Here is a 57,090-nt window from a genome sequence, read left to right on the forward strand (position 1 = left end):
CAGTCCGGCCCCAACCCCGCCACCACCGGGCGCTGGTCCAGGTCGGGGTGCGCGTCGGCCCACGCACACGCCAACGCCAGCAGGTCGGCCTCGGCCTTCACGCGCACCGCGTCGACCCGGCGTACCTCCTCGAGCAGGTCTGCGGGTGTGGGGTGGGTGTCGGCGGGGTGGGTCATCGTGGTCACGATCCTACTCGAACACCTGTTCGAACACCAGTCGTTTTCCCCAGGCCACCCACCGCGGGTTCGGGGGTTCGGGGGGTTTCGTGACGGTCCCTGTGCGATCTCTTCCACCACCACACCCGAGCATGGATTCGTGGTGGTCTCGACGATCCGCTCGCTTCGCTCGCTGCTCGACCACCAGCCCGACCGCTCCCTTCGGCCCAGGGTTTCGTGACGGTCGCTGCGCGACCTCCCCCACCACCGAAACGAACCCGCAGGCCGGGCGGTGACCGCAACTCGAAGCCCACCGCTCCCTCTTGTCGCTTATCGGCGCGCCACCACCCAGGACCCGTCACGAACGCCACCGTGATGGTGGTCTCGACGATCCGCTCGCTGCTCGACCACCAGCCCGAGCGCCCCCTGATGTTTCGTGACGGTCGCTGCGCGACCTCCTCCACCACCAAACCGAACCCGCCTTCGTGGTGGTCTCGACTATCCGCTCGCTTCGCTCGCTGCTCGACCACCGGGGCCGGGCGGAGACCGCAATACAGTGCCCACCACTCCCTCTTGCTGCCTATCCGCGCGCCACCACCCACGGCCCGTCACGACCGCCACCGTCATGGTGGTCTCGACTATCCGCTCGCTTCGCTCGCTGCTCGACCACCGGGACACTCCCGCTCGCAAGCTCGCTGCGCGACCTCCTCCACCACCGAAACGAACCCGCCTGCCTTCGCGGTGGTCTCGACTATCCGCTCGCTTCGCTCGCTGCTCGACCACCGAACCGAGCGCCCCTCGCTGCTCGACCACCGAACCGAGCGCCCCTCGCTGCTCGACCACCGAACCGAGCGCCCCTCGCTGCTCGACCTCCGAACCGAGCGCCCCTCGCTGCTCGACCGCCGGGGCACTGCCCGCTCGCTGGCTCGCTGCTCGACACACGGCCAGAGCCAGCACCCAGGACCTGTCACGGGTCGAGAAGCGTCACACCCGCAAAGCAGGCGCCAGGTCACCGCGCGGCTCGACCACGATGTCGTCGAGTCCGAGCCAGTCGGCGAGCCGGCGCAGCTCGAGCGAGAGCTCGTCGGCGGTCTCGGGGGGTGCGTGCTCCTCGGCGTACGCCGCCTTCACCAGCAGCCGGCCGGTCGCGCGGTCGGCCTTGAGGTCGACGCGTCCGACGACCTGGTCGCCGAGCAGGAAGGGCAGCACGTAGTAGCCGAACACCCGCTTGGCGGCGGGGGTGTAGATCTCGATCCGGTAGTGGAAGTCGAACAACCGCTCGGCGCGCTCGCGCAGCCACACGACCGGGTCGAAGGGGCTCAGCAGCGCTCGGGCCTGCACCCGGCGCGGGCGGCGTGCGTCGGCATAGAGGTACGCCGGGCGCTTCCAACCCTCGATGCGCACCGGCTCGAGGTCACCGGCCTCGACGAGGTCGGCGACGGCGGCCGCGGTCTCGGCCATGCCCATGCGGTAGTAGTCGGCCAGGCAGCGCACGGTGGCGACGCCGTGGGACCGGGCAGCCCGGAAGACCAGCTCGCGATGGGCGTCCTCGACAGCCGGGGTCGGCGCGGCCAGGACCGCGGCAGGGAGCACTCGCTCGGGCAGGTCGTAGACGACCTCGAACTGGCTGTTGCGGCCGGCGATGGCGAGCTCGCCGACGAGGAAGAGGTAGTCGAGGACCTGGCGGGCCTCCGACCAGTTCCACCCCCAGTGCACCTTGTCGCGAGGCTTGCCGTCATCGAGCTCACGGGCGGTCGCCGCGCCCTGGTCGCGGATGAGCGCGAGCAGTTCCGGCTCGAGCTCGGGGTTGCTCTGCATGATGCCCCACTTGCCACGCTTGGACTCGTAGGACGCCATCCGGTGCCGCATCGCGGGCCACAGCTCGACGGGCATGAACGCCTGGACGTGCGCCCAGTACTCCACCATCCGGCGCTTCTCGCGGCCGCTCGCGGCGCGCTCGAGCAGGCCGGTGTCGTAGGGCCCCATCCGCGAGTAGAGCGGCATGTAGTGCGCGCGCTGGAGCACGTTGACCGAGTCGACCTGGAGCACGCCTGTGCGCTCGAGCGTGCGCTGGAAGGTGCGCAGCGTGGGCGTCTCGTGGGCGGGATCGAGGAATCCTTGAGCTGCCAGCGCGATGCGCCGGGCCTGGGCCTGCGAGAGCTCGAGCACGAGTCAGATCACACCAGACGTCGCCGACAGCCGAACTCGGGAGGGCCGCCCCGGGATCGATCAGGGCAGCTCGAAGAGCTTCTCGCGCACGGCGTACATGACCGCCTCCATGCGCGAGTGCAGCTGCAGCTTCTCCAAGATGTTGCGCACGTGGTTCTTGACGGTGTTCTCGCTGATGTAGAGCTGCTTGGAGATCTCACGGTTGTTCATGCCCTTGGCGACGAACCGCAGCACCTGCAGCTCGCGGTCGGTGAGCCGCAACCCCGGCACCTGCTCGCGCTCGGGCTTGGCCAGCTGCTTGAACTCGTCGATGAGCTTGGCCGCCATCGACGGCGAGATGAGCGACTGGCCGTCGGCCACGACGCGCACCGCCTGGGCGACCTCGTCGATGGAGGAGTCCTTGAGCAGGTATCCCGAGGCGCCGTTCTTGACCGCCTCGTAGAGGTCGGCCTCCTCGTCGCTCATCGTCAGCATCAGGATCTTCGCGGACGGCACGGCCTGCTTGATCTCGACGCAGGCCTCGATGCCCGAACGCCGCGGCATCCGCACGTCCAGGAGCACGACGTCGGGCGCGGCGGACTCGGCGAGCTCGACGCCCTCGATGCCGTCGCCGGCCTCGCCGACGACCTCGATGCCGGGCTCCGCGGCGAGCAGCATCGTGATGCCGCGCCGGAACAGCTCCTGGTCATCGACCACGAGCACGCGAATGGGCTCACGTTCGGGCGTCGCTGTGCTCGAGGCGTCCGTCACGAGCGCATCATCGCAGACACCTGACCCGATCGGGTGGTCTTTGGGTGACCCGGCCGGACTAGGTGAACCCCAGAGCCGACCTCGAGGATCAATCGTCCAGGGCGAGGGAGATGACGCCGTAGTCGTAGCCCCGGCGCCGGTAGACGACCGCCGGACGCTCGCTCTCCTTGTCCACGAACAGGTAGAAGTCGTGCCCGACGAGCTCCATCTCGTAGAGCGCCTGGTCGAGCGTCATCGGGGATGCGGCGTGCGTCTTCTCGCGCACCACCAGTGGGCCGTCGCCCGTGATCGTGATCGGGCCGACCTGGCGCTCCTCGACCCCGCCGTCCTCGGCCGTCCCGTCCTGATCCTGCAGGGCGAGCCCGAGCTCGTCGGTCTGCTCGGCCAGGGCGGCCAGCTCGGCGGCCGTCTCGGCCTTGGTGCCACGGGCGCGGTGGGTCACGCGCCGGTCGGCGGCTCGCCGCATCTGGGCGGCCATCTTGTCCACGGCCAGGTCGAGGGCGCCCATCTTGTCGTCGGCGGCGGCCTCGGCGCGGATCACCGGGCCCTTCGAGAAGGCAGTGAGCTCGACACGCACGGCGCGGTCGGCCTGGCGGGGGTTGCGCTCGTTCTCGACCTCGACCTGGACGCGGATGATGCGATGGTCGTGCTTCTCCAGGCGACTGAGCTTGTCTGTCACGTGACCGCGGAACCTGTCCGAGATCTCGCAGTGCCGTCCGGTGACCACTACATCCATCTGATCCTCCTCGAGCTTCGGTGACGTGCTCTGGGCTCTTCTGGTTCTTCAGTCGTTCAGCAAGATGAAGCCCGCCCGGCCGACCTGGTCTTCGTCCCCACAGTCGCCTGCTGAGGCGCTCGCAGCTCGCGTGCCACTACTGACCTTCTCCCGACGACCGCCGCATCTGGCGACGGGCCGGGGCAGGACTTACATCTAAGCCGCACCGTGATCCCCTGATCCCGATTGGTGCAGGGGCCAGGGTTACGTGGACCGTTTCGCCTGCGACTGGCATCGGCTTGCCGACGAGATCGCGCGGATTGCTCCGCGCTGCCCCGGTCGACGCAACCACGGACCCGGGCGGACTCCATGCATAGACGCTAGTCGGTCCACCCTGAGCACGAAAGCCGACCCCGGGGTAGCGGTGGACCCCGACGCCGCGTGGCGGCCGCGGTGGCGGCTGCGGCGACCTCCACACCGACGGCCTCCAGGGCCCGCTGGGCCTCACGCGCGGTGGCGCCGGTGGTGAGCACGTCGTCGCAGACCACGGCGTGTGCGGCGGAGCAGGCCGCCGCGAGCCGACGCAGCCGCGGCGCGCGCACGCCCATCGAGCCGTCGAGGTTGGCGAACCGGCCGTCGGCGTCCAGCCCCGACTGGTCGGCGACCGTGCCGCGTACGGCGAGCAGCGGGACGGCCGTCGCGGGGACGCCGCGCCTCCGGAGCACCCGCGCCGCGGCCCGCACGAGCACGGCTGTGGCGTCCTGACCGCGGTCCCGGATCGCCGCCGGGCGCGACGGGACCGGGACCAGGACCACTGGCCCGGCGAGGTCGGCCACCGCCGCCTGCACGCTCGCGGCCAGCAGCAGGGCCAGCGGCTCCCGCAGCGGGCGCAGACCTCGCTCCTTGTGGCCGAGGACGAGCGCCCGCGCGAGCCCGGCGTACTCGGCTGCCGCCCACGGCACCGCCAGGCCGGCGGGCACCGGGTCCGGCCAGCGCGGCGCCGGCTGCGGGTCGAGGCCGCCGCGGCAGTCACGGCACAGCACCCGCCCCGGGCGGGCACAGCCGACGCACGCAGAGCCGAGCAGCAGGTCGGCAGCGGCGTCTCTGAGCGGGAGGCGGGTCATCGCGGCTCGACGCTGCCCGGCCACCGCCCGGAGGGCAACCGCCAGCCGCTGCGCCTGTGGACGAGAACCCTGTCGAGAGTGCCGGTCAGCCCGTGTAGGTGAGCGTCGAGAGCTTGATGTCGGTCTCGCTCTCGCTGCGGTCGGTCCGGGACACATCGGTGAAGCTGCCCGGCGTGGCGGCCAGGAGGGGCGTGCCGGGCTCGGGCGAGCCGACCAGCCACCGGTAGTCGCCGGTCAGCGTCGCCGACGGGATCGTCACCACGTTCGGGGCCCCGTCGACCGAGAGGGTGCGCACCTGGACCACGTTGCCCTGCGCCGGGTAGATGACCGAGAACGTCGTCGGCGACTGCCAGACCAGGTCGAGGAAGCGCGGGGTCTCCTGCGGGATCGGCCAGGGCAGCTCCTGCGCACGGGTGGCCGAGAGCAGCGCGCCGCGCTCGTCGTAGCGGATCCGGGCCGCCATCAGCCGGTCGCCACCACCGTTCGCGCGGTCCGAGACGACCGCGACGAAGCGGGAGCCGTCACGGGAGACGAGGAAGTGAGTGACCTGCTCGCCGGTGACACCGCGCACGACCATGGTGCGCCGCCGGTCCCCCACCACCACGGTGATGCGCGCTCCCGAGGAGGTGCGGTCGACCAACCACAGCCGGTCCGCGAAGTCCCAGGCGGGCTTGAGCAGGCGGGTCGCGTCGCTGAGGACTGGACCGACCGGCGCGCCGGTCTCGTGGGTCTCGGTGACCAGCACCGACCTACGGCTGTCGTCCACGCCGGCGACCCTCGTCGAGTCGAGGCTGAGGCCGATGTCGCTCAGCCCGTACGCGCGCGTGCCGAACGGACCTTGGACCGGAGTGAGGTCGTCGAGGTCGCCACCGACGAGCAGGCCGTCGCGGAGCGCGAACACGTCCGTGGTGGCGGAGAAGGCCGCCGGGTCGTACTCCGCGCCCTCACCGAGCTGGATGTCGCGCGACAGACCGGTCAGCGCCTCTCCGTCGGCGGTCAGCCGGATGCCCCGGACGGACTCCTCCTGCCGCAGTGTCCAGGCCAGCTGGATCGAGGCCAGCTCGGCCTCCCGCGCGGTCAGCTCAGGCCCGCCGTCGAGACTGACGTCGGCGATGCCGTCCGGGTCGACGATCACGTCGGCCCCCTGATCGACGCGCAGGTAGTTGCGCGCCACCTGTCCCAGCGCGGGACCGGGTCCCGAGACGAGGCTGGTCATCAGGGCGTTGACGAACTGTGCGCCGCTGGCCACCGTGACCGGTTCGGGGATGAGGATCTCGCCGGTCGGGTCGAGGTAGTACAGCTGCACGGTCCGCAGGTTGTCGGCCGCCCACTGGCGTCCCACGATGAGGGCGTCCGGGGCGTCGGCGATGCGCCACTCGCCGTCCTCCTGGGCGAGCTGGAACTCGAGGAGGTGCCGCTCCTTGACGCCCGTGAAGACCCCGCGCTCGTCGAGCCGGTAGTTGCCGTTCAGCGTGACCTGCGCCAGACGCCGCGTGCGGAGCACAGGCTCGTCGTCGTCGGTGTAGACCCACGTCTCGCGGCTCGGCTCCCACGACGCCTGGGCTTCCTCGGTGAGGTAGGCGCGGGCGCTGGTCATCTGGCTGGGGATGGCCGTCATCGCGTCCAGGAAGCCGTCGACGATCGAGGACGGCGTGGCTCCCCGCGCCGGGGGCGCGGGCAGATAGCTCAAGGACGCCGGCTCGTCGTTGAACGCGTCGCCGCCCACCTCGACGACCGGCCCGCTCTCCGGCAGCGACAGGCAGCCGGTCAGCACGACGCTGCCCGCGAGCAGGGCGCCCACGAGGACGGGCGGTCGCCTGGTCACACCAGCTCCTGCGAGTCTTCGGGCACCAGCGGGATCGGGCTCTGCCGCAGCACCTGCCCGGCGCGGCGCGGCAGGGTGAGCCGGAACTGCGCTCCCTCGCCCGGTCGGCCCCATGCCTGCAGCCAGCCGCCGTGCAGGTGGGTGTCCTCGAGCGAGATCGAGAGCCCCAGGCCGGTACCGCCGCTGGTCCGTGCGCGCGCCGGGTCCGCGCGCCAGAACCTGTTGAACACCATCGCCGACTCGCCCGCCGCCAACCCGACCCCGTGGTCGCGGACGGCGATCGCGGCCGCTTGGTCGTCGCCCTCGACCCGGACGAGCACGTCGCGGCTCTCGGCGTGGTCGATGGCGTTGGTGACCAGGTTGCGCACGATGCGCTCGACGCGGCGTACGTCGGCCTCGGCCAGGCACGCGTGGTCGGGCGACTGCACCAGGACAGCAACGCCGCGCTGGTCGGCCAGGGCGCGGGTCATGTCCACGACCCGATGGGCCACGTCGACGAGGTTGACGTCCTCGACGTCGAGCTGCGCCGCACCCGCGTCGAACCTGCTGATCTCCAGCAGGTCGGCGAGCAGCGACTCGAACCGGTCGAGCTCGCCCTGCAACAGCTCCGCCGCGCGCGCGGTGGCCGGGTCGAAGTCGACCCTCGCGTCGTGCAGGACGTCGCCGGCCATCCGGACCGTCGTCAGCGGGGTGCGCAGCTCGTGCGAGACGTCGGAGACGAACCTGCGTTGGACCCGGCTGAGCTCTTCGAGCTGGCGGATCTGCTTCTGCAGGCTGGAGGCCATCTGGTTGAAGGACGTCGCCAGGCGGGCCAGGTCGTCCTCACCGGTCACCCGCAGGCGCTCCTGCAGCTCACCGGCCGCCAGCCGCTCGGCGACCCGCCGGGCCAGCCGCACCGGCGTCACGACCTGCCGGGTCACCAGCCAGGTCAGGATCGCGACGAGCACGAGGAGCAGGCCACCCGCGGTCAGCAGCGCACGCGTCACCAGGGCCTGGGTCTCCGCGGCCTCCTCGAGCGAGAACAGGTAGTAGAGCGTGTAGGTCTTGCCGTCGGCCGGGAGCACGATCTGCGAGGCCACGGCGATCCCCGGACCCTGCACCCGCTCGCCGTGCTCGTCGGTCGTCGTGATCCGCGTGTAGGTCCACTGCGGCTTGCTGGCCGTCGACATCTTGACGACCAGCGCGTCGGGAACGCTGCTCAGGGCGAGGTCGTCCGGGGAGAAGCGGGGGCCCTGGGTGGCGAGCGGTCCGCCGGCATCGATGGGTCCGGCCAGCACGACCTGGAAGCCGCGCGCGGTGCCGGCGTCCCGGAGGGGGGCGAAGAGGTCCTCGAGCTGCCTGCTGGTGTCGGTGTCCACGCCGATGAAGTCGTCGAGCTGGTCGTTGGCAGAGGCCGTCTCGTTGGCGGCCTCAGCCAGGACGGCGTCGCGCCGGTGGTCGACGAGGCCCTCTTGCACCTGGCGCAGCAGGAACCATCCGACGGCCGCGATGACCACCGCGGAGAGCAGCACGGTGCTGACGACGACGCGCGCCTGGATCGAGCGTCGCCAGAAGGTGAGGCCCCGGCGCAGGGCGCCGATCTCGGCCAAGCCGAACTCCCTACGAAGTGCCGGCCTTGTAGCCGACGCCTCTCACGGTGACGATGATCTGCGGGTTCTCCGGGTCGTGCTCGACCTTCGACCGCAGCCGCTGCACGTGCACGTTGACCAGCCGGGTGTCGGCCGAGTGGCGGTAGCCCCACACCTGCTCGAGCAGGACCTCACGGGTGAAGACCTGCCAGGGCTTGCGGGCCAGGCACAGCAGGAGGTCGAACTCCAGCGGAGTGAGGTTGACCGGCTGTCCGTCCCGGGTCACCGAGTGGCCGGCCACGTCGATGCTGAGGTCGCCGATGGTGAGCGCCTCGTGCGTCGGGGCGTCCAGGCGGCGTACGCGGGCGCGGATGCGCGCCACCAGCTCCTTGGGCTTGAACGGCTTCACGACGTAGTCGTCGGCCCCCGACTCCAGGCCGACCACCACGTCGACGGTGTCGCTCTTGGCGGTCAGCATCACGATCGGGACCCCGGACTCGTCGCGGATCTCCTTGCAGACGTCGATGCCGTCCTTGCCGGGCAGCATCAGGTCGAGCAGCACGAGGTCGGGGCGGAACTCACGGAACGCCTCGATGGCTTCGTCCCCGCGGGCGCAGACCCGCGACTCGAACCCCTCCTGCCGCAGCACGATCGTGAGCATCTCCGACAGGGACGCATCGTCGTCGACGACGAGGACTCGCCCCTTGGACGCCAGCTCAGCGGTCATGTCGGCAAGTATGAGTCATCGGGCACAACAAACCTCCGCAACCACGAGTCAGAGCCGATTGCGGCGCAGTCGTGTCAGTAGCGGTACTGCTCCGGCTTGTAGGGCCCGGCCACGGAGACGCCGAGGTAGTCGGCCTGCTCCTCGGACAGCTCGGTGAGCTCGACGCCCAGCGCACCGAGGTGCAGGCGGGCGACTTCCTCGTCCAGGTGCTTGGGGAGCACGTAGACGCCGACGGGGTAGTCCTCGAGCTTGGTGTAGAGCTCGATCTGGGCCAGCACCTGGTTGGTGAAGGAGTTCGACATCACGAAGCTCGGGTGACCGGTGGCGTTGCCGAGGTTCATCAGGCGGCCCTCGGACAGGATGATCACCGCGTTGCCGGCCGGGAAGGTGAAGAGGTCCACCTGCGGCTTGACGTTCTTGCGGGTCACGCCGTCCCACGCCTCGAGGCCAGCCATGTCGATCTCGTTGTCGAAGTGACCGATGTTGCCGATGATCGCGTTGTGCTTCATCCGGCTCATCTGGTCGGCGGTGACGACGTTCTTGTTGCCAGTGGCGGTGATGATGATGTCGGCCTGAGGGAGGATCGACTCGAGCGTGCTGACCTGGTAGCCGTCCATGGCGGCCTGCAGGGCGCAGATCGGGTCGATCTCGGTGACGACGACGCGGGCGCCCTGGCCGCGCAGCGACTCCGCGCAGCCCTTGCCGACATCGCCGTAGCCGCAGACGACCGCGACCTTGCCGCCGATGAGGACGTCCGTGGCGCGGTTGATGCCGTCGATCAAGGAGTGGCGGCAGCCGTACTTGTTGTCGAACTTGGACTTGGTCACCGAGTCGTTGACGTTGATGGCCGGGAAGAGCAGCGAGCCTTCCTTCATCATCTCGTAGAGACGATGCACACCGGTCGTGGTCTCCTCGGTGACGCCCTTGATCTCGCCCGCGATCTGGGTCCAGCGGTCGCCGCTCTCGGTGAGGGACTGCTGGAGGACCTCGAAGATGATCCGCTGCTCGGTGCTGGTGGCGGTGGCGGGGACCGGTGCGATCCCGGTCTTCTCCGCCTCGACGCCGAGGTGCACGAGGAGGGTGGCGTCGCCACCGTCGTCCAGGATCATGTTCGCGAACGCGCCGTCCGGCCAGCGCAGGATCTGCTGGGTGCACCACCAGTACTCCTCCAGCGTCTCGCCCTTCCAGGCGAAGACGGGCACGCCTGCGGGTGCGTCGACGGTGCCCTCGGGCCCGACGGCGACCGCGGCAGCGGCGTGGTCCTGGGTGGAGAAGATGTTGCAGGACGCCCAGCGGACCTCGGCGCCCAGCGCCACGAGGGTCTCGATCAGGACGGCGGTCTGGATCGTCATGTGCAGCGAGCCGGCGATCTTCGCGCCGGCGAGCGGCTTGGAGTCGCCATAGCGCTCGCGCATCGCCATCAGGCCGGGCATCTCGTGCTCGGCGAGCTGGATCTCGGTGCGGCCGAAGTCGGCCAGGTTGATGTCGGCGACCTTGTAGTCCATGACCAGTCCTCAGGTGTGTCCGGTGGATCGGTGATCCGGGGACCCGCTGAAGCCCCCGGGGATGCAGGTTAATCCTGGGCATCGCCGGGTGAAGAATCCTCGACGCCACCTGCGGCGGGCTCGTTCGGAGCCTTCAGGACGACCAGCACGACCACCCCGGCGAGGAGCGTGAGGACCGCGGCGAGGTCGAGCGCGACGAGCAGCCCCGCGGCCTCGGCGAGCACGCCTCCGACGAGGGCTCCGAACAGGCTGAGCAGCCAGACCGTCGCCTGGAGGGACCCGAAGACGCGGCCGCGGTACGCCGGCGGGACGCGCTGCTGGGCGAGCGCCTCGACGCCGACGCCGGACGCGACGGCGAAGAGTCCCTGCACGAGGCTGAGGGCGACGGCGACCTCCAGCACCGGCACGTTGAAGCGCACGAGGAGCAGCCCTCCGGCGATCACGCTCGCCCAGCCCGTGAGCACGCGCGGTGGCACCCGGGCACCGACCGCGCCGACCACCAGCGCGCCGATGGTCCCCGACACCGCGCCAGCGGTCGTCAGCAGCGCGTAGACGTCGGCGCCGCCGTCCAGGATGTCGCGCACCCACGCGGCCGTGAGGGGGTCGAACATCGTGCCCCCGAAAGTCATCAAGCCGAACACCACGAACAGGACGGCGATGGTGCGGTCGCGGCGAACCACCGCGATCCCGTCGGCCCACTCGTGCGCGAACGCCCGCCAGGCACCCGCGACGCGTTCGTCCTCCGGCATCGTCCGAGGCGGCACCCGCACGCACGCCAGCAGTCCCGCGGCGACCACGAACGTCGCCGCATCGACCACCACCACGGCGGGCAGCCCGAAGGCGGCGTACAGCACCGCGCCGAGCGGGAGGCCGAGGAGCCGGCCGATCCGGTTGTTCAGCACGTTGAGGGCGTTGGCCGGCACCAGGTCCTCAGCGGCGACGAGGCTCGGCAGCAGGGCGGACTCCGCGGGTTGGGTGAACGCGGCCAGCGCCGACTGGCCGGCCGCCACCACGTAGACGAGCGCCAACGTCTCCAGGCCGGGGGTCAGGAGGAGGAGCGCCACCACCGCCGCCTGCGCCAGGTTGCCCACCACGAGCACGCGGCCCAGGTGCCAGCGATCGACGAAGACACCGGCGACGGAGCCGAGCAGCATCCCCGGCACCAGCTCGGCGACGATCATCCCTGCGGTCGCCACGGTCGAGCCGGTGACGGCGTAGACGACGTACGGCAGCACGACCGCGAGCACCCAGTCCCCCGCGACCGAGACGAGGCCCCCGGTCCAGACGAGGAGGAAGTCGCGCTGCTTGAGGAGCCTCCTCACCCTGTGACGACGGCGAGCAGCCGCGCGTCGGGTCCCGTGGAGAAGAGCACGTCGACACCCTCTGCGGACGCGTCGTCGCGGAAGCCGACGACCTCGATCGCGCGGCCGTCGCGCTCCTCGCGCCGGACCGGCACCGCGACCGCGTCCGGCCTTCGAGCGCGCAGCTCCCGGGTCTCCTGCTGCGCCAGCGCGACGCCGGTCAGCGAGATCGTCTGCTGCTCCGCGCAGTGTGCGCAGTCGACCTTCCAGCCCCGCGAGGAGCGGTGTCCGGCCATGTCGTCACGCACGTAGGCCGCGCGCTCGACAGCGTTCCCGCAGCGCGTGCAGGCCACCGTGCCGGTGCCGTCCCCCGTCCAGTACGACGCCGACCAGGCCGCCATCCTGGCCACCACCGCGCCGGGCCGCACCACGCCTTCCAGCAGCGGGCCCTGTGTCGGGTTGTCGAGGGCGAAGGCGGAGGCGATCTCCGGACTGCACCGTGGGCAGCGCAGCTCGACCATCCCCCTGCGACGGTCGCGTCGGTGCTCGATCCCGGCCGTCGCGCAGACCTGGCAGCGCAGGCGGGTGGGTCGCCAGGCAGCGCCGTGACGACCCGTCCACACCGCGGCCGCCGGCTCGTCGCGCAGCTCGTCCTCCAGCAGGTGGCGGAGCTTGGTCCGGCCACGCACGAGGCGCATGGAGACCGAGTCGGCTGAGGTGCCGCAGCGAGCGGCGATCTCGGTGGGGGTCAGCTCGTCGACGTACCTCGCCACCAGGGCCTCCCTGGTGTCGGCCGGCAGCAACGACAACGCGCGGTCGAGCAGCTCCACCAGCTCGTCACGCTCGAGGAGCTGGACCAGCGGATCGGGCCCCGTCTCGGTGACGGCCTCGACGACCGCCTGTCGCTCCCGCACGAGTCTCCGGGCGCGACGGGTGCGGTGGCGGTGGCAGACGTTCCGCGCGATCGCGTCCAGCCACGCGGACGTGCCGGACGGGTCGACCAGCCTGTCGCGCAGTCGCCACGCGATGAGCAGCGTCTCCTGAGCCAGGTCCTCGGCCGCGGTCGGCTCGCCGCCGAGCGTGGCGCAGAGGCGGACCAGCCGGTTGCGGTGCGTGCTCCAGGGGGTCTCGTCGTTCATCTCCACGCACCCTGATCCCCGGAGCGGCGCGCGGACCAACGCATCTGACCAGGAAGCTTCAGTGCGAGGCGGGCTCGGACCTGCGGCCGCGCCAGGGGATGCCGTGGAGGACGGCGACCACGACGGCGCCGACGACCAGCCCGATGACCGCCGAGCAGAACGTGTTGAACAGCCAGGCCAGGGCGCCACCGATGCCGGAGACGGCATGGGCGATGTCCTCCTCGATGTGGTGGACCCAGTCGTACAGCGCGTGCCAGCCGAGGTCGTCGACGCCCACGAGGAGGATGTGGCCACCGACCCACAGCATCGCCGCGGTCCCCACGACCGAGATCACCGCGAGCAGGCGCGGCATCGCCCGCACCAGGCCGAGCCCGATCCGCTGGGAGGCCGCCGACTCGCGCTGGCTCAGGCGCAGCCCGATGTCGTCCATCTTCACGATCGCCGCGACCACGCCGTAGACGAGGATGGTGATCGCGATCGCGACGACGACCAGGATCGCGGCCCGGGACACGAAGCCCTGGTCGGCGACCTCGTTGAGGGCGATGACCATGATCTCGGTGGACAGGATGAAGTCGGTGCGGATCGCACCGGAGACCATCGACTTCTCCTGCTCCGGGCCGAGGTCGCCGGCGGCGCCCGCGTCTTGGTCGGCGTCCGCGGCGTGGTGCCCTCCACCGAGGCGCTCCCAGACCTTCTCGGCGCCTTCGTAGCAGAGGTACGTGCCGCCGACCATCAGCAGCGGAGTGAGCAGCCACGGCAGGAACTGGCTCAGCAGCAGCGCCGCGGGGAGGATGAACAGCAGCTTGTTGCGCAGTGAGCCGACCGCGATCTTCTTGATGATCGGCAGCTCGCGCTCGGCGGCCACGCCGGCGACGTACTGCGGGGTCACCGCGGTGTCGTCGACCACGACCCCGGCGGCCTTGGCGCTGGCGCGTCCAGCCGCGGCTCCTACGTCGTCCACCGAGGCCGCGGCGAGCTTGGCCAGGGCGGCGACGTCGTCCAGGAGGGCGAACAGGCCGGCGCTCACCGGGCGAGCCTAGACGACGGGCATGACCGGCCGGCGGCGCGGAGTGCCACCTGGCCCGACGGCAGCGCCCCCGACCCGCACGGGCCGGGGGCGCGAGGACAGCGTTGCTCAGCCCTGGTGGTTGAGGGCGAACTGCACGTTGCCGGCGGGGTCGAGCCCCGCGTCGAGCTCCTTGTCGTCGAGCTGCTCCGCCGAGGGCTGGTCGAGGTAGACCGTCGCCCCGTGCTGCTCGACGGTCGCGTCGCCGGGCTGGGGGCCCTCCGCGGCGCTGATCGCGAAGGCCGGCTCGGGGCTGGCCTCCATGGTGATGCGCAGTCCGGCCCTGGTGTTCGAGGGGTCACCGGCTGCGGTCTGCTCGGTGATGTCGCGGACGATCGTGCTGGCGTTCTCGGTGAGGGTGAGCACGAGCTCTCCTTCCGTGGCGGTCAGGACTCCTCCACCGTCGCAAGTCGAGGCGACGCACGCAAACCCTGGGCGTGTCGTGCCCCCTCGGCATGGAAGGGTTCAGGCGTGCAGTGGCGGCGGACCGGAACCACCCTGGCGCTCTTCCTGATCGGCCTCGGGCTGCTGCCACTCGGGCTCGTCGCCGCCGCGACCCTGGACGGGGCTCCGGTGCTGGAAGCGCTCGGCGAAGCGCTGCCGCTGGCCGGGCTGGTGCTGATGACCTGCGCCGCCGCGCTCGTCGCGGCCGGCCGGACCCCCGCGATGGCGGAGCTGCGCGGCCTCAGCTGGACGTTCCTCGTGGCCGTGCTCGCGGTGACGCTCTTCGCGAACTCCTTCGTCCTCTTCGGCGATCAGTCCGCGCTCGTGGTCGGCGTGCTCCTGGTCGGCGGCCTCGCGGTGACGATCGTGCTCTCGATGAGCCCGAGCCGCTCGCGCCGGCAGCCCAGGGAGTTCACCCGTGCGTTCGGGATGATCCTGATGGGCGGGGTCGTGCTCGGGGGGCTGGCGGCGGTGGGCTGGGGGTTCTCCGAGAGCCCTTCCGTCCTGGCCGCGGTGGCCGTCCTGGTCGGCGCCGTCGACCTGGTCTTCCTGGCCGCGCCGGCTGCACTGCTCGCCGCCGAGCGCGTCGCCGCGGTGGCAGTGGTCCGATGGCTGGCGACGGCCTACCTGGCGATGGTCTACCTGCTGCCGTTCGTGACGACCTGGGTCCTCGGGGAGACCTGGACCGAGGGGCTGGCGGTCTGGGTCGTCGGTCTGCTCGTGTCGCTCGTCACCGTCGCGACGGCATCAGTCGCGGTCGCGACGCTCGCCTACGACTCGGCGATGCGGCGCCGGCGACTCCGGGGGTAGGCGGAGTCAGTCGTTGACGAGCCCGAGGCGCAGGTACTCCGCGGCGTACGTGCCCTGGAGCAGCAGCGACGAGTAGCGGGCGATCTCGGTGTCGGCGCCGGCGCAGGTCATCGTCTCGACGCGGATCCCGCGCTCGGCGGCAGCCGCCTGGAGCCGGCCACGGGACTCGCGGCTCAGCGGGTCGTCGGCCCCGTCGTCCAGGACGAGCAGCACGGGACGCCGCTCGGGCGGGTCGTCGGAGAAGGGGTCGTCGAAGACGTCGCGGCGCGGTGTGGCTTCGAGGACGGGCAGCACCTGCTCGACGTCTCCGGCGAGCGCGGTGCGACCGCTGACCCGGCGCAGCGACTCGGCGACGCGCCGGGCGGCCCGGGCGGCGAGCACCGACCCGCCCCAGACGACCGGGTTGGCGTCGGCCAGGGCGATGGCGGTCATCTTCGCCTGGTTCACCGCGAGGTCGCGGTGCGGTGAGCAGTCCGTCGCGACGCTGTCGAGGGCAGCGGCGACCCCCTCGGGGTCGGTACGAGGTCCGAGGTCGACGCGGTCGAGGTAGTCGAGCATCACCACCGCTGTCGCCAGCTGGTCGCCCGTCGACGTCGGCAGCACGGTCGCCCAGCGGCCGGTCGCGTGCTCGGCCACCAGCGAGCGAGGCGGCGCCGCCACCACGACCTGGCAGCCACGGCGGACCGCCTCGGCCACCGCGAACGCCGTGCCGCTGTCGTCACCGACCGGCGCGAGCACGACGACGAGGTCCATGCTGCCGACCCACCCCGGGAGCGCCGGGCCCGGCCAGGCGACGAACGGGACCGGGCACCACGGCTCGAGCACCGCACGCAGGAGCCGCGAGTCCGGGCCTCCGGCGAGCACCGCGCGCGGACGTTCGCCCTCGCGGGCCGCGGCCACCGCCTGCGCGGTCGCCTCGGCGGCGTCGTTCGCCTCGCGGCGCACGCGCGCGCCGGACTCCGCGAGCCGCCTCAGCACGGCGTCGACACCGTCGAGCACCCGCTCGTCGTCCAGGCGGGACTCGTCGAACCAGGAAGCCATCGTGGGTCTGCCGTTCTCAGTCGGGCCGCGTGGCCTCGTCGACCAGCAGCACAGGGATGTCGTCGCGCACGGGGTAGACCAGGCCGCAGCCGCGACAGGTGAGCGTGTCGTCACCCAGCTCGAGCTCGCTGCGGCACTCGGGGCAGCGGAGGATCTCGAGCAGGGCCGGGTCGATGTTCACGGTGCACTCCTGGGGGTGGTGGTGTCGCTCCTGATGATGGTGAGCAGGTCGTCGCGGACGCGCTCCATCGTCGCGCGGTCGCGCCCCTCGCAGTTGAGGCGCAGCAGCGGCTCGGTGTTCGACGGACGCACGTTGAAGCCCCAGCCGTCGTGGGTGCCGGAGAGCCCGTCGAGCTCGTCGAGCTCGACGCCGTCGCGGTCGGCGTACCTGCCTCGGATCCGGTCGAGGACGACCGGCACGTCGGCGACGACGCTGTTGATCTCGCCGCTGGCGACGTAGCGGTCGAACTCGGCCATCAGCTGCGAGAGCGGGCGCGACTGGGCCGCCAGCGCCCCGAGGACGTGGAGAGCGGCGAGCATCCCGGAGTCCGCCCGCCAGAAGTCGCGGAAGTAGAAGTGGCCCGAGTGCTCCCCGCCGAAGATCGCGTCGGTCTCGGCCATCCGGGCCTTGATGCCGGAGTGGCCGACCTTCGTGCGCACGGGCGTGCCGCCGTGCTCACGCACGATCTCCGGGACCGAACGGCTCGTGATCAGGTTGTGGATGATCGTGGCGCCGGGCTCCTTGGCGAGCTCGCGGGTGGCGATCAACGCGGTGACCGCGGAGGGAGAGACGACCGCACCGGTCTCGTCGACCAGGAAGCAGCGGTCCGCGTCGCCGTCGAACGCCAGCCCCACGTCGGCGCCCTCGCTCACGACGGCGGCCTGGAGGTCGACCAGCGTGCTCTCGTCGAGCGGGTTGGCGTCGTGGTTCGGGAAGGTGCCGTCGAGCTCGAAGTAGAGCGGCACCAGGTCGACGACGTCGGCGATCCGGCCCAGCACGGCGGGCGCGGTGTGCCCGGCCATCGCGTTGCCGGCGTCAGCCACGACCTTGAGCCTGCGGCCCGTGACCGGTGCGAGGCCGAGCAGGTGGGCGGCGTACTCCTCGAGCACGTCCTTCTCGGTGATCGATCCGGGCGTGATCCCCGCTGCCTCTCCCCCGGCCTCGACGCGGTCGCGGATCTCGGCGAGCCCGGTGTCCATGCCGACGGGGCGGGCGTAGGAGCGGCAGAGCTTGATCCCGTTGTACGCCGCCGGGTTGTGGCTGGCGGTGAACATCGCGCCCGCAAGGCCCAGGAAGCCCGAGGCGAAGTAGAGCTGGTCGGTCGACGCGAGCCCGATCATGGTCACGTCGGCCCCGGCGGAGACGGCCCCGCGCGCGAACGCGTCGGCGAGGCCTGGCGATGACGGGCGCATGTCGTGACCCACCACCACGGCGGGAGCCTGCGTCACCTCGACGAAGGCCCTGCCCACCCGGAGCGCGAGCTCCTCGTCGATCTGGTCGGGCACCGTGCCGCGGACGTCGTAGGCCTTGAAGACCGCGGCGAGGTTGGCCGCCTCGACGGCGGCAGACGTGGGCACGGGAGCAGGCTAGTCGGCGACCGTTCGAACCTCAGTCACTGGTCAGGATCCGCAGGTGGCCCCGGCGGGCGGTCTCGCGACCGGTCTCACGCACGTAGGGGACGGCCTGCGGGTCCGCCCGCACCACCGGCCGCGCGACCTCGCGCACGGCGTCCGCCAGGGCGAGCAGGTCGTCCTGGGTGGGGCCGGCCGCAGCAGGGTCGGGCGCCAGCCGCAGCACGTCCCAGCCCTTGGGCGCCGAGAGCCGCTCGCCGTGCTCGGCGCAGAGGTCGTAGGCGTGCGGCTCCGCGTAGAGCGAGAGCGGACCCAGGACGGCGGTCTGGTCGGCGTACACGAAGGTGAGCGTCCAGACGGCGACGCGGTCGCACGCGGTCCGCGAACAGCGACGGGAGAGGCTCACCCCGCGGACGCTACCGGGCGGCGCGCCGCCTGCCCGACAGGCACGCGGGCGGGCTCGGGGGCTAGCCTCGGCCCATGAGCTCGGCTGCCGCCTCGCCGCCGAGGCGGCGGGTGCGCGATCGCCGCGGCCGCGGCATGCGCGGGCCCGAGGTGCTGTCGCCGGAGCCGGGCCGCAGCGCCCGCCCGACGGCGCGTGAGCGGTTCGACGAGCTCGCGCTGCGCATCGTGGCCGAGATCGACGACCGTTGGCAGGACCGGCTCGGGCTCCTGGAGTACGCCGTCGAGGACGCCCCTCAGGTGCCCGACGACTGGCACCCCGACACCGTCCCGCTCTCGTCGCTGATCCGCGGCACCGGACCGCAGGCGACCCGGCTGGTCCTCTTCCGGCGCCCCATCGAGCACCGCAGCGAGACCCGGGCCGACCTGGAGGCGATGGTGCTCACCGTCGTGGTCGAGCAGGTCGCCGAGCTGCTCGGCATCCCGGCCGAGGACGTCGACCCTCGCTACGAGCCCTGATCCCGCGGCCGGCCGGCGTCAGGGCAGCGTCACGGCAGGGCCGGGCGCACTGCGGGCACCAACCCTGTCGCACGCACCTCGTGCAACGGGAGCACCGCACTGCCCCCGTCGGTGCCGTGGACGAAGACGCTGGCCACGACCGGGGTGCGCTCGAGCTCGAGCGACACGTACATCGCTCGGTCGGGCAGCTTCACACGGACGCCGCGATCCGGACCGATCTCCACGCGTTCGTCGCTCAGCTCGGTCCCGTCCGCGCTGCGCGACACCACGACCGCGACCCCTGGCCGCTCGGCACCCGCCACGAGCAGCTCCTTGGGGCCAGGTGGGGCCAGGACCGCTCCTCGCGCCTCGATGACGGGACCGACGCTGATGGGCGCGAGGTCGGACCCGACGAAGGTCTGCAACGCAGCCGCCACCGGTCCGGTCGACTCCACCAGGATGCCGAGCGCCCCGGCCCGCACCTGCGGCGCGAGCACCGCGTCGATGGAGATCGAGCGGATCGACTGGGGCGGGACCCTGATCTCGTCGAGACCCTCGGGCGCGAAGGTGCTCTCAGGGCTGACCACGCGCAGGCTCACGCGCGTCTCGTCGTCGCCGCCGTTGACGAGGGCGAGGCGGCGGGTGCCGTCCCCCCGCGGCAGCCCCAGCAGGATCCCGCTCGTCAGCGACTCGGCCTGCGGGGCCAGCCAGTCGCCCGAGGCGGGCGCGGTGCCCAACCGGTCGGCGGCGTCCCAGACGCTGGCCGCGAGACGGCCTCGCGAGACCTCGACGTGCAGGCCCAGCTCGGTGCGCCGGGGCACCTGCTCGGACAGGTCGAGGGCGATGGTGCTGCGCCCGGGGACGCGCAGCCCCCGGAACCCTTCGGCGTCGATCGGGCCGGTGGGCGCGAAGAGGGTGAGGTCGACGACAGCGGGACCCGGATCGGGGTTGACCAGCTCGACGACGGAGCGGTGTCCGGGTCGCGCGCCGACGCCTGCGAACCAGGCGTCGGGCTGGGGCTCGGTGCACGAGGTCGCCGCTGACGGCGAGAGCCGCGCGGCCAGGAGGCCAGGGGCCCAGGTGTCGTCGCCGACGATCACGACGGCTCCGTCCGTGGCGGCGGCGGCCGTCGACGTGATCGCTCCAGCGCGCACAGGGAGGTCTTGCTGGTCGTCGGTCAGCGGGTCGACCCCGACCTCCCCGTCCTCCTCGGCGAGGCTGCTCGCGATCTCGACCTCTGCGGTGGCGTTCGTCCGGCTGCTCGGGCACCCCAGCGTGACCCTGCTCAGCGCGGTCGCCTCCGGGTCGGCGCTGTGGACCGCTGGCTGCTCGGTGCGCACCAGCAGGCTGGCCCCCAGCGCCGCCAGGGGCACGACCACCGACAGCACGACTGCGGGTCCGATGCGCGACCGCAGGCCGCGGGGCTGCTCGCTCATCGACGCGTCCTCCGCTCGGCCCGGATGGAGGGACCGGCCAGCACCGCGACCACGAGGACGGCGAGGCCCTGGACGATCAGCAGCAAGATGCGCGACCACGACCGCGATGCCCCGACGGCATCTCCCGGAAGGTCGACGCCGACCCGCCAGGCCCGCGTGGACCTGTCCTCGGCGCTCGCCTGGGCCAGGCCGGCCGAGGCGTCCAGCCGTGCCGAGATCCGCCCGTCCGCCGGGGCCGGAAGGACGATGTACTCGATGCCGCTCGCGGCCAGCTCGTCCACTGCCTCGGGTGTCGGCCGGGCGACGAGGTCGGTCAGCAGGTTCGAGAACGCCCGGTCCTCCGCCGTCAGGGCGAGCACCTCGTCGTCACCGAGGGTGTCGCCGTCGCCGCGACGTACGGCGTAACGCAGACCGGTCTCGATGTCGCCGCGCACGACGAGGATGCCGTGCTCGGGTCCGAGGAGGGAGCTCTGGCTCATGTAGGTCGGCACGTCGGCCGGTTCGTCGGCCGTCAGGTTGTCGTGCCCGCCGGCGGCGAACCACACCGCTCCTGCGGTCGGCACCGCCAGCGCGACCACTGCCGGGACGGCGGCGAGCCGTCGCTGCCAGGCGGAGTCCGCGGCGCGCAGGTGCTGCAGCACCGCCAGCGCCCCCGCACAGCCGGCCACCACGAGGGCGCCGGTGACGACGGGGACCGCCCCGCCGGCGCCGGGCCGCGCCGAGCCGCCGAGCACGTCCACGGTGGGCGCCGCGACGAGCGCCGCGACCAGGGTCGTGACGAGGGCGGTCGTCCAGCACACCAGGGCGGTCACCCTCGATCGCGCCGGCACCAGCGCCAGCAGGGCCGCGAGCACGATCGGGACGGCCAGCCAGACCGGGGCCCCGAGCCCCTCGAGGCGGCCGAGCAGGAGGTCGAGCCCACCGGTCGACGCGGCCGGGAACCGGCCGGGCTCGAGCAGCAGCCCCCCGGGGTGTCCCTGCACCAGCAGGGGCAGCCACCACGGCACGAGCAGCACCGGCACCACACCGAGGGCGACCAGCGGCGGCAGGGACACCGACCTGTCGGCCACCAGGTCCGGGGCCAGGCGGGCGGCCAGGGCCAGGACACCCAGGACCATCACGACGAGGACGGGGAACACCATCGGCGTGCACGCGGTCGCGAGCGCGAGCAGCAGCCCGGTGCGCCAGGCTGCTCGCCAGCGGCGATCGGCCTCGGGGTCGGCGAACGCGAGGGCCGCGTGCGCCAGCCAGGGCAGCACGGCCACGAGGAGCACCTGGCCGAGGCGACCGTCTCCCCACGCGCCGCTGACAGCGGGCACGAGGGCGTACGTCGCCGCGCCGGCCGCGACCAGCCAGCGCGGCATCCCGGCGGGGTCGAGGAAGCTGCCGACCGCGCGGACCAGACGCCACGCGCCCCACAGCGCGACCGGCATCGCGAGGACCATCACCACGCTGACGGCGGCGACCGCGCTGCCACCCAGGAGGGAGGCGAGCATCGCGAGGGGGACCAGCACGGGCGGGGCGGGCACGGACGTGCCCAGGGCAAGCGCGTGCGAGGACTCGACGTAGAGCCTCCACCAGTCGGAGGCGGACCCGGGCGCCGGGGCCAGGCCCCCGCCGGACACCGCGCCCCAGGCCTGCCGGGTGCCGGCGAGGACGACGCCCACGAAGACGGCCACCCCGACGGCGACGGGGCTCGTCAGGAAGCGGGTGAGCAGTCCGCTGTCGGGCTCGAGCAGGTCGTCGTCGTCCTCGCCGGCCCGCCGCTCGTGCGGCTGCTGCTGGTGCGTCCTGGCCGCCGAGCGCTTGGGGCCGGCCGCCGCCTCGGCAGCCTCGCGCTCGAGCGCCGCCGCGCGCCGCCGCTCGGCGACGTCGGCGGCCTGGTTGCTCAGTGCCGCTGCCAGGTCGCTGACGAAGTCCAGGCCGTGCCGATAGGGCACCCACCAGGGCGACAACAGGGCGCGGGCGGCTTCGGTGTCGCGGCTGGCGCCACCGGCCCGTCGGCGTGCGCGCCGGGCGGCGAGCAGCTGACGCGGCCGCGAGTAGACCGACAGCAGCGCGGCCAGCTCGTCGAGCGCCTCGCCGACGGAGCGGACCAGGAGGAAGCCGACCATCCGGATGATCGTGCCGACGGCGAGCCGCACCACGCGCCACGGCAGGGTGCGGCCCCGGCCGTTGACGAGGAGGGTCCACAGGGCGGCCCGGCGCTCCTGGTAGTGCGTGTGGCGGCCGGTCAGCGACGTACGCCGGCTGCCCGTGTGCGCCGCCTCGGCGTGGAAGACCACCGCCTGTGGCACGACGAGGGTGCGGTAGCCGGCCTCGGCGGCCCGCCATCCGAAGTCGACGTCGTTGCCGAAGATCGGCAGCTGGCGGTCGAACCCGCCGAGCGCGTCGAGCACGTCGCGACGCACCAGCATGCCGGCGGTGTTCACGGCGAGCACCTGGCGTACGGCGTCGTGCTGACCCTGGTCGTACTCGCTGCGCTCCAGGCCGGTCTCGCGACGACCGGTGCCGGAGATGGTCACGCCGACCTCGAGGAGGCGGCGCAGGGAGGGCCACTCGCGCAGCTTGGGGCCGAGCACGCTGGCGGTCGGGTCCCCGGCCGCGGCCGCCAGCAGCTCCTCGAGGGCCGTGGGCGAGGGCGTGCTGTCGTCGTGGAGGAGCCAGACCCACTCGGTGCGGGAAGGGTCGACCTCGTCGAGCAGCGCGAGGCCGAGGTCGACCGCCTCGCCGTAGGACGTCTGCCGCCCCGACGTGGTCACGTGGTCGGCGCCGAGCGCGCGGGTCAGCAGCTCCGGGGAGATGTCCCTGCTGCCGGTGTCGACCGCGACGATGCGGTCCGCCCAACGGGTCTGGGCCGCGATCCCGTCGAGGACCGTCGGCAGCCAGTCGGCCCCGGAATGGCTGACGAGCACCACGGAGACACGAGACTGCTCCCGTGACGGGGAGTCACGCGGGGACGGGCTCGACACCCGGGCAGGCTATCCACGCACCCGGGGGGCAACGCGAATCGGACGCTCCCGAGCGGAAGCCGCTGGCGAGGAGGTCGCGCAGCGACCGTCACGAGACCAAGGGCTACACGGCCTGCTTCTTCAGCTTCCTGCGCTCACGCTCGGACAGGCCGCCCCAGATGCCGAAGCGTTCGTCGTTCATCAGCGCCGACTCGAGGCACTCGTTGCGGACGTCACACGTGAGACAGACCTTCTTGGCCTCTCGCGTGGACCCGCCCTTCTCGGGGAAGAACGCCTCCGGGTCCGTCTGCGCACAAAGAGCGCGATCCTGCCAGCCCGCCTCTTCGGCGTCCGGCTCGAGAAGAAACAGTTCCCTCATCGGTTTCGCCCTTTCGACCCTGTGGTGTGTTCTCCGACTGCCTGGAAGAACACTAGTGGAATTACATGCCTGTCGTACCCGGAAAGTCAAGATCGGATGTGCTATGCGGTGGACCCGTGGCCGCACGTCCAGACCACTGCGAGAGGCTGACGCCCATGACGAGCGGCCGACGGACCAGGTTGACGGTGCTCTCCGGCGGCGTCGGAGGAGCCCGTTTCCTGCAGGGTCTCCTGCACGCGCAGGGAGCTGCGGGGACCGACACGGAGATCACCGTCGTGGCCAACACCGCCGACGACCTGTGGCTGCACGGCCTCAAGATCTGCCCCGACCTCGACACGGTCATGTACACGCTGGGCGAGGGCATCGACCACGAGCGCGGCTGGGGTCGGCGCGACGAGACGTGGAGCGTGAAGGAGGAGCTGGCGGCGTACGGCGGCGAGGCGCCGTGGTTCGGGCTCGGTGACCGCGACATCGCCACGCACCTCATGCGCACCCGCATGCTCGACGCGGGCTACCCGCTCACCCAGGTGACGGCGGCGCTCTGCGAGCGCTGGCTCACCCCGGGCTTCGGCGACCGGCTGCGCCTGCTGCCCATGAGCGACGACCGGGTGGAGACCCACATCGCCGTCGCCGACGACGACGCGCCCAGTGGCCGTCGGGTCGTCCACTTCCAGGAGTACTGGGTGGGCATGCACGCAGCGGTGCCGGCGGAAGCGGTGATCGTGGTCGGCCAGGAGAAGGCCACGCCCGCACCCGGCGTCCTCGAGGCGATCGAGACCGCCGACGTCGTGCTGCTGCCGCCCTCGAACCCCGTCGTCTCGGTCGGCACGATCCTCGGGGTGCCCGGCATCCGCGAGGCGCTGCGGGCGACGACGGCACCGGTCGTGGGGCTCTCCCCCATCGTCGGCGGCGCGCACGTCCGCGGCATGGCCGAGCAGCTGCTCGGCGCCATCGGGGTCGAGGTCTCGGCGGCGGCCGTGGCCGAGCACTACGGCGCCCGCTCGCGCGACGGCGTCCTCGACGGGTGGCTCGTCGACACGGCGGACGCCGAGCTGGTCCCCCGGATCGAGGCGGCCGGGATCGCCTGCCGCGCGGTGCCGTTGATGATGACCGACGTCGACGCCACCGCGGCGATGGCCCGTGCTGCTCTGGAGCTGGCCGCACCGGCTCCCCCGACACGCCCGGCCGGATGAGCGGTCGCGTCCTGACGGCGTACGCCCCCGACGGCGTGCCCGAGGTCGCCGCCGGTGACGACCTGGCCGCGCTGTTGGTGACGGCGCTCGGCGAGGAGTGGACGCTGGCCGACGGTGACGTGGTCTGCGTGACGAGCAAGGTCGTGAGCAAGGCGGAGGGGCGGGTGCTTCCGGGTGACCGCGACGACGCGCTCCCGGGCGAGACCGTGCGCGTCGTGGCCCGGCGGGGGCGCACCACGATCGTGCGCAACCGGCTCGGGCTCACCATGGCCGCGGCCGGCATCGACGCCTCCAACGTCGCGCCCGGCCACGTCGTCGTGCTGCCCGTCGACCCCGACGAGTCCGCACGCCGGCTGCGCCGCGAGCTGGCCGCGCGCACGGGGGTCGACGTGGCCGTCGTGGTGACCGACACCTCTGGCAGGGCCTGGCGCCAGGGCCAGACCGACATCGCGATCGGCGCGGCCGGGCTCGTCGTCCTCGACGACCACCGAGGTCGTGTCGATGCACACGGGCACGAGCTGGTGGTGACCGCACCGGCGGTGGCGGACGAGGCCGCGGGGGCTGCCGAGCTGGTGCAGGCAAAGCTCGGCGCCCGCCCGTTCGCGGTGCTGCGCGGGCTCGCCGACCACGTGCTGCCGCCGGGCGAGGACGGGCCGGGGGCCGCGGCACTGGTGCGGGCCGAGGCCGGTGACCTGTTCGGGTACGGCGCCCGCGAGGCCGTCGTCCGCGCCCTGGCCGGGGACACCGACGCTGCCGGGTTCGGGGCTGCCGCGTCGCCCGACGAGCTCGTCGGGCTGCTCCGCGAGGTGCTCGGCGCGGACGCCCCGATCGAGCTGCGCGCCGACACGGTGGTGGTTCGCGCCGAGGATCCGCGGGTGCCGACGCTGGCCCACGCGTGCGGATGGACCGTCACGTCTCCTGCGGCCAGTTCGGCCGTCGATCAGGTGTTGCGACCCGTCGTTCCGTAGACTTCGCCCGCACCTCCAGACAGACCTCAAGACAGACCCGCCCCACCCCTGACCTCCCGAGGACCTCCCGTCGTGGCCAAGAGCACCCGTACCGAGAAGACCGAGCGTCAAGCGAAGGTCGACAAGATGCTGGCCCAGCAGCGGTCCGCCGAGCGCTCGCGCGGGTTCCGGATCGTCGGCGTCTGCATCGTCATCGCGCTGCTGATCATCGGCGCCGCGGCGTACGGACCGGTCAAGCAGTGGTGGACCCAGCGCAACCTGCCGCCGCTGGAGGACATCGGCGCCGCGGCCTCGGTCTGCGAGGACCCGACCACCGCCCCCGCCGAGGGCAACCAGGACCACGTCTCGCCGGGCACCCCGATCACGCTGACGGGCAACCCGCCGGCCTTCGGCCAGCACTTCGACACCTGGGAGCCGATGGACCGCAAGTTCTACACCACCAAGGACCGCCCGGACATCGGCTACCTGATCCACAACCTCGAGCACGGCTTCACGATCCTCTGGTACGACGAGACCGCCGCCGACGACGGCGACATGGTCTCCGACATCCGTGCGATCGCGCAGAAGTTCCAGGGTGACGACGGCAACCTGCGCAACAAGTTCAAGGCCGTGCCGTGGACCTCGGACGACGGCGACGCCTTCCCCGACGGCCAGCACATCGCCCTGACCCACTGGTCGGTCGGCGGCACCGGCGACGCGGCGACAGGAGAGCAGGTCGGCGTCACGATGTACTGCTCGGCGCCCTCCGGCGCGGCGGTGGAGCAGTTCATGAAGGACTACCCCTACGTGGACTCCCCCGAGCCGAACGCCGTCTAGGTCAGCTCGGGTCTCGACTCCCCCAGCTCGGCGACGACCTGCTTGACGTCCTGGGCCCGCGCGCGCGTGGTGACCAGGACGGCGTCGCCGGTGTCGACCACCACGATGTCGTCGAGGCCGACGACGGCGACCACGCGCCCGCCGTTCGCGGCGACGAACCCCGTGCTGTCGACCGCGCGGACGAGGCTCGCGTCGCCGAGCACGGCCAGGCCGTCGGTGGCGGGCACCAGCGCGGCGAGGGAGGCGAAGTCGCCGATGTCGTCCCAGCCGAACGAGCCGGGCACGACCGCGACCCTGCCGGCCGCGGCTGCGGGCTCCGCGACGGCGTGGTCGATGGCGATCTTGGGCAGGCTCGGCCACACCTCGTCGAGGGTGTCCGGATCGGCGGCGATCCCGCGCAGCGCCGCCGCGAAGTCGGGGTCCTGCGCGGCGAGCAGGTCGAGCAGCACGGACGGACGGGCCACGAACATGCCGGCGTTCCAGCGGTAGGACCCCGAGGCGACGTACTCCTCCGCCAGAGCCGCGGCGGGCTTCTCGACGAACTCCTCGACCATGAAGGCGCCCTCGTGGCCGGCCAGCGGCCCACCGAGCCGGATGTACCCGAAGCCGGTGGCCGCGTGCGTCGGCTCGATGCCGAGGGTCACGAGCAGGCCGTCGCGGGCGACGTCCGCCGCGAGCCCGACCACACCTCTGAAGGTGTCGGGGTCGGTGACGACGTGGTCCGCGGCGAAGGACCCCATCACCGCGGTGGGGTCCTGTCGTTCGAGCAGCGCGGCGGCCAGGCCGATGGCGGCCATCGAGTCGCGAGGCGAGGGCTCGGCGACGATGCGGGCCGGGTCGAGACCCGGCAGCTGCTCGGCGACGGCGTCCCGATGAGCCTGGCCGGTGACGACGAGGAATCGTTCCCCCGCGAGCGGCTCGAGTCGGTCGAGGGTCGCCTGGATCAGCGTGCGCCCCGAACCGGTCAGGTCGTGCAGGAACTTCGGGGAGCCCTTGCGGGACAGCGGCCAGAGCCTGGTCCCGGCGCCGCCGGCGGGTACGACGGCCCAGAACGTCTCGCTCATGGGGCGAACGCTAGCCGCCCTAGGCTGACGGCATGGTCACCTTCACCGACGTCCTGGCCCGCGAGCTCCGCGCGGACGCCGCCCGGCCCCTGGTGACCTTCTACGACTTCGCGACCGGCGAGCGCGTCGAGCTGTCCGTGGCGACGTACGCCAACTGGGTCGCCAAGACCGCCTCGCTGCTCGTCGAGGAGGCCGACCTCGAGCGCGGACAACGACTCCTGGTGGACCTGCCGGCGCACTGGCTCACGCCGGTCTTCCTGGGTGCCGCCTGGACCGTCGGCCTCGAGGTGGCCTGGGACGAGGAGTCGCAGCCGGCGGACGGGTTCGTCACCGGCCCGTCCGGCCTCGCGGCGTACGCCGCGGGAGCGGCAGGGCGTCCGGTCGTGGCCACCGCGCTGCTGCCGTTGGGGGTGGGGTTCGGCGACCCCGTGCCGGGCGGCGTCACGGACTTCGGCGTGGAGGTCTGGGGCCAGCCGGACGCCTTCGTCGCGTGGGACCCGCCGACCGAGGGCGACGCGGCGACCCCGGACTGGACGCAGGGTGAGCTGATGAGGGCGGCCGCCGCCGGGACCCTGCTCCCGATCTCGGGAGCGGTTCTCGCCGACGGCGGCCGCCTTCTGTCGGAGGTCAGTCCGGCTTCCCCTTCCGGTCTGGCCTCCTTCGTGGAACCGCTCACGAGGAGCGGCTCCACCGTCTACGTGGTGGGTGCTGACGGGGCTGAGGGCCGGTCCCGCCTGGAGGAGACGTACGTCGCCGAGCGCGCCACCGCCCGGTTCGTAGCACCCTCGTGACCCCGCTTCAGTCCGCCAAGTCGTACTGCTCCATGCCGCCACCGATCTTCACCGGCTTGCCGAAACGTCGCTCGTTGCCCGGCAGCAGGTAGAGCCCGCCGTCGGACTTCTTGCGGAGGAGCACGTCGGCGTGACCCGCGAGGTCGATGTCGCTGATGCCGATCACCCAGTCGAAGCCGGCCAGGCGACCGCGCACCTTCGTCGCGCCGGCCGTCAGCCCACCGGGACCGTTGCCCTTGTAGAGCACGAGGTTCTTCTTCTTGCGCACGACGGTGTCAGGCGCGCCGTCGGCGTCCATCCGGCCGACGCCGACCAGGTGCTTGGCCTTGACCTTCGAGTAGGCGACGTAGCTCGGCGCGAGCCCGTACAACCCGGCGCCGGGATAGATCCGCATCGACGACCTGCGCGGCTGGCCCATCAGGTCCGGGTAACCGTCGCCGGTGACGTCGCCGACCGCCGCGATGAGCCGGATGCCCCGCATGGCGGAGGCGATCAGCAGCGGGGCGGCGAACTGGCCCTGTCCGTTGCCGCGGAGCAGGTAGATGCCGTGGTCGGCGTTGTAGAACGCCACGTCGCCGAAGCCGTCGCGGTCCCAGTCGCCCACGTTGTAGAGCTGCCTGGCGTCGGGGAGGTTCAACCCGGTGTCGACCGGGTCGCCGAGCGGCGCCCCGCTCCCGTTGGTGGGGATGATCAGGATCCGTGCGTCGCCGGCGCGGCGCACGACGATGTCGGGGTTGGGACCGCCGACGAGGTTGGACTCGAGCTCGCGGCCGGCCCAGCCCACCTGGCCTGCGGCGGCGTACGCCCGGATGGTGGGCAGCTGGGCGTAGAGGTACTTGCCGGGGCAGGCGGTCGCGGCGGCGTCGCGGTGACCGTTGATGGCCTGGAAGGTGCTCCTGCCGACGTCCTGGGCGGTCGAGGCTGCGCTGACCCCGTGCAGGGAGAGCTTCCACGCGAAGACCGCGCCGTAGGCACGCAGCACGGCGTCGGAGGGCTGCACCAGCTCGAAGTTGCCGATCGCCGACATCGCGAAGGAGTACTCGTTGTAGCCCAGGGTGTGGGCACCGACAACGGGTCGGTCGACGCCGCCGTACCGGCCCTCCCACACGCGGCCGAACCGGTCGACCAGGAAGTTGTAGCCGATGTCGCTCCAGCCGCGAGACTTGGTGTGGTACGCGTAGATGCTGCGGATGATCGCGGGCACCTCCGCCTCGGTGTAGTTGTTGGCGTTGACCGTGTGGTGCACGAAGCCGGCGTGCACCTCGTAGTAGCGCAGCGAGCTGGCGTCGCGCATCCGGTCGTCGGCGCCCCACTGCGCGCGGGAGAAAATCGTCGGCATCGGGGTGTACGCCGCGGCGGCGGCCGACACCTCACCGCCGGTGCGGGCAGCCGACTGGGCCTGGGCTGACTGGGCCTGGGCTGACTGGGCCTGGGCTGACTGGGCCTGGGCTGACTGGGCCTGGGCTGACTGGGCCTGCGACGCACGGGCCGAGGGCAGCTCGGCGGCGTCGATGGCGGGGGCTTCGGTGCGCTCCTGGCCCTGCCCGGGGTCGATGACGGCCAGCTTCATGTCCTCGGGCGGTGCGGTCCGGCTGGTGCTGCGCACCTGGACCTCGTCGACGTCGCCGACGAGCAGCGGGTCGGTGCCGGGCCGGGCGCGGCGGGCCTCGCGGCTGCCGGGGTCGGGCGCGTGCTCGTCGTGGTACTCGAGCTCCTGCCAGTCCGACCAACGGTCGCCATCGGCGCCCGCGGTCCTCGTGCGCACCTGCAGCGCGATGTCGTCGTCACCGACCACGACGCCGTGGCCCCAGGTGACCCCGACGGCGCCGTACCCGACGACGCGCTGGGGCCGGCTCTTCACGGTGGTCCTGCCGTCGCGCACCGACGTGCTGGCCGAGAGCCGGCCGAGCATGGTGCCGTTGGCCGGCGGCGTGAGCTGGACCTCGGTGACCTTGGGGTCGACGGGCGCGGTCTCGACCGTCGCGGGCTGCCGCTTCTGCCGCTCGTACGCCGCCAGCTCGGCCGTCAACGCCGGCGCCCCGGCTCCCTGGGCGGGGTTCGAGCGAACGACGTCGAGGCTCACCACGCTCGCTGCCGGCGTCAACGCCGCCACGACGAGGGCGAGCGCGAGCAGCTGCTGGCAGGCGGTCACGTAGCGGGACCGCCACGTGGGTTCCGAACCGGCCGACATCGGGGGCGCAAACAGGCGCATGCGAGATGCTCCAAGGGGGAAGAGAAGCAACAGGAGTTGCAACTGTCCCACCAGTCACACGGGTACCCGCAAGGGAACCTGAGTAACTACATGTGTGTCATTACCAGTCGACACGCCGAGACGCGGGCCGGCAATAACCGTTCAATTGCTCAGTTGTTGCCCCCTCCAGCCCCCGATTCAGGGCCACAACCAAACAATTGCGCTGATGTTGCCCTCGTGCGGGCCGCGCAACCAATCAGATGTCGGAGGCGAGCTCCTCGTCGGCGGAGTCCTCGTCGGCCACGTCTGGCTCGTCGTCGCTGTCGTCGTAGTGGAGGTACTTGATGCCCTCGTCGACGTCGCCGTCGTAGCCGACCTTGCCGGACTCGAGGACGATGACGCGGTCGCACATGCGGCGCACGGAGGCGGCGGCGTGGGTGACGTAGAACATGGTGATGCCGCTCTCGCGGATCTCCTCCATGCGCTTCATGCACTTCTTCTTGAACGGCCGGTCGCCCACGGCCAGGACCTCGTCGGCGACGAAGATGTCGCAGTCGACGTGGACGGCGACGGAGAAGCCGAGTCGAGCGAACATCCCGGAGGAGTAGTTGCCGACCGGGGTGTCCATGAAGCGCCCCACGTCGGCGAAGGCGGCGATGTCGTCGAACTTCGCCTCGGTCTCCTCCTTCGACATGCCGAGGATCGCGGCGTTCATGAAGATGTTCTCGCGCCCGGTGAGCTGCTGGTGGAAGCCGGCACCGGTGGCGATCAGCCCGGAGATGCGGCCACGGGTCAGCACCTGCCCGGCGTCCGGCTTCATCACGCCGCTGATCAGCTTGAGCAGCGTGCTCTTGCCGGACCCGTTGAGGCCCATCAGCGCGATCGACTGACCCTGGGGCACCTTGAACGAGACGTCCTCGAGCGCGAGGAACGTGTCCTTGACCTTCTGCTTGCGCAGCTTGGCGAGCGCGATCTTCTTCAACGTGCGCTGGTACTGGAGCGCGAACTCCTTCGACACCCCGTCGACGACGATCGAGGTGAGCGGCTCGGCGGGCGGGGGCGCAGCCGGCGACACGGGGTGGTCGAGGGTGGTCATATCAGGAGCTCCGGGACCCGTGCCTCCAGCCGCGAGAAGACCCACTGCGCGAAGGCCAGGAGGACGACGCAGACGCCCAGCATGATGAAACCGCGCTGCCAGAGGTCGGGCGGGAACGACTTGGAGTAGGGCTCGCTGGTCGTCGTCGTCCACCAGAAGCCCCGCTGGATCAGCAGCACGGCCTCGGCGAGCGGGTTGGCCATGACCAGGTCGTGCGGCCAACCGGTGCCGAACCGCTCGGTGATCATCGAGTAGGGGTACATCATCGGGACGGTGAAGGGCAGCACGTTGAGGAACGTCTGGACGATCCGCCCGAAGTCGCGCAGCAGCACGTTGAAGACCGAGAACATCAGTCCGAGCGAGGTGCTGAAGAGCAGCACGATGGTGAAGCCGAGCAGGGCGGCGCCCATGCCGACCAGGTCGGGGTCCCAGGTGCGGGTCCAGAGGCAGGCGATGGTGAGGATGATCATCTGCGGGATCGTGTGGTAGAGCGACACCAGCATCGACGCGAAGGGGAACAGCTCGCGCGGCATCGCCATCTTCTGCACGACGCCCTTGTTGGTCAGCAGCGACTTGGTCCCGGAGTTGACCGTCTCGGTGAAGTAGTGGACCAGCACCATGCCGGCGAAGAGGTGGATCGCGAAGTTCTGGATGTTGCCGCGGGCGAGCAGGATCCCGAACACGAAGTAGAAGGTGAAGAACCGCACCGTCGGGTTGATGTAGCTCCACGCCAGGCCGAACAGCGATCGTGCATAGCGGGCCTGGATCTCGCGCCGGACCATGAGCCTGAGCAGGTAGCGCCGACGGAACGCCTCGAGCAGCCCGCTCGTCGCCGAGGGCGGCGTCAGGGCGGTGTGCTCCAGGTCGTGCCGGACGGAGACCTTGTCGGCCATGGCCTTGAGGCTCACGCGTCCCGCTCGCCCTCGACGTACGGCGCGAACGTGCGCTCCCAGGCTTCGGGTGAGGTGATCTCCGGCAACGCCTCGCGGTACTCGCGCGCCAGCCGCGGCCACTCACGGCGGTAGCGCTCGTGGATCTCGATCGTCTTGCGCAGCAGCTCGCGGTACTTCGCGGGATCGCGTTGGTAGAACGCCGCGGAGGTGCCGTCGTTCATCGAGACGATCGCCGAGTCGTACGACGCCAGCCGGTACCACTTCGCGTCCAGGGCCGTGAGCTCGGCCTCGGGGAACTCCTGTGACAGCTCACGCGGCGCCTTGAGCTGCCGGATCGGTGCCAGTCCCGCGGTGAGCAGCTGCGAGAACCGGCCCGGGATCTCGACGGCGTCGCGGCCCTTGCGCGGCGGCTTCTTGCGGCGCACCGGCGGGAAGGCGTCGCGGTCCTTCTCCAGCTGGGCGTCGGTGAAGGTCTTGCGGAACGCGTTGATCTCGCCCAGCTTGGTCGACAGCTCACCGTGCAGCGCGCGCGGGCCGGCCAGCACGTCGAGCATGGCCTGGTGGCGCAGCTCGGCGGTGGAGTACTGCAGCGACACCATGTGCTTGATCTGGTGGTTGAGGCTCTCGCGGATCAGCCGACCGCCCTTGGGGTAGGGCGAGTGCAGCAGTGCGGCGATCAACCGGTTGCGGTGGTGGAAGTAGGCCTGCCAGTCCAGGGCGTCGTTCTTGTCGGTCCACGGGATGTGCCACACGGCCGCACCTGGGAAGGTCACCGTCGGGAAGCCCGCCGCCTTCGCGCGCAGGCCGAGCTCCATGTCGTCCCACTTGATGAAGATCGGCAACGACAGCCCGACCTCGTCGAGCACCACTCGCGGGATGAGGCACATGAACCAGCCGTTGAAGTCGACGTCGACGCGCTTGTGCAGCCACCGCGCCGAGCGGATGTTGCGCGCCGCGAGGTCCCAGTCGCTGTAGCCGTCCAGCGGTGTCTGCCACCAGAACCGCCACGGCTGCACGATCTCGCCGAAGCTGTGCAGGCGCGAGCGTGAGTAGAGGCTGAACATGTGGCCGCCGACGATGGTCGGCCGCTTGGAGAGATCCCCGAAGGTGACGGCACGGATGATGCCCTCGGGCTCGCAGACGACGTCGTCGTCCATCATCATCGCGTAGGTCGCGGTGCCCTTGCGGAGCGACTCGAGCTGGCCGCGCGCATAGCCGCCCGACCCGCCGAGGTTGCCCTGCACGAGGACGCGCAGCTGGTCGCCCAGCGATTTCTCGGCTGCCGGGAAGTACTCCGAGCCGGACACCGGCTTGGTGCCCTGCTCCATCAGGAAGACTGTGTCGAGGTAGGGCCGCAGCGCCTCGTCGTCAGCGAGCTGACCGAGCAGCTGGGCACACATGTCGGGGCGGTTCATCGTGGTGATCGCGATGTCGGTCGTGCCGTGGAGCGCCCGCTCCTCGGGCACCTCGGCGGTCCACTCGGCGGACTCGACGACCGCGTCCTCGTCACCGGCGACGACGTCGTACCAGTACCAGCCGCCGTCGACGAAGGGCGTGAGCGTCAGCTCGAAGGAGAAGGTGCCCTTGCCGTCGCCGCCCACGGTGGCCGAGTCGACCCGCTGGCTGCGGCCGTTGGCCATGGACTTGTAGACGGTCAGGCCCGCGCCCGAACCGGTCAGCCGCACCGTCAGCGTGACGGCGTCCACGATCGTCCACCGGCGCCAGTACGACGCCGGGAACCCGTTGAAGTAGGTCCCGAACGACAGCTTCTGGCCGACCGGCACCCGCAGCGCCGTGCGGGACTCGATCTGGTCGGGGTGGATCGAACGGCCCGTCGAGGTCGACTGGCGGATGGCGGCGTTGTTGAGGTCCTTGGCCGCGCGGTCGCCACCGATGTCGTAGCGGTCGGCGTCGAGCCGCGCCTCCTCCGCATCGACGTAGAGGGCGAAGACGTCGGTGTCCTTGTCGATCGGCAGGATCTGCCGTTGCAGCAGTCGAGTGACGGTCATTCGTCGACGCCTCCAGATGTCAGCTCGGCACCCTCGGCGAAGTGCGGTCGCAGCTTGTTGTCGAACATCGACAGCGCCGACCCGATGGCCATGTGCATGTCGAGATACTTGTAGGTGCCGAGGCGGCCGCCGAACAGCACCAGCGGTTCAGCCTTGGCCAGCTCACGATATTTGAGCAGCTTCGCGCGGTCCTCGGCGGTGTTGATCGGGTAGTAGGGCTCGTCGCCCTCCTCCGCGAAGCGGGAGTACTCCCGCACGATCAGCGTCTTGCCCGGCGCGTAGGACGAGGCCCGCTCGGGGTGCAGGTGCTTGAACTCGAGGATGCGGGTGTAGGGCACGTCCTCGTCGTTGTAGTTGACGACACCGGTGCCCTGGAAGTCGTCGACGTCGACGATCTCCTGCTCGAGGTCGACGGTGCGCCACGAGAGGCGACCCTCGGAGTTGTCGAAGTACTCGTCGACCGGGCCGGTGTAGACGATCGGGACCTTGCCGACGTAGTGCTCGCGGACGTCGAAGAAGTCGGTGTCGACGCGGACCTCGATGTTCGGGTGGTCGGCCATCCGCTCGAGCCACGCGGTGTAGCCGTCGGTGGGCAGCCCCTCGTAGGTGTCGTTGAAGTAGCGGTTGTCGAAGGTGTAGCGGACCGGCAGCCGGCTGATGATGTCCGGGCTCAGCTCCTTGGGGTCGGTCTGCCACTGCTTGGCCGTGTAACCCTTCACGAAGGCCTCGTAGAGAGGCCGCCCGATCAGGGAGATGCCCTTCTCCTCGAGGTTCTGCGCCTGGTCGGTGTCGATCTCGCCGGCCTGCTCGGCGATGAGGGCGCGCGCCTCCTCGGGGGTGTGGCTCTTCCCGAAGAAGGAGTTGATGAGGCCGAGGTTCATCGGCAGCGGGTAGACCTGGCCTTGGTACTTGCCGAACACGCGGTGCTGGTAGCCGGTGAAGGTCGTGAAGCGGTTGACGTACTCCCACACCCGCTTGTTGGAGGTGTGGAAGAGGTGCGTGCCGTACTTGTGCACCTCGATGCCGGTCTCGGGGTCCTTCTCGCTGTAGGCGTTGCCACCCAGGTGGTAGCGCCGCTCGAGCACCAGCACCTTCAGGCCGAGCTCGCTCGCGCAGCGCTCGGCGATGGTGAGGCCGAAGAAGCCTGACCCGACGACCAGCAGGTCGGGGAGGTCGTCGGCGGGGGCGGCATCAGGACTGGACACGACGAGTCAGTCTACGGATCCTCGGTCTGCGCAGCCCATTTCACGCGCCCGGAGAGCCGGAGGGTGGCGCGGCTCACGCCTCCACGGGTACGGCGCCGGCCAGCCGCGCCAGCACGGCCACGCTGCGCTCGACGTCCTCGTCGGTGGTCGACCAGTTGCTGACCGAGATCCGCAGGACGGCGCGCCCCTGCCACTGCGAGCCTGACATCCAGGCGGTGCCGTCCTCGAGCACCAGGCGGACCACCTCACGGGTGCGCTCGTCGGAGCCGAAGGAGACACACACCTGCGTGTAGTCGACGTCGTTCAGCACGTCCACGGTCTCGAGCGCGGCGAGCCGATCTCCGAACGTCCGAGCGTGCCGCGCCAGCCGCTCGACCATCTCGGCGACGCCGGATCGGCCCAAGGACCTCAGCACGGCCCAGACGGGCAGCGCCCGCGCGCGGCGGGAGAGCTCGGGGGTGTGCTCGAAGGGGTCGCCCTTCTCGGCGTCCTGGATCAGGTAGTGCCCGTGCATGCCCATCGCCGCCTTCATCGCCATCGGGTCGCGGACGATGGCGATGCCGCAGTCGTAGGGCACGTTCAGGGTCTTGTGCGCGTCGGTGGCCCACGAGTCCGCGGCCGCCATCCCGGCCGTCAGGTGCCGCAGGCGGTCGGTGGCTGCGGCGAAGAGACCGAAGGCACCGTCGACGTGCACCCAGGCGTCGTGGTCGTGGGCGACCCGGATCGCGTCGGTGAACGGGTCGAACGCGCCGGAGTGGACGTTGCCGGCCTGGAGCGCCACGATCGTGGGCCCGTTCCCGCCGGCGAGCGCGGCCGCCAGCGCGTCCGGGCGGATCCGGCCCTGGTCGTCGACCGCGACGGCCTCAGGCGTGCCGAGCCCGAGGTAGCGCAGCACCAGGTCGACGGAGTCGTGCCGCTCCTCCCCCACCAGGACCCGGACCCGCGGCGCGCCGTGGAGGCCGTCGTGGGGGTTCCAGCCCACGCGTCGCAGCACCTCGTCCCGCGCGGCGGCGAGGCAGGTGAAGTTGGCCATCGTCGCCCCGGTCACGTAGCCGACCGCTGCGGCCGGCGGGAGCTCGAGCAGGTCCAGGAGCCAGGCCGAGGTCACGTCCTCCACGGCCGAGTGGGCGGGCGTCACCATCCGGAGCCCCGCGTTCTGGTCCCACGCGCTGACGAGCCAGTCGGCCGCGAGCGCGGCCGGGTGGGTCCCGCCGATGACGAAGCCGAAGAACCGGCCGGCGGGCATCGCGGTGAGGCCTCGCTCGCTCGCCTGGGCGAGGAGGTCCACCACGTCGACCGGGTCGCTCGGGCCCGTGGGCAGCTCCTTGCCGAGCAGGGCGGCCACCTCGTCGTGGCCGGCCCGGGGCGGCACCGGCCGCGTGTCCAGGGAGTCGAGCCAGGCCAGTGCGTGCTCGTGGGCACGGGTCAGAGCGGCATCGCGCGCATCCATGTGACCACCCTCACCCCGGGAGTGCGAGCCGCGCCAGACGCCGGATCAGGTGGGCTGGACCGGCTCCCGTGAGGGCGTGGCGCGCATCCCACGGGCGTCCCGGATGGCCTTGAGGACGTTGCGCGCCTCGCTCCGACCTCCGCGCAGGGGGCTGAGCAGCGTGACTCCGGCGGCGATGAGGTAGGGCTTCGCCCGCACCAGGGGGTTCTCGCCGTAGCGGAAGTGCACCGCGAAGAGGTTGCGGTACATGTAGTAGCCCTTCCACGAGTCCAGCGCGTGCTGCTGGTCGAACTCCAGCTGCCGCACCAGCACGGCGTCGCGGACCGCCCAGATGCGGAAGCCGGCCTTGCGGGCCCGGATCGCGAAGTCGGCGTCGTCGTAGAAGATGAAGAAGGACTCGTCGGGCAGCCCGATCGCCGCGATCACCTCGCGGCGCACCAGGAAGCCCTCGAACGCGATGTTCTCGATCTCCACCAGCGGCGGCATGGACGCGCGCGTGGCGTACGTCGAGTCGACGCTCGCCGTCTTCGGCCGCACCGCCAGGGGGTTGCGCAGGTCGAAGCGCACGGCCGACTTCTCGACCAGCCGGCCCGCGAGGTTCTCCCGGGCGGCGAGGAGGCAGGCCTCGTCGTACCCCAGCAGCACGGTCAGGCAGTCCGGAGCAGGCACGACGTCGTCGTCCATCAGCCAGATGCGGTCGAAGCCGGCGTCGTACGCCGCCTTCATCCCTGCGTGGAAGCCGCCGGCGCCACCGAGGTTCTCGGGCATCCGCATCGAGACCAGGCCGAAGTTGGTGGCCTGGTCGAGCACGTCGGAGGTGTGGTCGGTGCTGGCGTTGTCGACGACGTAGATCGCATCCGGCCGGGTCTCCAGGGCGGTCAGGCCGGCCAGCATCCGCTCGAGCAGGTCGGCGCGGTTGTAGGTGACCACGACGACCGCCACCGACTCCGTGGCCATCACGAGAGGTACCGCTGATGTCCTGTGAAGTCGCCCCGCAGACCCGCCCACATCGCCCGCGCCGAGAGCCGCAGCCGGGCAGCGCTCGGCCGGGTGAAGGAGTAGAACCACAGGGTCTTGGCCACGAACGCGAGCGCGTGCGGCGTCCCGCGGTAGTCGCGCAGGTTGACCAGGTTGTTGCGGGCCATGCAGTAGTGCTTGAGGTCGCTCGGGCTGTGGTTGTACGTCGTCAGGCCGCGCATCATCGGCGTGCCGAGGTCGTCGGTGGCCGGGTGGCGCACGTGCGCGTCGACCACCGTCGCGCAGCGGGCTCCTGCCTCGCGGGCCCGCCAGAGGTACTCGACGTCGTCGCCCCAGATGAAGAAGTCCTCCTTGGGCAGACCGATCCGGTCGACGAGCTCCTTGGTGACGAGCACGCCGTTGAAGGGGATCACCACGTCACGGATCAACCCGTCGGTGGCGGCCGCCTCGACCGCAGCGAGGTCGTGGACGACCTTGGACGAGCCTGGGAGCCGGATCGGGAACACCAGCTTGCTGGGGTCGTCCTCGGAGACGACCGCCGGACCCCAGAAGTCGAGGTCGGCGCGCAGCAGCAGCTTGCCGAGGCAGTCGGGGTCGGGGAGCCCGTCGTCGTCCATCAGCCAGACCAGGTCGGCCCCCCGGTCGATCGCCCAGGCCAGGCCGTCGTGGAAGCCACCCGCCCCGCCCCGGTTGGTCGGCAGCGTGCGGTGCCGCACGCGTGGCGCGCCGGAGACACCCGACCGGCGCCCGCCCAGACCCGTCCGCTCGGCGACCTCCTCGACCAGCGTGGACGCCAGCCAGTCGCCCGTGCCGTCGCGCGACGCGTTGTCGATGACGAGCACCTCGTCGACGCGCGGCACCTGGACCAGCCGCTCCACCAGCCGCCGGACCATGGCCAGCCGGTTGTAGGTGACGACGACCGCGATGATGCGCTGGTCGCCGTCGGGAGTCACCCGTCAAGCCTATGGGTCAGCAGGACGCGGCGAGGTCCTCGGCCTGGTTGGCGGCGTACCCGTCGCTGAGCGAGCCGACCGAGCCGCCGGTGACCGGCGCCGGGCCCTTCTGCTTCTTCGGCTTCGGCGCGGGGGCGGCCGTCGAGGTGTCCCCGGAGTCGGCAGCCGGAGCGGCTTGCGCCCGGTCGGACTCCGGTGTGCCGCCCTCGGCGCGGGTGATCGCGTCGGCGATCATCTGTCGCACCAGCGCGATGTCGGGGTTGCTCGTGATGATCGTCGGCGGCACCAGGGAGACGGTGGAGATCTTCTGCGACTTGGCCTCGAGGGCCAACGCCATGAAGCGGTCGACCTCCCTGGCCGGCACGTTGGTGGAGACCATCTCCGAGGACGCCGACGCGATGGCCTGGAAGTTCGTCAGCGCCGTCTGCGGGGAGATCTGACGCAGCATGGCGCTCATCACGCACTTCTGGCGCGCCATCCGCGAGTAGTCGTCGGAACCCTCGCGGGCACGCGCGAACCACAAGGTGTCGTGACCGTCGAGGGTGCGCACGCCGGGCTCGATGTAGCCGGTCACGTCCGAGCCGAGGCCGCCGACCGGGATCCGGGAGCGGACGTTGAGCTCGACGCCGCCGACGGCGTCGACGAGCTCGCGGAAGCCTTCGAGGTTGACCATCGCCCAGTAGTTGATACGCAGGTCGGTGATGCCCTCGATCGCCTGGATCGTGGCCTCGACCCCGGCGCGTTCGGGGTGCTTGAAGAGCTCGGGCCGGTCGGTCGCCCACGTGCTCACCGCGTTGAGGTAGCAGGTGTCGCAGGTCCAGCCGTCGGGGAACTGCCGGTCCATCACGGAGCCCTGACGGAAGGGGAAGTTCGACAGGTTGCGGGGCAGGCTGACCAGCACTGTCCGCCCGGTCTCGGCGTCGATGCTCGCGATGGTCATCGAGTCGGGTCGCAGGCCGGTGCGCCCGGCACCCGCGTCGCCGCCCAGCAGCAGCACGTTGAAGCGGCCGGCGTGCGCGTCGGTGACCTCGCCGTTGCCGAACATCGTGAGCATGAAGTCGCGCTGCACCCCGACCAGGTGCGCGCCGAAGAGCAGCACCGCCGCGGTGGTCAGGCTGAGGAAGCCATTGATCCCCACGATGGCCAGCCGGTGGTTCTGCTGCAGCTCGAGCGGCTGGCCGAGCCGCCACGCGTCCATGAACAGCAGCACCCACCCGATCGCGGAGGCCATCAGCGCGAGCCGCAGGACCAGGAGCAGGATCGTGTTCGACACGAGGTAGAAGGCCGCTCCGTGCCACACGGCGCTGAGCAGGAGGGTGAGCAGACCGGTCGACAGGACGGCCATCCAGGTCCACAGGGCGATCCGGCCCACCCGCTTGTTGCCCGCGAGCAGCTGGGCGGACCCAGGGACCAGCAACGTCATCACCATCAGCGCGACAGCGCGTCGGAAACGGACGCGCGTGGCGCGCTCCTTGACGGTCTGGTGCATCGGGGAAGGCACCCATCTGGTTTCGGAGAAGCTGGGGAAGAAGTAGCCCGCCCAGTATCACCAGTCACACCCGTCACATCGACGCACGACGCGCCGGGACCGGTGACACGGCTAGGTGCCTGGCCCCGGCCGGTAGCGTCGGGCGCATGAAGAACCGACCTCGGGGGTCCTCTCGAGGAGGGGACGGCCCTGAAGAGGGCACCCCCGAGTACGACTGGCTCTACGGTCAGGGCGGACACGGCGGCTCGTCAGGCACGGACGACCAGACGCGCGTGATCCCCAGCGCCGGGTCCGGGCGTCCCGACCAGACCCGCGTGATGCCGGTCCAGCCCCGCGCGCAACCTGCCCCTGGCGGAGGTAGCGGGCGCGGCGGCAGCAACGACCCGCCGCCCTGGCGCCAGCAGACCCCCGTTCCCCCGCCGGAGCCGCGGACCCGCCGCTGGCGGCCGCGCCTGCGGTTCGGGATGGTCAAGTGGGTGCTCCTGCTGTGGCTGGTCTTCCTGGTCGCCGTGCCCCTCTGGTCGTGGTCGAAGGTGGAGAAGGTCGATGCCGAGCCCAACGGCGCCCGCCCTGACGACCAGCCCGGGACGACGTACCTCCTCGTCGGCAGCGACTCCCGCGCCGACCTCAGCGACGAGGACCGCCAGGACAACAACCTCGGCGGGGACGTCGGGCAGCGCACCGACACGATCATGTTGCTGCACACCGGGTCGGGCCCCAACCTGCTGATGTCGATCCCCCGCGACTCGCTCGTCGAGATCCCGGGCCGCGGGGTGAGGAAGGTCAACGCGGCGTACGCCTACGGCGGGCCCCAGCTCCTCGTCCGCACCCTCGAGGGCGCCACCGGCATCCGCATCGACCACTACGTCGAGATCGGGCTCGGCGGCTTCGTGAGCGTCGTCGACGCGGTCGGCGGCATCGAGATCTGCCCGACCGAGGCGATGAAGGACCCGCAGGCCAACCTCGACATCGAGAAGGGCTGCCAGGACGCCGACGGCAAGGTCGCGCTGGGGTACGCCCGCTCGCGCAAGACCTCCAGCCTGGGTGACATCGACCGGGCCAAGCACCAGCGCGAGGTCGTCTCCGCCGTGGGTGACAAGGCGGTCTCGCCGTGGTCCGTGCTGAACCCCCTGCGCTACTACCGGCTCAACACCGCGATGCCCGACTTCTTCAAGGTCAGCGAGGGCACCAACCCCTACGACATGGGCAAGTTCGCCATCGCGATGACCCGGGTGGACGGCAAGTCCGGCCTCACCTGCGGGGTGCCGATCCGCGACCTGGCGGTCAACTGGGACGAGGAGCGCTCCCAGCGGCTCTTCGACCTGATCGCCCAGGACGAGACGGCCGACGTGCCCAAGCAGCTCTGCACGCCCTCGGGGCTGCCGCCCCGCTGACCGTGGGTCACCCCCACGGATGTCCCGAACCGGCCGGCTCGCGTCGTACGTTGCCGAGATGACGCACCCACCGAGCGAGCACGAGCCGCCGATCGAGGTCGAGGGGCTGGAGGACACCGCGGAGGACCTCGACGCCGCTGACGTCGCCGACCGTGTCGACGACGATCCTGAGGAGCAGCCCAACCGGGTCGACCCGGAGTACGCCCAGGACGAGGGCGACCCGGTCTAGGTCTCGACTCGGCTCGACCACCGGTTCACCGGCGGTCCTCGATCCGCCGCGCCTTGCCGAGACTGCGCTCCAGCGAGCCCGGATCCACGACGTCGACCCGCGCGGTGACCCCGACGCGCTTCTTCACGAGCCCAGCCAGCGTCCGGCCCAGGACGTCCCGGTCCCCCGCTCCGGGACGAGCCTCGACCAGGACGGTCAGCTCGTCGAGGTTGCCCGGTCGCTCCAGCACGCAGAGGTAGTGCGGCGCGAGCCCGTCGACGGTGAGCAGCTGCTCCTCGATCTGGCTGGGGAAGACGTTGACGCCGCGCACGATCATCATGTCGTCGGTGCGGCCGGTGACCTTCCGCATCCGCCGGAAGGCGGGGTACGCCGTCCCCGGCTCGAGCGTCGTCAGGTCGCGGGTCCGGTATCGCACCACGGGCATCGCCTGCTTCGTCAGGCTGGTGAAGACCAGCTCGCCCTCCTCGCCGTCCGGCAGCACCTGCCCCGTGGTCGGGTCGATCACCTCGGGGAGGAAGTGGTCCTCCCAGACGTGCAGCCCGTCCTGGGTCTCCCCCGACTCCTGGCTGACGCCGGGGCCGATCACCTCGGACAACCCGTAGATGTCGACCGCGCGGATGCCGCTGCGCTCCTGGACCTCGCGCCGCATCTCGTCGGTCCACGGCTCCGCGCCGAAGATCCCCACCTCCAGGGACGACGCCTTCGGGTCCAGCCCCTGGCGCTCCATCTCGTCGAGGATCGAGAGGAAGTACGACGGCGTCACCATGATCACCCGAGGCCGGAAGTCGGCGATGAGCCGCACCTGACGCTCGGTCATGCCGCCGCTGACCGGCACCACGGTGCAGCCGAGACGCTCGGCGCCGTAGTGCGCGCCGAGGCCGCCCGTGAAGAGGCCGTAGCCGTAGGCGACGTGCACGAGGTCGCCTGGACGACCACCCGCGGCGCGGATCGACCTGGCCACGACCTCCGACCAGGTGTCGATGTCCGCTGCGGTGTAGCCGACCACCGTCGGCTGACCCGTCGTGCCGCTGCTGGCGTGCAGGCGCAGGACCTGGTCCCGCGGGACCGCGAACATCCCGAACGGGTAGTTGTCGCGCAGGTCCGCCTTGGTCGTCAACGGGAAGTGCGCCAGGTCCGCCAGCCGCTGCACGTCCTGCGGTCGGACGCCGGCCGCGTCGAAGGCGGCGCGATAGTGCGGCACGTGCGCGTAGGCACGGGCGAGCGTGTCGCGCAGCCGCTCGAGCTGGAGCTCTTCGAGCTGGGCTCGGGTCAGGTCGGGGATCGCTCCAGGCTCGCTTCCGGGCTGCATGCCCCACAGGGTGCCCCGCGTGCCTGGGAGCCGCCACCCCCATGTGGGGAGCAGAGATTCGTAGGGGTGAGCATGTATGCCCCCCTCACGGGTGGGGTACTTAGGTCACATGCACAGCGACTCGGACACCCCAGCCGGCCTGCGCGTGGCGCTGTCCACAGACAGCGAGCTCGTGACGCACGGCCTCGCGGCCATGCTGTCTCCCTACGCCGACCGCATCCATCTCGTCACATCCGGCTCACCCGCCGACGTGACGCTCATCGACCCCACGGTCGTCGACCTCGAGGAGGCGCTGACCCGCCACGAGCGCGGTCGGCTGGCCTTCTACGTCTGGGACGTCTCCGCAGCGCTGGTCACCCTCGCGAAGGAGCACGGCATCGGCGGCTGCCTGACCAAGCACCTGGCCGCGGACCGGCTCGTGCTCGCCATCGAGCGCATCCACGCCGGCCACGTCGTCGTCGAGCTCAGCCCGCGGCAGGAGTCCGTCACGGCGAGCCCGCTCGCCCAGTCGCCGCTCACGCCGCGCGAGGCCAGCGTGATCCGGTTGATCACCAACGGCCTGAGCAACGAGGACATCGCCTTCTACCTCAACCTCAGCATCAACTCGGTCAAGTCCTACATCCGCTCGACCTACCGCAAGATCGACGCCGGCTCGCGCGCGCAGGCCGTCGTGTGGGGCGTGCGCAACGGCTACCTGTCCGAGCCGGAGGAGACCGGCCTCAGCACGGCGAGCTGAGCGCCGTCGCCTGCCGCCCGCTCTACTGAGCGGTCTGCGCCGGCTTCGACCTGCCTGGCTGCCAGCGCACGTGGACCAGGTCCTGACCCTCGTCGCGCAGCATCGAGAGCCGGGGCGGCACCTTGTCGGTGCGTGACGTCGGCGGCCGCCGTCGCCCGGCCTGCCACGGCAGCGGCCACTCGGCTCCCGGGCCGGCGTACTCCTGCTCGGCCGCCGCGTGCAGCGTCCACTGCGGGTCGTAGAGGTGCGGCCTGCCGAGCGCGCAGAGGTCGGCCCGGCCGGCCAGCAGGATCGAGTTGACGTCGTCGTACGACGAGATCGCGCCGACGGCGATGACCGGGACGCCGGCGGCCCTGGCCACCTCGTGGCGGATCCGGTCGGCGAACGGCGTCTGGTAGGAGCGGCCGAACGCCGGCTTCTCGTCGGCCGACACCTGGCCCGACGAGACGTCGATGGCCGCAGCGTCGTGCTCGATGAACGCCCGGGCGATCTCGACCGCTTCCTCCTCGGTGTTGCCGTCGGGCACCCAGTCGTGGGCCGAGATGCGAACGGTCACCGGGATCTCGGCAGGCACCTCTGCTCGGACCGCGTCGAAGACCTCGAGCGGGTACCGCAGCCGGTTCTCCAGGGAGCCGCCGTAGGCGTCGCGACGCTGGTTGGAGATCGGCGAGAGGAACGACGACAGCAGGTACCCGTGGGCGGCGTGCACCTCGACCAGGTCGAAACCGGCCGCGACCGCTCGCCTGGCCGCGTCGGTGAACTGCTCGACGACGAGGTCGAGATCGGCACGGGTGGCTTCGCGCGGGACGTGGCAGCCGGGCCCGTAGGCCAGCGGTGACGGCCCCACGACCTCCCAGTTGCCCTCCGGCAGCGGCTGGTCCATCTCCTCCCACATCAGCTGGGTCGAGCCCTTCCGGCCCGAGTGACCGATCTGCATCCCGATGCGCGCGGTCGTCCCTGCGTGCACGAAGTCGACGATCCGCCTCCAGGCGTCGCGCTGCTCGTCGGTCCAGATGCCCGGGCAGCCGGGGGTGATCCGGCCCTCGGGCGAGACGCAGGTCATCTCGGTCATCACCAGGCCGGCGCCGCCCAGCGCCTTGGAGCCCAGGTGCACGAGGTGGAACTCGGTCGGCAGGCCCTCCTCGGCGACGTACATGTCCATCGGCGAGAGGATCACGCGGTTCTTGAGCCGCAGCCCGCCGATCTCGGTCGGCTGGAACATCGCGGGGACCACCTCCGGCGCCCCCTCGTGACGGGCGAACTCCTCCTCCATCCGGGCGGCGAACCCCGGGTCGCGGTCCTTGAGGTTCTCGAAGGTGATCCGGCGCGAGCGGGTGATCAGGTTGAAGACGAACTGTGCGGGGTCCTGGTCGGCGTACATGCCGATGTTCTCGAACCACTCCATCGACGCCTGGGCTGCGCGCTGGGTCGACTCGACCACCGGCTTGCGCTCCTCCTGGTACGCCGCCAGGGCGGCGCCCACCGACGGCTGCTCGTGCAGGCAGGCGGCCAGGGCGAGCGCGTCCTCCATCGCGAGCTTGGTGCCGGAGCCGATCGAGAAGTGCGCGGTGTGCGCGGCGTCGCCCAGCAGCACCACGTTGCCGTCGTACCAGCGCTCGTTGCGCACGGTGTGGAAGTTGAGCCACTTGGAGTTGTTGGTGAGGACGCGGTGACCCTGGAGCTCGTCGGCGAAGATCTCGCCGACCCGCTCGACCGCGTGCTCGTCGGACGCACCAGGCGGGAACGCGTCGCCCTCGGTGCGGTCGAACCCGGCGCGTCGCCACACGTCCTCGTGCATCTCGACGATGAAGGTCGAGCCCTGGTCGGAGTAGGGGTAGCCGTGGATCTGCATGGTGCCCCACCGCGTCTGCTTGACGAAGAACTGGAACGCCTCGAAGACCAGATCGGTGCCGAACCAGATGTACTTGTTGCGGCGCCGGTCGAGGGACGGCTTGAAGGCGTCGGCGTACTTGGTCCGCACGACCGAGTTGAGCCCGTCGGCAGCCACCACGAGGTCGTGGTCCTGGCGAAGGGTGTCGGCATCGGGTGCCTCGGTCCGGAAGTGCACGGTCACCCCGAGCTGCGCCACCCGCTCCTGCAGGATGCGGAGCAGGTCCTTGCGCCCCATCGCGGCGAAGCCCTGGCCGCCGACGGTGAAGGCCTGACGGCCACCGTGCTCGTCGGAGAGGGCGACGTCGATGTCGGTCCAGCGCGCGAAGCTGCTCGCCATGCGGCGGTGGATCTCGGCGTCGGCGGTGTCCACGGCCCCCAAGGTCTCGTCGGAGAAGACGACACCGAAGCCGAAGGTGTCGTCGGGCGCGTTGCGCTCCCACACCGTGATGTCGTGCGTGGCGTCGAGCTGCTTGAGCAGGGCGGCGAGGTAGAGCCCGCCTGGTCCGCCACCGGCGATCGCGACCTTCACGACGTCGCCTCCCCTGACGAGAGCGCCTCACGGAGGCGGAAGTGCTGGAGCTTGCCGCTGGCGTTGCGCGGCAGCGCGTCGACGAAGCGCACGTCGCGCGGGTACTTGTAGGGCGCGATCTGGCTCTTCACGAAGTCCTGGATCTCCTTGACCTTGGCCGCGTCGCCGGGCACGCCCTGCTTGAGGACGACGAAGGCGCACACGATCGAGCCGCGCTCCGCATCCGGCTCGGCGACGACGGCGGACTCGACCACGTCGGGGTGGTCGTCGACGGCCGCCTCGACCTCGGGCGCCCCGATGTTGTAGCCCGAGGAGACGATCATGTTGTCGGTGCGGGCGCAGTAGTGGAAGTAGCCGTCCTCGTCGACGCGGAAGGTGTCACCGGTGACGTTCCAGCCGTCGACGACGTACGCCTGCTGGCGCTCGTCGTCGAGGTAGCGGCAGCCGACCGGACCGATGACGGCGAGGCGGCCCTTCTCGCCAGGCGCTACTGGTCGGTCGTCCGGTCCGAGCACGGTGGCGCGGTAGCCCGGCAGGGGCTTGCCCGTCGCACCCGGCCGGACAGGGTGGCCGATGGTGGAGATGAAGATGTGCAGCATCTCGGTGGCGCCGATGCCGTCCACGACCTCCAGGCCGATCTCGTCGCGGATCTGCTCCCAGACACCTTGGGGGATGTGCTCGCCGGCGCTCACCGCCACCCGGAGACCTCGCAGCTGCCCGATCCTGCCCGCCTTCAGGATCTGCTTGTAGGCCGTCGGCGCGGTCGCGAGGACCGTGACACCCTGCTCGACGACCAGGTCGGCGAGCTCCTGGGGCGTGGCCGCCTCGGTCAGCAGCGCGCAGGCACCGGCGCGAAGCGCGAAGACGACCAGCATGCCCAGCCCGAAGGTGAAGGCCAGCGGAGCGGTGCAGGCCACCACGTCGCCGGGGCCGAGGCGGAGGGTGCGTCCGAACGTGTCGTCGATGGCGAGCACGTCGCGGTGGAAGTGCATGGTGATCTTGGGGACTCCCGTGCTGCCCGAGGTCGGACCCAGCAGCGCGACGTCGTCGGCCGCGGTCGCCACGGCGGCGAAGGAGCCCGCCTTGGCCTTGGCCCGACGCGTCAGGTCGTCGGCGGTGTCCGCGCCGAACGTGACGACGGCCAGCTCGGGGGCGACGGAGCCGGCGAGCGTCCGCACGTCCTCGGCGAACCGGTGGTCCACCAGGGCCACGACCGGCTGGGTCTTGGTCGCGATCGGCCCGAGCTCGCGAGCGCGCAGCGCCGCCATGGTGGTCACGACCACTCCCCCAGCCTTGAGCACGCCGAGCCAGGCGGCCACGGTCCACGGGTTGTTCGGCGAGCGGAGCAGCACCCTGTTGCCGGGCACCAGCCCGAGGTCCTCGACCAGCACCTGCGCCACCTGGTCCGAGCGCAGCCGCAGCTCGCCGTAGGTCCACACGGTGCCGTCCGGGGTACGCAGCGCGGGCACGTCGTCGCCCACCCGCCGCGCCGGCACGTCCACCAGCTCGACCCCGGCGTTGAGCCGGTCGGGGTACTGCAGCGCGTCGGTCGTCAGCTCGATGACCGGCCACCAGTCCTCGGGCGGCAGGTGGTCACGGGTGAAGGTGTCCACGTGAGTACTCGGCGACAGCTCCATCAGCGCGCCCCGATCTCGGGGTTGGCCGGCCGGATCATGCCCTCCTGCAGGACGGTGGCGAGGTGCCGACCGTCCGGCGTGAAGAAGCGGCCGCGGCCGAGCCCGCGACCGGACGACGCGGACTCCGCCTCCTGCGTGTAGAGCAGCCAGCCGTCGAAGGCGCCGGCCACCGGACGGTGGAACCACATCGCGTGGTCGAGGCTGGCGGTGACCAGCCCGGGCGCCGCCCAGGGCAGGTCGAGGACCCGCAGGACCGGCTCCAGGATGGTGTAGTCGCAGACGTAGGCCAGCGCCGCGAGGTCGCGCTGCTCGTCGGTCAGGCCCGGCACCGGTCGGAGCGGGTCGAACGGCTTCACCCAGAGCGCCTGCTGGGGCGACGCCGCACCCTCGACGCGCAGGTAGACCGGCCCCTGCACGTGCCTCATGTCGAAGCTGCGACCGGCGCTCCAGTAGGCCTTCGACTCCGCCGTCATCGTGCTGGAGCCGCCTGGCTCGAAGGGCTCGAGGTACGCCGCGGACGACGGGAGCGACTCGGGGTCGGGCACGTCGTCCGGCGGCTCGGGACCGAACTCGGCGGCGGCAGGGTCGCCCACGGCGAAGCCCACCAGGCAGACGTAGACCTGCTTGCCGTTCTGGTAGGCGCGCACCTGCCGGGTGGAGTAGCCGCGACCGTCGCGCAGCAGCTCGACCTCGTAGAGCACCTCGGCGCCGATGTCGACGGGCCGCAGGAAGTAGCTGTGGATCGAGTGCATGGTCTTGCCGTCGGTGACCGAGCGCATCGCGGCCGCCGCTGCGGCCCCGACCATGTCGCCGCCGTACGCCTTGGGCCACGGGCACGGCTGGCTCACGGCGGTGAACGCCAGGTCGAGGTGCTGCGGCTCCTGCTCGGTGAGCTCGAGCGCCGCCGTGAGGACGGCCGAGGTGCCGTGCGCGTCGGTCACGGGCGGTCCGTCCAGTCCCGCAGCTCGCCGTCGGCGACCTCGGGCAGGTTGACCACGATGTTCTCCGGGGTCCGGGTCGTCATCCAGGTGAGCGGGTTGTTGCGGTCGAGGTTGCACTCGACGTGCGGCATGAACGGCGGCACGAAGACCCAGTCGCCCTCCTCCATGTCGAGGTAGTCCTCGAAGCGCTCGCCGAAGTAGATCCGGGCTCGGCCGGACAGGACGTAGCCACCGGTCTCGGCCTCACCGTGGTGGTGGGGCACGGAGCGGTAACCGCCCTCGTTGCGCACCTTGCCGAACCAGAGCCTGGTGGCCGGGGTGTGCTGGATGCTCACCCCGGAGATGCGCGAGGCCCCGGTCGACTGACCGGTGTCACCGACCTCCTGGCCGGCCCGGGTGACCACGGGCACCACCAGGCCGGAGGGGCCGGCGTACGTCGAGTTGTCGCCCTCGAGCTCATATTTGCTGAAGTCGGGCTCCATGCGGTCTCTCCTCGCAGCTGGGTCGGATGGTCGGTCAGTCGGTGAAGCGGACGGTGTTGCGCAGCGTGCCGATGCCGGCGATCTCGGTCTCGACGACGTCACCATCGGCGAGGAACTGCTGGGGGTCGCGGGCCATGCCGACACCCCCCGGGGTGCCGGTGAGCACCAGGTCGCCGGGGCGGAGCACGGTGAACGTCGAGATGTAGGCGAGCAGGTCGGCGGAGTCGAAGACGAGGGTCCGGGTGTTGGCGCGCTGGACCTCCTCGCCGTTGACCCGGCACGAGATCTCCAGCCCGGCGACGGGGTCCACCTCGTCGGGTGTCACCACCACCGGGCCGACGGGCGTGCTGCGGTCCCACGCCTTGCCCTGGAACCACTGCAGCGTGCGGGACTGCCAGTCGCGGACCGAGATGTCGTTGGCCACCGTGTAGCCGGCGATCGCCGCGGCCGCCGCGTCCCGGTCGGCCCCGCGGAGCTCGGCGCCGACCACCACGGCGAGCTCGGCCTCCCAGTCGACGTCAAGCCCGCTCGGCAGCACGATGTCGTCGGTCGGACCGACCAGCGTGTCGGCGTACTTGGCGAAGAGCGTGGGGTACGCCGGCGGCTCGCGGCCGGACTCGGCGATGTGGTCGGCGTAGTTGAGCCCGCAGCAGATGACCTTGCCGGGGGTCGGGAAGGGCAGCTCGACGCCAGCTCCAGGCGGCATGCCGACTCCCGTCCGGCGCTGATGTAGCGCCATCGTCACGATCGTCGCAAATATGTCATAAGGTCGCCTGATACGGAACACCCCGCGACAGGAGAATCGTGCTGTGAGCCCCATCCCGGTCAACCCTGCTGCCCTGCCCACGCCGCACGGCTACTCCCACGGCACCCTGTCCGGCAACACGCTCTACCTCGGCGGGCAGACCGCCCTGGACGCCGAGATGCGGATCGTCCCCGGTGGCATCGTCGAGCAGTTCCGGCAGGCGTTCGGCAACGTCCTGACCACCCTCGCCGAGGTCGGCGGAGAGCCGGGCGACCTGGTGAGCATCACGATCTTCCTCACCGACATCCCCGACTACCAGGCCCACGGCAAGGAGATCGGCAGCGTGTGGCGTGAGCTGGCCGGCACCAGCTATCCCGCGATGGCGGGGATCGGCACGACCGCCCTGTGGCAGCCGGAGGCACTCATCGAGATCATGGGGGTCGCGGTCGTCCCCGACGAGCGGCTCGTGCGACCTGGCGTCTAGGAGCCGGTGACGTACTCCCGCGCCTGGGGCTCCAGCAGCTCCTGCACGGCGGCGAAGAGCCGGGTCGCGGCAGCACCCGCCCAGTCGGCGGGCAGGAGCTCCGGCGGCAGGCCGGGGTCGAGGTAAGGAAGCTCGCGCCAAGCGGTGAGGACCCGGACGTAGTCGGCGAACGCCGCCTCGGCGCGATCAGCCGACGCGCCGACGCGCTCCCAGCGCCGCAGCAGGGGCTCGCACTCGGCGGCGAACGCGCGGTAGCGCGCGTCGATGCCGCGCAGGTCCCACCACTTCGCCGCGAGGCTCCCGACGTCACCGAACCCGAGATGGTCGGCGTGGAACAGCTCGACGTAGCGCTCGAGCCCGTCCCGCGCGAGCACGAGGCGGGTGTCGTCCGCGACGTGCGCCGGCGCGATCCAGGTGCCCGACGAGATGGTGGCGAAGCCGAGCCAGGTCAGCCGGGCACGAAGGGCGTGCCGCTTCGCGCGCTCGGACTCGGGCACCGAGAAGACGGCGAGGACCCAGTCCGCGTCCTGCGGCTGCTCACGTCGGAAGATGCGCCGGTCGCCCTCGGCGAGCACGCTCTCGGCGTACTCCGACAAGCCGTAGCCCGCCACGCCGTCGCGGCGGTCGCCCACGAGGATGCCGCGTTTCTTGAGCCGGGACACCGACGACCGCACGGCTTGGGCGTCGATGCCGACGTGGTCCATCAGCTCGATGAGGCGGCCGACACTGATCCAGCCGCCCAGGTCGCGCACGTAGAGCCCGAAGACCGTGATGATGAGCGCGCGCGGGGTCGGCGGGGTCATCGGCGGGGTCATCGGCGGGGTCACGACCGCAGAATGTACGCGGGTTCTCAGAGCTGGGACTGGATGCCTGCGAGCAACTGGCGGGCCATCACGACGCGCTGCACCTGGTTGGTGCCTTCGTAGATCTGGGTGATCTTCGCGTCGCGCAGCATCCGCTCGACCGGGTAGTCGCGCGTGTAGCCGTAGCCACCGAGCACCTGGACCGCGTCGACGGTCACCTGCATGGCGACGTCGGAGGCGAAGCACTTCGCCGCGGCACCGAAGAAGGTGAGGTCCTTGTCGCCGCGCTCGGACCGGCCTGCGGCGGCGTAGGTCAGCTGGCGGGCCGCCTCGACCTTCATGCCCATGTCGGCGAGCATGAACTGCAGACCCTGGAAGTCGCTGATCGGCTTGCCGAACTGCTGCCGCTCGCCGGCGTAGGTGATCGCGTGGTCCAGCGCACCCTGGGCGATGCCGACCGCCTGGGCGGCGATCGTGATGCGGGTGTGGTCGAGGGTGCGCATGGCGGTCTCGAAGCCGGTGCCCTCGGCGCCGATGATCCGGTCACCGGGGATCCGCACCTTGTCGAGGTACACCTCGCGGGTCGGCGATCCCTTGATGCCCAGCTTCTTCTCCGGCGCCCCGAACGACACGCCCTCGTCGGAGCGCTCGACCACGAACGCCGAGATGCCCCGGGCCTTCTCCTTCGGGGGCAGGTCGGGCTCGGTCACCGCCATGACCGTGTAGTACGCCGACTCGTCCTCTCCCGACCCCGCGTTGGTGATCCACCGCTTCACCCCGGACAGCACCCAGTCGTCGCCGTCGCGCACCGCACGGGTCTTCATCGACACCGCGTCCGAACCCGCCTCGGGCTCGGACAGGCAGTAGGAGAAGCCGCCCTCACCCGCGGCGAGCTTCGTCAGGTACGTCTTCTTCAGCTCCTCCGAGCCCGCCAGCATCACCGGCAGCGAACCGAGCTTGTTGACCGCCGGGATCAGGCTCGAGGACGCACACACGCGGGCGATCTCCTCGATCACGAGCACCGTCGCCAGCGCGTCGGCCCCGGCGCCGCCGTACTCCTCCGGGACGTGCGGCGCGTGGAAGTCGGCCGCCTTCAACGCCGCCGCCGCCTCGTGCGGGTAGCGCGCCTGCTCGTCGACCTCGGCGGCGAACGGCGCCACCTTGGCCTCGCACAGCTCGCGCACGGCCTCGCGGATCGCCTGGTGCTCCTCCGACAGTCCGTACAGCGGAAACCCCGTCATCGGCTGGTCACTCATGTGCCGGATTCTACGTGCGGGTAACTTGCCCACGAGAGTGCAAGTCGCCGTGACATTGCTCATCGGGTGCGAGCGTTCGGCCTTTCCGAAGTCGAGCGAGCGAGGTAGCTCCCGGACGACCCGACCGCTCGCAAGCTCGCTGCTCGACCACCGGGGTGGGCGGAGACCGCAACACAGAGCCCACCGCTCCCTCTTGCTGCCTATCGGCGCGCCACCACCCGCCGCCCGTCACCACCGCCACCGTGATGGTGGTCTCGACTATCCGCTCGCTTCGCTCGCTGCTCGACCACCGGGGTGGGCGGAGACCGCAACACAGAGCCCACCGCTCCCTCTTGCTGCCTATCGGCGCGCCACCACCCAGGACCCGTCACCACCGCCACCGTGATGGTGGTCTCGACTATCCGCTCGCTTCGCTCGCTGCTCGACCACCGGGGCACCGCCGCTCGCTGCTCGACCACCGGGGCACCGCTTCGCTCGCTGCTCGACCACCGGGGCACCGCCGCTCGCTGCTCGACCACCGGGCACAGCCGCTCGCCGGCCGCTGCTCGACCACCGGGACACTGCCGCTCGCAAGCTCGCTGCTCGACCACCGGCGTCGCAGCGCCTGGATACCGTGGTGGGGTGACCCGCAGCTGGCAGGACCCGGAGACCGTCGAGACGATGCTCGACGACTACAAGACCTGGGCGGTGGTCGGGCTGTCGGGCAAGAACGACCGGACGGCGTACTCCATCGCGGAGCTCCTGCAGCGGCGGGGCAAGCGGATCGTGCCGATCCATCCGGACGCTCCTGTCGTGCTGGGCGAGCAGGGGTACGCGACGCTCGCCGACGTGCCGTTCCCGATCGACGTGGTCGACGTCTTCAGGCGCTCGGAGTTCGCGGGTGAGTTCGCCGACCAGGCGGTGGCCGTCGGCGCTCGGTCGGTGTGGTTCCAGCTCGGCGTCATCGACGTCGCGGCCTTCGAGAGGACGTGGGCGGCGGGCGTCCCGATGGTGATGGACACCTGCCCGGCCATCGAGTGGCGGCGCCGGCCGGTCCCCCGCGAGGAGCAGGGTGCGTGACCTCCGCGTCCCGCCGGGACCGGGTCTCCCCGCCGGGCTGACCATCCCGGACGCGGAGCTCGTCGAGAGGTTCTCGCGGTCCTCGGGGCCGGGCGGCCAGTCGGTCAACACCTCCGACAGCCGCGTCGAGCTCGAGTGGGACCTGCACACCACGTCGGCGCTCGACGAGGTGCAGCGGCGGCGGGCCGAGCAGGCCCTCGCGACGCGGCTGACCGGTGGCCGGCTGGTCGTCGTGGCGACCGAGCACCGCTCGCAGCACCGCAACCGGGTGGCCGCCCGCGAGCGGCTCGCCGACCTGCTGCGGGCCGCCCTGGCTCCCCCGCCGCCGCCTCGACGGCCCACGAAGCCGTCCCGCTCCGCCCGCGTACGCCGGCTCGAGGCCAAGCGGCGGCGGGGCAACCTCAAGACGCTGCGCGGGACCGTACGCGGCGAGTGACCGACCCGGACACCTGCGCCACGACCCACTCCAACGGCCCCTTGTGCCGCCCGGCCGCGAAGACCGCGCCCGTGCCGAGCACCACCAGGACGTGCCACAGGTAGGCGTCCGGCTCCTCGGCGGGCGGGATCTCCGGCGTCCGCATGAAGACGTGCAGCGTGTAGAGCGACAGCGTCATCGCACCCGCGCCGAAGAACACCTGGACGAAGCGCAGGCCGACCTCCCAGCTGGAGACCAGGCCCACCAGCAGGAGGCAGGTGCCGATGACGAGCGCCGCACTGCCGATCGTCTGGGCGAGGTCGAAGGGCGTCGACGAGTGCGGGGCGACGACCAGCATCCAGGCCCACGAGCCGCCCTTGGGCGTGGTGCCGAACATGCCGAGCTGGATCTCAGCCAGCAGCAGGTCGATGTCGCCAGGGCCGCCCAGCAGCGCAGCCTGCACCCGCGGCTGTGCCGTCAGCCAGTGCGAGAGCTGCGTCGCGACCACCGCCAGGATCGCGCCGGCCACGGCGATCGTCGCCTGCACCCGGCGTACGCGCAGGTCGAGCCGCCCGAGCCCCATCCCGACGAGCAGGTACGCCAGCCACGGCAGCACCGGGTAGTAGCCGGTGAACAGCAGCTCGCCGAGCAGCCGACCCGGATCGGTCAGCTGGTCGAAGCGCGGGCTCTCGGCACCCCGGAACGGCAGGTGGTCGCGCACGACCGTGTTGAGCAGAGGGCCCACCACGACCCACACCGCGCCGAGCGACAGCAGCGCAGGCGCCCGCAGCGCCAGGAAGGGCAGCGCGAGCACGAAGAGCAGCCCGTAGTAGGTGAGGATCACCGCCAGCCCCGACCCGGCCTCACCGAGGACCAGCCCCAGGAACGCGATCAGACCGGCGCGCACCACCAGCCCCGCCGCCCGTGCGCGCCGCTCACGACCGCGGGCGGGCTCCCTCCCGCCCGTCATCAGCGCGATGCTGACGCCCGCAAGCACGGCGAACAGCGCCGAGGCTCGGCCCCCGGCCAGCCACTGCGCGGCCGAGATGGACCCGTCGAGGTCGGTCTCGAGCAGCAGGTGGGTCGCCATCATGCCGAGCAGCGCCAGGCAGCGGGCGACGTCGACACCGACCAGCCGTGCCGAGCCGGTCGGAGCGGTCATCGGCGCGGACGGCTCAGAAACCGGCGCGGCGACCCGGGGACGCGGCGGAGCGCACGGACTCGCCCTTCTCCTCGGCCGTGCGGCGCAGGTCGTCCTGGAACGCGGTGACGCGCTCGCGCAGGACCGGGTCGGAGGCCGCGAGGATGCGGACGGCGAGCAGGCCCGCGTTGCGGGCGCCGCCGATCGAGACGGTGGCAACGGGCACCCCGGCCGGCATCTGCACGATCGAGAGCAGGGAGTCCATCCCGTCGAGGTGCTTCAGCGGGACGGGCACACCGACCACGGGCAGCGGCGTCACCGAGGCGAGCATCCCCGGCAGGTGGGCGGCCCCGCCGGCTCCCGCGATGATCACCGAGAGCCCGCGGTCGGCGGCGGTGCGGCCGTACTCCAGCATCGCCTCGGGCATCCGGTGCGCCGACACGACGTCGGCTTCGTAGGCCACGTCGAACTCCGCCAGCGCCTCGGCCGCGGCCTTCATCACCGGCCAGTCGGAGTCCGAGCCCATCACGATGCCCACGCTCGCCCGGTCACTCACCCGGTCACTCATCCGGTCACTCACTCGCTCTCGTCTCCCAGCTCCCCGGCGAACCACGCGGCCGCGTGCCGGGCGCGGTCGAGGCAATCATCCAGGTCGTCGCCATAGGCGTTCACGTGTCCCACCTTGCGGCCCGGCCGCAGGTCCTTGCCGTAGAGGTGCACCCGCAGTCGCGGGTCGCGGGCCAGGGCGTGCGGATAGCCGTCCCACAGCCGGCCCGCGTCCTCCTGCCCGCCGAGGATGTTGACCATGACGGTCCAGGTCTCGCGGGCCACCGGTGAGCCCAGCGGCAGGTCGAGGACGGCGCGCAGGTGGTTCTCGAACTGCGAGGTCACCGCGCCGTCCTGGCTCCAGTGACCGGTGTTGTGGGGCCGCATCGCGAGCTCGTTGACGAGGATCCGGCCGTCTGTGGTCTCGAAGAGCTCCACGGCCAGGATCCCGGTCACGTCCAGGGCGCCTGCCACGGTGAGCGCGATCTCCTGGGCCTGGAGCGACAGGGCCGGGGCGAGGTCGGGCGCGGGGGCGACCACCTCGCGGCAGATGCCGTCGACCTGGGTGGTCTGCACGACGGGGTACGCCGCCGCCTGGCCGCTCGGCGAACGGGCCACCAGGGCCGACAGCTCGCGACGGAAGTCGACCAGCTCCTCCGCGAGGATGCGCACCCGGCCCGAGGTGTCGGCCGCTGCAGCAGCGAAGGCCGGGGCGCAGTCCTCGGCCGACCGAGCCACCCACACCCCTTTGCCGTCGTACCCTCCGCGCGTGGTCTTGAGGACCGCCGGGAAGCCGAACGTCTCGACGTCGGCGGCGT

Annotated in this window: 53 protein-coding genes (1 of these 53 only partly in view); 12 read left to right on the forward strand and 41 right to left on the reverse strand. The window is 71.5% G+C overall.

Annotation, left to right across the window (positions count from 1 at the left end):
* From ABD295_RS11750 to ABD295_RS11810, 13 genes are all read right to left on the reverse strand, one after another.
* Positions 1-185, reverse strand: a 185-nt coding sequence (locus tag ABD295_RS11750; protein ID WP_344303907.1) for a hypothetical protein, incomplete at its 3' end; no start/stop codon positions are given.
* Positions 186-1,139: 954 nt separating this feature from the next.
* Positions 1,140-2,324: a winged helix-turn-helix domain-containing protein gene (locus ABD295_RS11755; protein WP_344303908.1), complete on the reverse strand. Its 1,185-nt coding sequence runs from the start codon at positions 2,322-2,324 to the stop codon at positions 1,140-1,142.
* Between the two features lie 60 nt (positions 2,325-2,384).
* A complete protein-coding gene (locus ABD295_RS11760) occupies positions 2,385-3,074 on the reverse strand; it encodes a response regulator (protein WP_344303909.1) in 690 nt (229 codons plus the stop codon).
* Between the two features lie 88 nt (positions 3,075-3,162).
* A complete protein-coding gene (hpf, locus tag ABD295_RS11765; protein ID WP_344303910.1) occupies positions 3,163-3,810 on the reverse strand; it encodes a ribosome hibernation-promoting factor, HPF/YfiA family in 648 nt (215 codons plus the stop codon).
* 359 nt (positions 3,811-4,169) lie between these two features.
* Positions 4,170-4,913 (reverse strand): ComF family protein, encoded by a 744-nt coding sequence (locus tag ABD295_RS11770; protein ID WP_344303911.1) that lies wholly within the window; start codon positions 4,911-4,913, stop codon positions 4,170-4,172.
* 85 nt (positions 4,914-4,998) lie between these two features.
* Positions 4,999-6,738 carry an LpqB family beta-propeller domain-containing protein gene (locus tag ABD295_RS11775; protein WP_344303912.1) on the reverse strand — a complete coding sequence of 580 codons (1,740 nt, stop codon included), beginning with the start codon at positions 6,736-6,738 and terminating at the stop codon, positions 4,999-5,001.
* Complete coding sequence (gene mtrB, locus ABD295_RS11780) at positions 6,735-8,327, reverse strand: MtrAB system histidine kinase MtrB (protein ID WP_344303913.1); 1,593 nt, start codon at positions 8,325-8,327, stop codon at positions 6,735-6,737. Before mtrB ends, ABD295_RS11775 begins: the two co-directional genes overlap by 4 nt.
* Before the next feature lie 10 nt (positions 8,328-8,337).
* The gene (gene mtrA, locus ABD295_RS11785) at positions 8,338-9,033 is read right to left on the reverse strand and encodes an MtrAB system response regulator MtrA (protein ID WP_344303914.1); all 696 of its coding nucleotides are present in this window, start codon (positions 9,031-9,033) and stop codon (positions 8,338-8,340) included.
* 74 nt (positions 9,034-9,107) lie between these two features.
* Positions 9,108-10,538, reverse strand: coding sequence for an adenosylhomocysteinase (ahcY, locus tag ABD295_RS11790; protein ID WP_344303915.1), 1,431 nt, complete (start codon positions 10,536-10,538; stop codon positions 9,108-9,110).
* 68 nt (positions 10,539-10,606) lie between these two features.
* On the reverse strand, positions 10,607-11,860 hold the full coding sequence (locus ABD295_RS11795; RefSeq protein WP_344303916.1) for an MFS transporter: 1,254 nt from the start codon (positions 11,858-11,860) through the stop codon (positions 10,607-10,609).
* On the reverse strand, positions 11,857-12,978 hold the full coding sequence (locus ABD295_RS11800) for an RNA polymerase sigma factor (RefSeq protein ID WP_344303917.1): 1,122 nt from the start codon (positions 12,976-12,978) through the stop codon (positions 11,857-11,859). The genes ABD295_RS11795 and ABD295_RS11800 overlap by 4 nt, the downstream gene beginning before the upstream one ends.
* A gap of 58 nt (positions 12,979-13,036) precedes the next feature.
* Positions 13,037-14,005, reverse strand: coding sequence for a DUF808 domain-containing protein (locus ABD295_RS11805; protein ID WP_344303918.1), 969 nt, complete (start codon positions 14,003-14,005; stop codon positions 13,037-13,039).
* A 108-nt stretch (positions 14,006-14,113) separates the two neighbouring features.
* Positions 14,114-14,410, reverse strand: a complete 297-nt coding sequence (locus ABD295_RS11810) for a Fe-S cluster assembly protein HesB (RefSeq protein ID WP_344303919.1) — start codon at positions 14,408-14,410, stop codon at positions 14,114-14,116.
* Positions 14,411-14,515: 105 nt separating this feature from the next.
* Here ABD295_RS11810 and ABD295_RS11815 point away from each other — a divergent pair, with 105 nt between their 5' ends.
* The gene (locus ABD295_RS11815; protein ID WP_344303920.1) at positions 14,516-15,298 is read left to right on the forward strand and encodes a hypothetical protein; all 783 of its coding nucleotides are present in this window, start codon (positions 14,516-14,518) and stop codon (positions 15,296-15,298) included.
* Positions 15,299-15,304: 6 nt separating this feature from the next.
* Here ABD295_RS11815 and ABD295_RS11820 read toward each other — a convergent pair whose 3' ends face one another.
* The 4 genes from ABD295_RS11820 to ABD295_RS11835 are packed head-to-tail and all read right to left on the reverse strand — an operon-like array spanning position 15,305 to position 18,317.
* Positions 15,305-16,339: an SIS domain-containing protein gene (locus ABD295_RS11820; RefSeq protein ID WP_344303921.1), complete on the reverse strand. Its 1,035-nt coding sequence runs from the start codon at positions 16,337-16,339 to the stop codon at positions 15,305-15,307.
* Positions 16,340-16,355: 16 nt separating this feature from the next.
* Positions 16,356-16,520 (reverse strand): Trm112 family protein, encoded by a 165-nt coding sequence (locus ABD295_RS11825; RefSeq protein ID WP_425574048.1) that lies wholly within the window; start codon positions 16,518-16,520, stop codon positions 16,356-16,358.
* Entirely contained in the window at positions 16,517-17,917 is a 1,401-nt protein-coding gene (locus ABD295_RS11830; protein ID WP_344303922.1) for a phosphomannomutase/phosphoglucomutase, read from the reverse strand. The genes ABD295_RS11825 and ABD295_RS11830 overlap by 4 nt, the downstream gene beginning before the upstream one ends.
* 31 nt (positions 17,918-17,948) lie before the next feature.
* Complete coding sequence (locus ABD295_RS11835) at positions 17,949-18,317, reverse strand: DUF3499 domain-containing protein (protein ID WP_344303923.1); 369 nt, start codon at positions 18,315-18,317, stop codon at positions 17,949-17,951.
* Positions 18,318-18,391: 74 nt separating this feature from the next.
* Here ABD295_RS11835 and ABD295_RS11840 point away from each other — a divergent pair, with 74 nt between their 5' ends.
* A complete protein-coding gene (locus tag ABD295_RS11840; protein ID WP_344303924.1) occupies positions 18,392-18,832 on the forward strand; it encodes a metallopeptidase family protein in 441 nt (146 codons plus the stop codon).
* Between the two features lie 29 nt (positions 18,833-18,861).
* Here the strand turns inward: ABD295_RS11840 and ABD295_RS11845 are convergent, their stop codons facing one another.
* The 3 genes from ABD295_RS11845 to ABD295_RS11855 all read right to left on the reverse strand — a co-directional run bounded on the left by ABD295_RS11845 (position 18,862) and on the right by ABD295_RS11855 (position 23,577).
* Positions 18,862-20,247: a DUF5719 family protein gene (locus ABD295_RS11845; protein WP_344303925.1), complete on the reverse strand. Its 1,386-nt coding sequence runs from the start codon at positions 20,245-20,247 to the stop codon at positions 18,862-18,864.
* A complete protein-coding gene (locus tag ABD295_RS11850; protein WP_344303926.1) occupies positions 20,244-23,219 on the reverse strand; it encodes a glycosyltransferase family 2 protein in 2,976 nt (991 codons plus the stop codon). The genes ABD295_RS11845 and ABD295_RS11850 overlap by 4 nt, the downstream gene beginning before the upstream one ends.
* Before the next feature lie 103 nt (positions 23,220-23,322).
* Complete coding sequence (locus tag ABD295_RS11855) at positions 23,323-23,577, reverse strand: WhiB family transcriptional regulator (protein ID WP_344303927.1); 255 nt, start codon at positions 23,575-23,577, stop codon at positions 23,323-23,325.
* Positions 23,578-23,732: 155 nt separating this feature from the next.
* Between ABD295_RS11855 and cofD the strand changes: the two genes are divergently transcribed.
* From cofD to ABD295_RS11870, 3 genes are all read left to right on the forward strand, one after another.
* Positions 23,733-24,770, forward strand: coding sequence for a 2-phospho-L-lactate transferase (gene cofD / locus ABD295_RS11860; protein WP_344303928.1), 1,038 nt, complete (start codon positions 23,733-23,735; stop codon positions 24,768-24,770).
* Positions 24,767-25,738 (forward strand): coenzyme F420-0:L-glutamate ligase, encoded by a 972-nt coding sequence (gene cofE / locus ABD295_RS11865; RefSeq protein ID WP_344303929.1) that lies wholly within the window; start codon positions 24,767-24,769, stop codon positions 25,736-25,738. The genes cofD and cofE overlap by 4 nt, the downstream gene beginning before the upstream one ends.
* A 72-nt stretch (positions 25,739-25,810) precedes the next feature.
* Positions 25,811-26,554: a DUF3105 domain-containing protein gene (locus tag ABD295_RS11870; RefSeq protein WP_344303930.1), complete on the forward strand. Its 744-nt coding sequence runs from the start codon at positions 25,811-25,813 to the stop codon at positions 26,552-26,554.
* On the opposite strand, the gene ABD295_RS11875 is transcribed toward ABD295_RS11870, so the two are convergent.
* Positions 26,551-27,618: a mannose-1-phosphate guanylyltransferase gene (locus tag ABD295_RS11875; RefSeq protein WP_344303931.1), complete on the reverse strand. Its 1,068-nt coding sequence runs from the start codon at positions 27,616-27,618 to the stop codon at positions 26,551-26,553. The two genes, ABD295_RS11870 and ABD295_RS11875, sit on opposite strands and share 4 nt — an antisense overlap.
* A 32-nt stretch (positions 27,619-27,650) precedes the next feature.
* On the opposite strand from ABD295_RS11875, the gene ABD295_RS11880 reads away from it, so the two are divergent.
* Positions 27,651-28,409 (forward strand): TIGR03089 family protein, encoded by a 759-nt coding sequence (locus ABD295_RS11880; protein ID WP_344303932.1) that lies wholly within the window; start codon positions 27,651-27,653, stop codon positions 28,407-28,409.
* A gap of 7 nt (positions 28,410-28,416) precedes the next feature.
* On the opposite strand, the gene ABD295_RS11885 is transcribed toward ABD295_RS11880, so the two are convergent.
* The 9 genes from ABD295_RS11885 to ABD295_RS11925 all read right to left on the reverse strand — a co-directional run bounded on the left by ABD295_RS11885 (position 28,417) and on the right by ABD295_RS11925 (position 40,673).
* Complete coding sequence (locus ABD295_RS11885) at positions 28,417-30,621, reverse strand: N-acetylmuramoyl-L-alanine amidase (protein ID WP_344303933.1); 2,205 nt, start codon at positions 30,619-30,621, stop codon at positions 28,417-28,419.
* A gap of 235 nt (positions 30,622-30,856) precedes the next feature.
* Entirely contained in the window at positions 30,857-31,696 is an 840-nt protein-coding gene (locus ABD295_RS11890; RefSeq protein WP_344303934.1) for an ABC transporter ATP-binding protein, read from the reverse strand.
* Complete coding sequence (locus ABD295_RS11895; protein WP_344303935.1) at positions 31,693-32,604, reverse strand: ABC transporter permease; 912 nt, start codon at positions 32,602-32,604, stop codon at positions 31,693-31,695. Before ABD295_RS11895 ends, ABD295_RS11890 begins: the two co-directional genes overlap by 4 nt.
* The gene (locus ABD295_RS11900) at positions 32,601-34,598 is read right to left on the reverse strand and encodes a glycosyltransferase (RefSeq protein ID WP_344303936.1); all 1,998 of its coding nucleotides are present in this window, start codon (positions 34,596-34,598) and stop codon (positions 32,601-32,603) included. The genes ABD295_RS11895 and ABD295_RS11900 overlap by 4 nt, the downstream gene beginning before the upstream one ends.
* Positions 34,595-35,803, reverse strand: coding sequence for a UDP-galactopyranose mutase (gene glf, locus ABD295_RS11905; RefSeq protein WP_344303937.1), 1,209 nt, complete (start codon positions 35,801-35,803; stop codon positions 34,595-34,597). The genes ABD295_RS11900 and glf overlap by 4 nt, the downstream gene beginning before the upstream one ends.
* Positions 35,804-35,876: 73 nt before the next feature.
* Complete coding sequence (locus tag ABD295_RS11910; RefSeq protein ID WP_344303938.1) at positions 35,877-37,253, reverse strand: pyridoxal phosphate-dependent decarboxylase family protein; 1,377 nt, start codon at positions 37,251-37,253, stop codon at positions 35,877-35,879.
* A gap of 45 nt (positions 37,254-37,298) precedes the next feature.
* Complete coding sequence (locus ABD295_RS11915; RefSeq protein WP_344303939.1) at positions 37,299-38,210, reverse strand: glycosyltransferase family 2 protein; 912 nt, start codon at positions 38,208-38,210, stop codon at positions 37,299-37,301.
* Positions 38,210-39,184, reverse strand: coding sequence for a glycosyltransferase family 2 protein (locus ABD295_RS11920; protein WP_344303940.1), 975 nt, complete (start codon positions 39,182-39,184; stop codon positions 38,210-38,212). The genes ABD295_RS11915 and ABD295_RS11920 overlap by 1 nt, the downstream gene beginning before the upstream one ends.
* Before the next feature lie 16 nt (positions 39,185-39,200).
* Positions 39,201-40,673 (reverse strand): LCP family protein, encoded by a 1,473-nt coding sequence (locus ABD295_RS11925; protein WP_344303941.1) that lies wholly within the window; start codon positions 40,671-40,673, stop codon positions 39,201-39,203.
* Between the two features lie 146 nt (positions 40,674-40,819).
* Here ABD295_RS11925 and ABD295_RS11930 point away from each other — a divergent pair, with 146 nt between their 5' ends.
* On the forward strand, positions 40,820-42,067 hold the full coding sequence (locus ABD295_RS11930; RefSeq protein ID WP_344303942.1) for an LCP family protein: 1,248 nt from the start codon (positions 40,820-40,822) through the stop codon (positions 42,065-42,067).
* A gap of 58 nt (positions 42,068-42,125) precedes the next feature.
* The gene (locus ABD295_RS11935) at positions 42,126-42,296 is read left to right on the forward strand and encodes a hypothetical protein (protein WP_344303943.1); all 171 of its coding nucleotides are present in this window, start codon (positions 42,126-42,128) and stop codon (positions 42,294-42,296) included.
* A gap of 25 nt (positions 42,297-42,321) precedes the next feature.
* Here the strand turns inward: ABD295_RS11935 and paaK are convergent, their stop codons facing one another.
* Entirely contained in the window at positions 42,322-43,605 is a 1,284-nt protein-coding gene (paaK, locus tag ABD295_RS11940; RefSeq protein WP_344303944.1) for a phenylacetate--CoA ligase PaaK, read from the reverse strand.
* Between the two features lie 109 nt (positions 43,606-43,714).
* On the opposite strand from paaK, the gene ABD295_RS11945 reads away from it, so the two are divergent.
* The gene (locus ABD295_RS11945) at positions 43,715-44,341 is read left to right on the forward strand and encodes a helix-turn-helix transcriptional regulator (RefSeq protein WP_344303945.1); all 627 of its coding nucleotides are present in this window, start codon (positions 43,715-43,717) and stop codon (positions 44,339-44,341) included.
* A 22-nt stretch (positions 44,342-44,363) separates the two neighbouring features.
* On the opposite strand, the gene ABD295_RS11950 is transcribed toward ABD295_RS11945, so the two are convergent.
* The 5 genes from ABD295_RS11950 to ABD295_RS11970 are packed head-to-tail and all read right to left on the reverse strand — an operon-like array spanning position 44,364 to position 50,529.
* Positions 44,364-46,763, reverse strand: a complete 2,400-nt coding sequence (locus tag ABD295_RS11950; RefSeq protein WP_344303946.1) for a bifunctional salicylyl-CoA 5-hydroxylase/oxidoreductase — start codon at positions 46,761-46,763, stop codon at positions 44,364-44,366.
* Entirely contained in the window at positions 46,760-48,376 is a 1,617-nt protein-coding gene (locus ABD295_RS11955) for an AMP-binding protein (RefSeq protein ID WP_344303947.1), read from the reverse strand. Before ABD295_RS11955 ends, ABD295_RS11950 begins: the two co-directional genes overlap by 4 nt.
* A 23-nt stretch (positions 48,377-48,399) precedes the next feature.
* Positions 48,400-49,341 (reverse strand): acyl-CoA thioesterase, encoded by a 942-nt coding sequence (locus ABD295_RS11960; RefSeq protein WP_344303948.1) that lies wholly within the window; start codon positions 49,339-49,341, stop codon positions 48,400-48,402.
* Positions 49,338-49,823 carry a cupin domain-containing protein gene (locus ABD295_RS11965; RefSeq protein WP_344303949.1) on the reverse strand — a complete coding sequence of 162 codons (486 nt, stop codon included), beginning with the start codon at positions 49,821-49,823 and terminating at the stop codon, positions 49,338-49,340. The genes ABD295_RS11960 and ABD295_RS11965 overlap by 4 nt, the downstream gene beginning before the upstream one ends.
* A 34-nt stretch (positions 49,824-49,857) precedes the next feature.
* The gene (locus ABD295_RS11970) at positions 49,858-50,529 is read right to left on the reverse strand and encodes a fumarylacetoacetate hydrolase family protein (RefSeq protein ID WP_344303950.1); all 672 of its coding nucleotides are present in this window, start codon (positions 50,527-50,529) and stop codon (positions 49,858-49,860) included.
* Between the two features lie 103 nt (positions 50,530-50,632).
* Here ABD295_RS11970 and ABD295_RS11975 point away from each other — a divergent pair, with 103 nt between their 5' ends.
* Complete coding sequence (locus ABD295_RS11975; protein ID WP_344303951.1) at positions 50,633-51,052, forward strand: RidA family protein; 420 nt, start codon at positions 50,633-50,635, stop codon at positions 51,050-51,052.
* Here ABD295_RS11975 and ABD295_RS11980 read toward each other — a convergent pair.
* Both ABD295_RS11980 and ABD295_RS11985 read right to left on the reverse strand, forming a co-directional pair.
* Entirely contained in the window at positions 51,049-51,879 is an 831-nt protein-coding gene (locus ABD295_RS11980) for a PaaX family transcriptional regulator (protein ID WP_344303952.1), read from the reverse strand. The two genes, ABD295_RS11975 and ABD295_RS11980, sit on opposite strands and share 4 nt — an antisense overlap.
* Positions 51,880-51,902: 23 nt before the next feature.
* The gene (locus ABD295_RS11985) at positions 51,903-53,111 is read right to left on the reverse strand and encodes an acyl-CoA dehydrogenase family protein (protein WP_344303954.1); all 1,209 of its coding nucleotides are present in this window, start codon (positions 53,109-53,111) and stop codon (positions 51,903-51,905) included.
* A 621-nt stretch (positions 53,112-53,732) separates the two neighbouring features.
* Here ABD295_RS11985 and ABD295_RS11990 point away from each other — a divergent pair.
* Both ABD295_RS11990 and arfB read left to right on the forward strand, forming a co-directional pair.
* Positions 53,733-54,170, forward strand: coding sequence for a CoA-binding protein (locus ABD295_RS11990; protein ID WP_344303955.1), 438 nt, complete (start codon positions 53,733-53,735; stop codon positions 54,168-54,170).
* Complete coding sequence (gene arfB / locus ABD295_RS11995; protein ID WP_425574052.1) at positions 54,163-54,606, forward strand: alternative ribosome rescue aminoacyl-tRNA hydrolase ArfB; 444 nt, start codon at positions 54,163-54,165, stop codon at positions 54,604-54,606. Before ABD295_RS11990 ends, arfB begins: the two co-directional genes overlap by 8 nt.
* Here arfB and ABD295_RS12000 read toward each other — a convergent pair.
* The 3 genes in view from ABD295_RS12000 to ABD295_RS12010 are tightly spaced (at most 13 nt apart) and all read right to left on the reverse strand, a layout consistent with a single transcriptional unit that may run on beyond the window.
* Complete coding sequence (locus tag ABD295_RS12000) at positions 54,572-55,747, reverse strand: heparan-alpha-glucosaminide N-acetyltransferase domain-containing protein (RefSeq protein WP_344303956.1); 1,176 nt, start codon at positions 55,745-55,747, stop codon at positions 54,572-54,574. The two genes, arfB and ABD295_RS12000, sit on opposite strands and share 35 nt — an antisense overlap.
* A 13-nt stretch (positions 55,748-55,760) precedes the next feature.
* Positions 55,761-56,369 (reverse strand): 5-(carboxyamino)imidazole ribonucleotide mutase, encoded by a 609-nt coding sequence (purE, locus tag ABD295_RS12005; protein WP_425574053.1) that lies wholly within the window; start codon positions 56,367-56,369, stop codon positions 55,761-55,763.
* Positions 56,303-57,090, reverse strand: partial view of a 5-(carboxyamino)imidazole ribonucleotide synthase gene (locus ABD295_RS12010; RefSeq protein ID WP_344303958.1) — the 3' portion only. The gene runs 394 nt beyond the window's last position; 788 of the gene's 1,182 nt are visible here — the last part of the coding sequence; its start codon lies off the right edge, out of view; its stop codon occupies positions 56,303-56,305. The genes purE and ABD295_RS12010 overlap by 67 nt, the downstream gene beginning before the upstream one ends.

It is taken from the genome of Nocardioides bigeumensis (assembly GCF_039531755.1).
GTDB lineage: Bacteria > Actinomycetota > Actinomycetes > Propionibacteriales > Nocardioidaceae > Nocardioides > Nocardioides bigeumensis.

Excerpts from the sequence above, each read along its gene's own strand:
- hpf (WP_344303910.1), bottom strand. The coding sequence starts at position 3,810 with ATGGATGTAGTGGTCACCGGACGGCACTGCGAGATCTCGGACAGGTTC.
- ABD295_RS11770 (WP_344303911.1), bottom strand. The coding sequence starts at position 4,913 with ATGACCCGCCTCCCGCTCAGAGACGCCGCTGCCGACCTGCTGCTCGGC.
- mtrA (WP_344303914.1), bottom strand. The coding sequence starts at position 9,033 with ATGACCGCTGAGCTGGCGTCCAAGGGGCGAGTCCTCGTCGTCGACGAC.
- ahcY (WP_344303915.1), bottom strand. The coding sequence starts at position 10,538 with ATGGACTACAAGGTCGCCGACATCAACCTGGCCGACTTCGGCCGCACC.
- ABD295_RS11800 (WP_344303917.1), bottom strand. The coding sequence starts at position 12,978 with ATGAACGACGAGACCCCCTGGAGCACGCACCGCAACCGGCTGGTCCGC.
- ABD295_RS11820 (WP_344303921.1), bottom strand. The coding sequence starts at position 16,339 with ATGGCTTCCTGGTTCGACGAGTCCCGCCTGGACGACGAGCGGGTGCTC.
- ABD295_RS11840 (WP_344303924.1), top strand. The coding sequence starts at position 18,392 with ATGAGCTCGGCTGCCGCCTCGCCGCCGAGGCGGCGGGTGCGCGATCGC.
- ABD295_RS11845 (WP_344303925.1), bottom strand. The coding sequence starts at position 20,247 with ATGAGCGAGCAGCCCCGCGGCCTGCGGTCGCGCATCGGACCCGCAGTC.
- ABD295_RS11855 (WP_344303927.1), bottom strand. The coding sequence starts at position 23,577 with ATGAGGGAACTGTTTCTTCTCGAGCCGGACGCCGAAGAGGCGGGCTGG.
- cofD (WP_344303928.1), top strand. The coding sequence starts at position 23,733 with ATGACGAGCGGCCGACGGACCAGGTTGACGGTGCTCTCCGGCGGCGTC.
- cofE (WP_344303929.1), top strand. The coding sequence starts at position 24,767 with ATGAGCGGTCGCGTCCTGACGGCGTACGCCCCCGACGGCGTGCCCGAG.
- ABD295_RS11875 (WP_344303931.1), bottom strand. The coding sequence starts at position 27,618 with ATGAGCGAGACGTTCTGGGCCGTCGTACCCGCCGGCGGCGCCGGGACC.
- ABD295_RS11880 (WP_344303932.1), top strand. The coding sequence starts at position 27,651 with ATGGTCACCTTCACCGACGTCCTGGCCCGCGAGCTCCGCGCGGACGCC.
- ABD295_RS11885 (WP_344303933.1), bottom strand. The coding sequence starts at position 30,621 with ATGCGCCTGTTTGCGCCCCCGATGTCGGCCGGTTCGGAACCCACGTGG.
- ABD295_RS11890 (WP_344303934.1), bottom strand. The coding sequence starts at position 31,696 with ATGACCACCCTCGACCACCCCGTGTCGCCGGCTGCGCCCCCGCCCGCC.
- ABD295_RS11900 (WP_344303936.1), bottom strand. The coding sequence starts at position 34,598 with ATGACCGTCACTCGACTGCTGCAACGGCAGATCCTGCCGATCGACAAG.
- ABD295_RS11910 (WP_344303938.1), bottom strand. The coding sequence starts at position 37,253 with ATGGATGCGCGCGATGCCGCTCTGACCCGTGCCCACGAGCACGCACTG.
- ABD295_RS11915 (WP_344303939.1), bottom strand. The coding sequence starts at position 38,210 with ATGGCCACGGAGTCGGTGGCGGTCGTCGTGGTCACCTACAACCGCGCC.
- ABD295_RS11925 (WP_344303941.1), bottom strand. The coding sequence starts at position 40,673 with ATGCACCAGACCGTCAAGGAGCGCGCCACGCGCGTCCGTTTCCGACGC.
- ABD295_RS11930 (WP_344303942.1), top strand. The coding sequence starts at position 40,820 with ATGAAGAACCGACCTCGGGGGTCCTCTCGAGGAGGGGACGGCCCTGAA.
- ABD295_RS11935 (WP_344303943.1), top strand. The coding sequence starts at position 42,126 with ATGACGCACCCACCGAGCGAGCACGAGCCGCCGATCGAGGTCGAGGGG.
- paaK (WP_344303944.1), bottom strand. The coding sequence starts at position 43,605 with ATGCAGCCCGGAAGCGAGCCTGGAGCGATCCCCGACCTGACCCGAGCC.
- ABD295_RS11945 (WP_344303945.1), top strand. The coding sequence starts at position 43,715 with ATGCACAGCGACTCGGACACCCCAGCCGGCCTGCGCGTGGCGCTGTCC.
- ABD295_RS11965 (WP_344303949.1), bottom strand. The coding sequence starts at position 49,823 with ATGGAGCCCGACTTCAGCAAATATGAGCTCGAGGGCGACAACTCGACG.
- ABD295_RS11970 (WP_344303950.1), bottom strand. The coding sequence starts at position 50,529 with ATGCCGCCTGGAGCTGGCGTCGAGCTGCCCTTCCCGACCCCCGGCAAG.
- ABD295_RS11985 (WP_344303954.1), bottom strand. The coding sequence starts at position 53,111 with ATGAGTGACCAGCCGATGACGGGGTTTCCGCTGTACGGACTGTCGGAG.
- ABD295_RS12000 (WP_344303956.1), bottom strand. The coding sequence starts at position 55,747 with ATGACCGCTCCGACCGGCTCGGCACGGCTGGTCGGTGTCGACGTCGCC.